The organism is Rossellomorea sp. KS-H15a (genome assembly GCF_024195245.1).
In the GTDB taxonomy this organism is placed as follows: Bacteria; Bacillota; Bacilli; order Bacillales; family Bacillaceae_B; genus Rossellomorea; species Rossellomorea vietnamensis.
On record NZ_CP096886.1, the window covers coordinates 2,030,686 to 2,088,356 of the forward strand.

At 43.0% G+C, this 57,671-nt stretch carries 63 protein-coding genes and 1 other annotated feature (2 of these 64 only partly in view); of the genes, 41 read left to right on the forward strand and 22 right to left on the reverse strand.

What is annotated here, in order from left to right:
- From M1J35_RS10420 to M1J35_RS10435, 4 genes are all read left to right on the forward strand, one after another.
- Positions 1-471 carry the final stretch of a carbohydrate ABC transporter permease gene (locus M1J35_RS10420; protein WP_224520473.1) on the forward strand. 816 nt of this gene lie to the left of the window's left edge, so the window shows 471 of its 1,287 coding nt (coding positions 817-1,287); its start codon lies beyond the left edge, outside the window; its stop codon occupies positions 469-471.
- Between the two features lies 1 nt (position 472).
- Positions 473-1,315: a sugar ABC transporter permease gene (locus tag M1J35_RS10425; protein WP_219166967.1), complete on the forward strand. Its 843-nt coding sequence runs from the start codon at positions 473-475 to the stop codon at positions 1,313-1,315.
- Positions 1,316-1,353: 38 nt separating this feature from the next.
- Positions 1,354-2,889: an alpha-amylase family glycosyl hydrolase gene (locus M1J35_RS10430; RefSeq protein WP_254653571.1), complete on the forward strand. Its 1,536-nt coding sequence runs from the start codon at positions 1,354-1,356 to the stop codon at positions 2,887-2,889.
- 130 nt (positions 2,890-3,019) lie between these two features.
- Positions 3,020-4,051 (forward strand): LacI family DNA-binding transcriptional regulator, encoded by a 1,032-nt coding sequence (locus M1J35_RS10435; RefSeq protein ID WP_034763407.1) that lies wholly within the window; start codon positions 3,020-3,022, stop codon positions 4,049-4,051.
- Between the two features lie 67 nt (positions 4,052-4,118).
- Here the strand turns inward: M1J35_RS10435 and M1J35_RS10440 are convergent, their stop codons facing one another.
- The 5 genes from M1J35_RS10440 to M1J35_RS10460 all read right to left on the reverse strand — a co-directional run bounded on the left by M1J35_RS10440 (position 4,119) and on the right by M1J35_RS10460 (position 8,291).
- Complete coding sequence (locus M1J35_RS10440; protein WP_254653572.1) at positions 4,119-4,991, reverse strand: SDR family oxidoreductase; 873 nt, start codon at positions 4,989-4,991, stop codon at positions 4,119-4,121.
- A 186-nt stretch (positions 4,992-5,177) separates the two neighbouring features.
- Positions 5,178-6,530: a CoA-disulfide reductase gene (locus M1J35_RS10445; protein ID WP_254653573.1), complete on the reverse strand. Its 1,353-nt coding sequence runs from the start codon at positions 6,528-6,530 to the stop codon at positions 5,178-5,180.
- A gap of 69 nt (positions 6,531-6,599) precedes the next feature.
- Positions 6,600-7,091: a YajQ family cyclic di-GMP-binding protein gene (locus M1J35_RS10450; RefSeq protein WP_034763412.1), complete on the reverse strand. Its 492-nt coding sequence runs from the start codon at positions 7,089-7,091 to the stop codon at positions 6,600-6,602.
- A gap of 153 nt (positions 7,092-7,244) precedes the next feature.
- Positions 7,245-7,376 carry a DUF3941 domain-containing protein gene (locus tag M1J35_RS10455; protein ID WP_094075248.1) on the reverse strand — a complete coding sequence of 44 codons (132 nt, stop codon included), beginning with the start codon at positions 7,374-7,376 and terminating at the stop codon, positions 7,245-7,247.
- 57 nt (positions 7,377-7,433) lie between these two features.
- On the reverse strand, positions 7,434-8,291 hold the full coding sequence (locus M1J35_RS10460) for a DegV family protein (RefSeq protein WP_254653574.1): 858 nt from the start codon (positions 8,289-8,291) through the stop codon (positions 7,434-7,436).
- Positions 8,292-8,457: 166 nt separating this feature from the next.
- Between M1J35_RS10460 and M1J35_RS10465 the strand changes: the two genes are divergently transcribed.
- Both M1J35_RS10465 and M1J35_RS10470 read left to right on the forward strand, forming a co-directional pair.
- Positions 8,458-9,312, forward strand: coding sequence for a YitT family protein (locus tag M1J35_RS10465; protein ID WP_254653575.1), 855 nt, complete (start codon positions 8,458-8,460; stop codon positions 9,310-9,312).
- 54 nt (positions 9,313-9,366) lie between these two features.
- On the forward strand, positions 9,367-9,750 hold the full coding sequence (locus M1J35_RS10470; RefSeq protein WP_254653576.1) for a Gmad2 immunoglobulin-like domain-containing protein: 384 nt from the start codon (positions 9,367-9,369) through the stop codon (positions 9,748-9,750).
- A 40-nt stretch (positions 9,751-9,790) separates the two neighbouring features.
- Here the strand turns inward: M1J35_RS10470 and M1J35_RS10475 are convergent, their stop codons facing one another.
- The 3 genes from M1J35_RS10475 to M1J35_RS10485 all read right to left on the reverse strand — a co-directional run bounded on the left by M1J35_RS10475 (position 9,791) and on the right by M1J35_RS10485 (position 11,053).
- A complete protein-coding gene (locus tag M1J35_RS10475; protein WP_034763417.1) occupies positions 9,791-9,982 on the reverse strand; it encodes a DUF3813 domain-containing protein in 192 nt (63 codons plus the stop codon).
- The gene (locus tag M1J35_RS10480) at positions 9,982-10,128 is read right to left on the reverse strand and encodes a hypothetical protein (protein WP_254653577.1); all 147 of its coding nucleotides are present in this window, start codon (positions 10,126-10,128) and stop codon (positions 9,982-9,984) included. The genes M1J35_RS10475 and M1J35_RS10480 overlap by 1 nt, the downstream gene beginning before the upstream one ends.
- Positions 10,129-10,237: 109 nt before the next feature.
- Positions 10,238-11,053, reverse strand: coding sequence for a Cof-type HAD-IIB family hydrolase (locus tag M1J35_RS10485; RefSeq protein WP_034763418.1), 816 nt, complete (start codon positions 11,051-11,053; stop codon positions 10,238-10,240).
- Positions 11,054-11,242: 189 nt separating this feature from the next.
- Between M1J35_RS10485 and M1J35_RS10490 the strand changes: the two genes are divergently transcribed.
- Entirely contained in the window at positions 11,243-12,016 is a 774-nt protein-coding gene (locus M1J35_RS10490) for a prolyl oligopeptidase family serine peptidase (RefSeq protein ID WP_254653578.1), read from the forward strand.
- An 84-nt stretch (positions 12,017-12,100) separates the two neighbouring features.
- On the forward strand, positions 12,101-12,409 hold the full coding sequence (locus M1J35_RS10495; RefSeq protein ID WP_060670294.1) for a metal-sulfur cluster assembly factor: 309 nt from the start codon (positions 12,101-12,103) through the stop codon (positions 12,407-12,409).
- Between the two features lie 68 nt (positions 12,410-12,477).
- On the opposite strand, the gene M1J35_RS10500 is transcribed toward M1J35_RS10495, so the two are convergent.
- The 3 genes from M1J35_RS10500 to M1J35_RS10510 all read right to left on the reverse strand — a co-directional run bounded on the left by M1J35_RS10500 (position 12,478) and on the right by M1J35_RS10510 (position 15,322).
- Positions 12,478-13,637, reverse strand: a protein-coding gene (locus M1J35_RS10500) for an IS3 family transposase (RefSeq protein WP_254653579.1) whose coding sequence is annotated in 2 segments (ribosomal slippage) — positions 12,478-13,358 and positions 13,358-13,637 — 1,161 coding nt in all. Because the reading frame shifts where the segments join, the coding sequence is not laid out codon by codon here.
- A 112-nt stretch (positions 13,638-13,749) separates the two neighbouring features.
- The gene (locus tag M1J35_RS10505; RefSeq protein ID WP_254653580.1) at positions 13,750-14,442 is read right to left on the reverse strand and encodes a Crp/Fnr family transcriptional regulator; all 693 of its coding nucleotides are present in this window, start codon (positions 14,440-14,442) and stop codon (positions 13,750-13,752) included.
- Positions 14,443-14,512: 70 nt separating this feature from the next.
- A complete protein-coding gene (locus tag M1J35_RS10510) occupies positions 14,513-15,322 on the reverse strand; it encodes an undecaprenyl-diphosphate phosphatase (protein WP_254653581.1) in 810 nt (269 codons plus the stop codon).
- Between the two features lie 194 nt (positions 15,323-15,516).
- Here M1J35_RS10510 and M1J35_RS10515 point away from each other — a divergent pair, with 194 nt between their 5' ends.
- Positions 15,517-15,696: a YjzC family protein gene (locus M1J35_RS10515; RefSeq protein ID WP_034763424.1), complete on the forward strand. Its 180-nt coding sequence runs from the start codon at positions 15,517-15,519 to the stop codon at positions 15,694-15,696.
- A gap of 121 nt (positions 15,697-15,817) precedes the next feature.
- The gene (gene clpB, locus M1J35_RS10520; protein WP_254653582.1) at positions 15,818-18,409 is read left to right on the forward strand and encodes an ATP-dependent chaperone ClpB; all 2,592 of its coding nucleotides are present in this window, start codon (positions 15,818-15,820) and stop codon (positions 18,407-18,409) included.
- A gap of 33 nt (positions 18,410-18,442) precedes the next feature.
- On the opposite strand, the gene M1J35_RS10525 is transcribed toward clpB, so the two are convergent.
- On the reverse strand, positions 18,443-18,610 hold the full coding sequence (locus tag M1J35_RS10525) for a YjzD family protein (protein WP_263497663.1): 168 nt from the start codon (positions 18,608-18,610) through the stop codon (positions 18,443-18,445).
- Positions 18,611-18,874: 264 nt separating this feature from the next.
- Between M1J35_RS10525 and M1J35_RS10530 the strand changes: the two genes are divergently transcribed.
- From M1J35_RS10530 to fabF, 6 genes are all read left to right on the forward strand, one after another.
- The gene (locus M1J35_RS10530; RefSeq protein WP_254653584.1) at positions 18,875-19,618 is read left to right on the forward strand and encodes an alpha/beta fold hydrolase; all 744 of its coding nucleotides are present in this window, start codon (positions 18,875-18,877) and stop codon (positions 19,616-19,618) included.
- A 22-nt stretch (positions 19,619-19,640) separates the two neighbouring features.
- Entirely contained in the window at positions 19,641-20,360 is a 720-nt protein-coding gene (locus M1J35_RS10535; protein WP_254653585.1) for a hypothetical protein, read from the forward strand.
- Positions 20,361-20,461: 101 nt separating this feature from the next.
- A complete protein-coding gene (locus tag M1J35_RS10540; protein ID WP_254653586.1) occupies positions 20,462-21,430 on the forward strand; it encodes a BMP family ABC transporter substrate-binding protein in 969 nt (322 codons plus the stop codon).
- A complete protein-coding gene (locus tag M1J35_RS10545) occupies positions 21,427-21,615 on the forward strand; it encodes a ComZ family protein (RefSeq protein ID WP_034763435.1) in 189 nt (62 codons plus the stop codon). Before M1J35_RS10540 ends, M1J35_RS10545 begins: the two co-directional genes overlap by 4 nt.
- 216 nt (positions 21,616-21,831) lie before the next feature.
- On the forward strand, positions 21,832-22,764 hold the full coding sequence (locus M1J35_RS10550) for a beta-ketoacyl-ACP synthase III (RefSeq protein ID WP_254653587.1): 933 nt from the start codon (positions 21,832-21,834) through the stop codon (positions 22,762-22,764).
- Between the two features lie 51 nt (positions 22,765-22,815).
- Positions 22,816-24,060, forward strand: a complete 1,245-nt coding sequence (gene fabF, locus M1J35_RS10555; RefSeq protein WP_224520457.1) for a beta-ketoacyl-ACP synthase II — start codon at positions 22,816-22,818, stop codon at positions 24,058-24,060.
- Here the strand turns inward: fabF and M1J35_RS10560 are convergent.
- Positions 24,057-24,269: a hypothetical protein gene (locus tag M1J35_RS10560; protein ID WP_254653588.1), complete on the reverse strand. Its 213-nt coding sequence runs from the start codon at positions 24,267-24,269 to the stop codon at positions 24,057-24,059. The genes fabF and M1J35_RS10560 overlap by 4 nt on opposite strands.
- A gap of 554 nt (positions 24,270-24,823) precedes the next feature.
- Here M1J35_RS10560 and M1J35_RS10565 point away from each other — a divergent pair.
- The 3 genes from M1J35_RS10565 to M1J35_RS10575 all read left to right on the forward strand — a co-directional run bounded on the left by M1J35_RS10565 (position 24,824) and on the right by M1J35_RS10575 (position 26,806).
- Positions 24,824-25,615 (forward strand): DUF2268 domain-containing putative Zn-dependent protease, encoded by a 792-nt coding sequence (locus M1J35_RS10565; protein WP_254653589.1) that lies wholly within the window; start codon positions 24,824-24,826, stop codon positions 25,613-25,615.
- Between the two features lie 136 nt (positions 25,616-25,751).
- On the forward strand, positions 25,752-25,961 hold the full coding sequence (locus M1J35_RS10570; protein WP_034763443.1) for a YuzI family membrane protein: 210 nt from the start codon (positions 25,752-25,754) through the stop codon (positions 25,959-25,961).
- A 95-nt stretch (positions 25,962-26,056) separates the two neighbouring features.
- The gene (locus M1J35_RS10575; protein WP_034763445.1) at positions 26,057-26,806 is read left to right on the forward strand and encodes a YjbA family protein; all 750 of its coding nucleotides are present in this window, start codon (positions 26,057-26,059) and stop codon (positions 26,804-26,806) included.
- A gap of 102 nt (positions 26,807-26,908) precedes the next feature.
- On the opposite strand, the gene trpS is transcribed toward M1J35_RS10575, so the two are convergent.
- Together trpS and M1J35_RS10585 are read right to left on the reverse strand one after the other, a co-directional pair.
- A complete protein-coding gene (gene trpS, locus M1J35_RS10580) occupies positions 26,909-27,907 on the reverse strand; it encodes a tryptophan--tRNA ligase (RefSeq protein ID WP_034763448.1) in 999 nt (332 codons plus the stop codon).
- A 51-nt stretch (positions 27,908-27,958) separates the two neighbouring features.
- Positions 27,959-28,191, reverse strand: a binding site (T-box leader).
- 43 nt (positions 28,192-28,234) lie between these two features.
- Entirely contained in the window at positions 28,235-28,618 is a 384-nt protein-coding gene (locus tag M1J35_RS10585) for a DUF3899 domain-containing protein (protein WP_254653590.1), read from the reverse strand.
- Positions 28,619-29,128: 510 nt separating this feature from the next.
- On the opposite strand from M1J35_RS10585, the gene M1J35_RS10590 reads away from it, so the two are divergent.
- From M1J35_RS10590 to pepF, 12 genes are all read left to right on the forward strand, one after another.
- The gene (locus M1J35_RS10590) at positions 29,129-30,781 is read left to right on the forward strand and encodes a peptide ABC transporter substrate-binding protein (protein ID WP_254653591.1); all 1,653 of its coding nucleotides are present in this window, start codon (positions 29,129-29,131) and stop codon (positions 30,779-30,781) included.
- Between the two features lie 172 nt (positions 30,782-30,953).
- The gene (opp3b, locus tag M1J35_RS10595; protein WP_254653592.1) at positions 30,954-31,883 is read left to right on the forward strand and encodes an oligopeptide ABC transporter permease; all 930 of its coding nucleotides are present in this window, start codon (positions 30,954-30,956) and stop codon (positions 31,881-31,883) included.
- Positions 31,883-32,908, forward strand: a complete 1,026-nt coding sequence (gene opp3C, locus M1J35_RS10600; protein ID WP_079534585.1) for an oligopeptide ABC transporter permease — start codon at positions 31,883-31,885, stop codon at positions 32,906-32,908. Before opp3b ends, opp3C begins: the two co-directional genes overlap by 1 nt.
- 18 nt (positions 32,909-32,926) lie before the next feature.
- A complete protein-coding gene (locus tag M1J35_RS10605) occupies positions 32,927-33,997 on the forward strand; it encodes an ABC transporter ATP-binding protein (protein WP_254653593.1) in 1,071 nt (356 codons plus the stop codon).
- Positions 33,997-34,932 (forward strand): ABC transporter ATP-binding protein, encoded by a 936-nt coding sequence (locus M1J35_RS10610; RefSeq protein WP_254653594.1) that lies wholly within the window; start codon positions 33,997-33,999, stop codon positions 34,930-34,932. Before M1J35_RS10605 ends, M1J35_RS10610 begins: the two co-directional genes overlap by 1 nt.
- A 262-nt stretch (positions 34,933-35,194) precedes the next feature.
- Positions 35,195-36,346, forward strand: coding sequence for a putative glycoside hydrolase (locus tag M1J35_RS10615; RefSeq protein WP_371928755.1), 1,152 nt, complete (start codon positions 35,195-35,197; stop codon positions 36,344-36,346).
- Between the two features lie 293 nt (positions 36,347-36,639).
- Entirely contained in the window at positions 36,640-37,212 is a 573-nt protein-coding gene (locus tag M1J35_RS10620; RefSeq protein WP_254653596.1) for a GNAT family N-acetyltransferase, read from the forward strand.
- Positions 37,213-37,509: 297 nt separating this feature from the next.
- Positions 37,510-37,905: a transcriptional regulator SpxA gene (gene spxA / locus M1J35_RS10625; RefSeq protein ID WP_032089161.1), complete on the forward strand. Its 396-nt coding sequence runs from the start codon at positions 37,510-37,512 to the stop codon at positions 37,903-37,905.
- Positions 37,906-38,239: 334 nt separating this feature from the next.
- Entirely contained in the window at positions 38,240-38,911 is a 672-nt protein-coding gene (mecA, locus tag M1J35_RS10630; RefSeq protein WP_034763461.1) for an adaptor protein MecA, read from the forward strand.
- A 105-nt stretch (positions 38,912-39,016) separates the two neighbouring features.
- A complete protein-coding gene (gene cls, locus M1J35_RS10635) occupies positions 39,017-40,522 on the forward strand; it encodes a cardiolipin synthase (protein WP_254653597.1) in 1,506 nt (501 codons plus the stop codon).
- Positions 40,523-40,612: 90 nt separating this feature from the next.
- Positions 40,613-41,791: a competence protein CoiA gene (locus M1J35_RS10640; RefSeq protein WP_254653598.1), complete on the forward strand. Its 1,179-nt coding sequence runs from the start codon at positions 40,613-40,615 to the stop codon at positions 41,789-41,791.
- Positions 41,792-41,879: 88 nt separating this feature from the next.
- On the forward strand, positions 41,880-43,703 hold the full coding sequence (pepF, locus tag M1J35_RS10645) for an oligoendopeptidase F (RefSeq protein ID WP_254653599.1): 1,824 nt from the start codon (positions 41,880-41,882) through the stop codon (positions 43,701-43,703).
- A 92-nt stretch (positions 43,704-43,795) separates the two neighbouring features.
- Here pepF and M1J35_RS10650 read toward each other — a convergent pair whose 3' ends face one another.
- From M1J35_RS10650 to M1J35_RS10670, 5 genes are all read right to left on the reverse strand, one after another.
- Positions 43,796-43,984, reverse strand: a complete 189-nt coding sequence (locus M1J35_RS10650) for a hypothetical protein (protein WP_061810837.1) — start codon at positions 43,982-43,984, stop codon at positions 43,796-43,798.
- Between the two features lie 280 nt (positions 43,985-44,264).
- Positions 44,265-45,131, reverse strand: coding sequence for a ClpXP adapter SpxH family protein (locus M1J35_RS10655; RefSeq protein ID WP_051758461.1), 867 nt, complete (start codon positions 45,129-45,131; stop codon positions 44,265-44,267).
- Positions 45,124-45,525 carry a globin domain-containing protein gene (locus tag M1J35_RS10660; RefSeq protein WP_254653736.1) on the reverse strand — a complete coding sequence of 134 codons (402 nt, stop codon included), beginning with the start codon at positions 45,523-45,525 and terminating at the stop codon, positions 45,124-45,126. Before M1J35_RS10660 ends, M1J35_RS10655 begins: the two co-directional genes overlap by 8 nt.
- A 684-nt stretch (positions 45,526-46,209) precedes the next feature.
- On the reverse strand, positions 46,210-46,851 hold the full coding sequence (locus M1J35_RS10665) for a lytic transglycosylase domain-containing protein (protein WP_254653600.1): 642 nt from the start codon (positions 46,849-46,851) through the stop codon (positions 46,210-46,212).
- Positions 46,852-46,898: 47 nt separating this feature from the next.
- Positions 46,899-47,486: a CYTH domain-containing protein gene (locus tag M1J35_RS10670; protein WP_254653601.1), complete on the reverse strand. Its 588-nt coding sequence runs from the start codon at positions 47,484-47,486 to the stop codon at positions 46,899-46,901.
- Positions 47,487-47,614: 128 nt separating this feature from the next.
- On the opposite strand from M1J35_RS10670, the gene M1J35_RS10675 reads away from it, so the two are divergent.
- The 4 genes from M1J35_RS10675 to M1J35_RS10690 are packed head-to-tail and all read left to right on the forward strand — an operon-like array spanning position 47,615 to position 50,370.
- A complete protein-coding gene (locus M1J35_RS10675; protein WP_224520444.1) occupies positions 47,615-47,989 on the forward strand; it encodes a UPF0738 family protein in 375 nt (124 codons plus the stop codon).
- Positions 47,990-48,008: 19 nt separating this feature from the next.
- Positions 48,009-48,671 (forward strand): GTP diphosphokinase, encoded by a 663-nt coding sequence (locus M1J35_RS10680; RefSeq protein ID WP_224520443.1) that lies wholly within the window; start codon positions 48,009-48,011, stop codon positions 48,669-48,671.
- The gene (locus tag M1J35_RS10685; protein WP_254653602.1) at positions 48,668-49,465 is read left to right on the forward strand and encodes an NAD kinase; all 798 of its coding nucleotides are present in this window, start codon (positions 48,668-48,670) and stop codon (positions 49,463-49,465) included. Before M1J35_RS10680 ends, M1J35_RS10685 begins: the two co-directional genes overlap by 4 nt.
- 14 nt (positions 49,466-49,479) lie before the next feature.
- A complete protein-coding gene (locus M1J35_RS10690; protein WP_254653603.1) occupies positions 49,480-50,370 on the forward strand; it encodes an RluA family pseudouridine synthase in 891 nt (296 codons plus the stop codon).
- A gap of 67 nt (positions 50,371-50,437) precedes the next feature.
- Here M1J35_RS10690 and prpE read toward each other — a convergent pair whose 3' ends face one another.
- Positions 50,438-51,175 (reverse strand): bis(5'-nucleosyl)-tetraphosphatase PrpE, encoded by a 738-nt coding sequence (gene prpE, locus M1J35_RS10695; protein ID WP_254653604.1) that lies wholly within the window; start codon positions 51,173-51,175, stop codon positions 50,438-50,440.
- A gap of 278 nt (positions 51,176-51,453) precedes the next feature.
- Between prpE and mgtE the strand changes: the two genes are divergently transcribed.
- The 5 genes from mgtE to M1J35_RS10720 all read left to right on the forward strand — a co-directional run bounded on the left by mgtE (position 51,454) and on the right by M1J35_RS10720 (position 56,788).
- A complete protein-coding gene (gene mgtE / locus M1J35_RS10700; RefSeq protein ID WP_254653737.1) occupies positions 51,454-52,797 on the forward strand; it encodes a magnesium transporter in 1,344 nt (447 codons plus the stop codon).
- A 21-nt stretch (positions 52,798-52,818) separates the two neighbouring features.
- Positions 52,819-54,681 carry a monovalent cation:proton antiporter family protein gene (locus tag M1J35_RS10705; protein WP_254653605.1) on the forward strand — a complete coding sequence of 621 codons (1,863 nt, stop codon included), beginning with the start codon at positions 52,819-52,821 and terminating at the stop codon, positions 54,679-54,681.
- A 110-nt stretch (positions 54,682-54,791) separates the two neighbouring features.
- Entirely contained in the window at positions 54,792-55,277 is a 486-nt protein-coding gene (locus M1J35_RS10710; protein WP_254653606.1) for a DinB family protein, read from the forward strand.
- Between the two features lie 80 nt (positions 55,278-55,357).
- Positions 55,358-56,134, forward strand: a complete 777-nt coding sequence (gene fabI, locus M1J35_RS10715; RefSeq protein ID WP_224520438.1) for an enoyl-ACP reductase FabI — start codon at positions 55,358-55,360, stop codon at positions 56,132-56,134.
- 123 nt (positions 56,135-56,257) lie between these two features.
- Positions 56,258-56,788, forward strand: a complete 531-nt coding sequence (locus tag M1J35_RS10720; RefSeq protein ID WP_254653607.1) for a CotO family spore coat protein — start codon at positions 56,258-56,260, stop codon at positions 56,786-56,788.
- Between the two features lie 50 nt (positions 56,789-56,838).
- On the opposite strand, the gene M1J35_RS10725 is transcribed toward M1J35_RS10720, so the two are convergent.
- Complete coding sequence (locus M1J35_RS10725) at positions 56,839-57,330, reverse strand: CotY/CotZ family spore coat protein (protein ID WP_254653608.1); 492 nt, start codon at positions 57,328-57,330, stop codon at positions 56,839-56,841.
- A gap of 134 nt (positions 57,331-57,464) precedes the next feature.
- On the opposite strand from M1J35_RS10725, the gene M1J35_RS10730 reads away from it, so the two are divergent.
- Positions 57,465-57,671, forward strand: partial view of a DUF1360 domain-containing protein gene (locus M1J35_RS10730; RefSeq protein WP_224520435.1) — the 5' portion only. Its footprint extends 150 nt past the window's final position; the window shows 207 of its 357 coding nt (coding positions 1-207); its start codon is at positions 57,465-57,467; its stop codon lies off the right edge, out of view.

The following is a 57,671-nucleotide window of genomic DNA, read 5'->3' on the forward strand; positions in this document are numbered from 1 at the left end:
GGATTACCTTGGATGACCGAACCGATGTATACACGAATCGCCTTGATCGGAATCCAGGCATGGCTCGGCTTCCCGTTCATCTTTGCCATGACAACAGGGGTGCTTCAATCGATTCCCGATGAACTTTATGAAGCAGCGACGGTCGATGGGGCTTCAGCTTTCCAGAAATTCAAGAATATCACGCTGCCACTTGTCCTTTTTGCAACGGCACCGATCATCATTACACAATACACGTTTAACTTTAATAACTTCAACGTCATTTACTTATTTAACGGCGGTGGACCGGCCTTAACCGGACAAAATGCAGGTGGGACGGATATCCTGATCTCCTGGATCTACAGTCTGACGATGACATCCGCACAGTATTCGAAAGCCGCTGCCATTACTTTATTATTGTCCATCATCGTCATCACTGTAGCGATCTGGCAGTTCAAGAGAACGAAATCATTCCAAGAAGAGGATATGATGTAATATGAATATGAAGAGACAGAAACTCATACGTTTGACACTTTCATACGCAGCCATTGGAATCATGTTTGCCTTGATCCTTTACCCGGTTGCCTGGATCATTGGATCTTCTTTCAATCCGGGTCAAAGTTTATCTGGTTCATCCATTATTCCGAAGAATGCAACATTGGCCCATTACAAAGAACTATTTGATCTCGAAAAAAGTAATTATATGCTTTGGTACTGGAATTCATTGAAGGTCAGTTTATCCACGATGGCCCTGACTGTCCTGCTTGTCAGTTTAACGGCCTATTCATTCTCACGTTACCGGTTTGCCGGTCGTAAGAATGGTTTGATGACATTCTTGATCTTACAAATGATACCGAACTTCGCCGCACTGATTGCGATTTTCGTACTGGCACTATTAACGAAACTTTTAGATACTCACATTGGTTTGATCCTCGTTTATGTTGGAGGTCAAATTCCGATGAACACATGGCTGATGAAAGGGTATCTGGATACGATCCCGAAAGAGCTTGATGAATCAGCCAAGATGGACGGAGCGGGACATTTACGGATTTTCTTCCAGATCGTCATGCCCCTTGCGAAGCCGATCATTGCGGTGGTTGCACTGTTTTCTTTCATCGCACCATTTGCAGATTTTATCATTGCAAGTATCCTGTTACGTTCAGAAAAGATGTACACATTACCGGTTGCCCTTTATGATATGGTGGCAAAACAGTTCGGAGCGGAATTCACGACTTTCGCTGCCGGTTCTGTATTGATTGCCGTACCGATTGCCCTATTATTCCTGTTCTTCCAGAAATACTTCGTTTCAGGATTGACGGCAGGGGGTACAAAAGGATAATCTTATAGGCGTTACTAACATTTTTAGGAGGAGCGGAGATGAAAAGAAGAGTATTATCTCTCATTTTAGTCCCGTTTCTTCTTTTTTACGCCCTTCCGGTAGGAGCAGTTGAAAAAGAAGAACGCAAATGGCAGGATGAGACCATCTATTTTCTAATGGTCGATCGCTTTAATGATGGGGATACAAGCAATGATAAAGATGTTAACACGAAGGATCCGAAAGCCTATCAGGGCGGGGATTTCCAAGGAATCATCGATAAACTGGATTACATCAAGGATATGGGATTCACTGCTATTTGGCTGACCCCCATATTTGATAATCAACCGATGGGTTATCACGGTTATTGGATTACAGACTTCTACAAAACCGAAGAACATTTCGGCTCTATGAAGACATTCAAGAAGCTTGTGGAAGAAGCCCATAAACGGGATATGAAAGTGATGCTGGACTTTGTTGTGAACCATGTCGGGCCGGAACATCCCTGGGTCAATGACCCTGAAAAAGAGGACTGGTTCCATGAAAAACAGCCGATGAACTTCAATAATGAAGAAAGTCTTCAGAATGCCTGGTTATATGATCTTCCCGATTTAAATACAGAAAATCCCGAAGTGAAAAACTATTTATTCGATGCGGCAAAATGGTGGATCAAAGAAACCGATATCGATGGATATCGTCTCGACACTGTACGTCATGTCCCGCAGGAGTTCTGGGATGAGTTCAGCCATGAAGTGAAGTCGGTGAAAGAAGACTTCTACCTGTTAGGTGAAGTGAACGATAGAGATCCGGAAAAAATCGCTGCCTACAATGGGACAGGGATCGATGGATTCGTCAATGTTCCCCAAGCGGAAGAAATGCGCTCCGTCTTCCAAAAGCCCGATACGTCCATGGATCGGTTATTCAACTTTTGGAAGTACAATGAAACGTTCTATGACAATCCATATGTGATGGGAACATTCATTGATAACCATGATATGGAACGATTTACGAGAATGATTGTTCAAGAGAAGCTCTTCCCTGGAACGAGATGGAAGCTTGCCCTCACGTATATGTATACAACCCCGGGAATTCCGATCGTTTATTACGGATCTGAAATAGCGTTGGACGGGGGAAATGATCCTGACAATCGCCGCTTTATGAATTTCAGGGCTGATAAGGAACTCATGGATTATATCTCCCGGTTAGGTGAAATTCGTCAAGAATATCCCGCACTGACGAGAGGGGATATCACACCGATCTACAATCAAGATGGGATGGGAATCTTTAAGCGTACATACAAAGATCAGACCATCGTCATCGCCATCAACAACACGAGTGAAACACAAAATGTTCAATTATCGAAAGACGACCTGGCGGATAACCATGAACTAAAAGGATTGATCAGTGATGACCTAGTCCGCAGTGACAAGGATGGAAATTATCACCTTGTCCTCGATCGAGAAGAGTCGGAAATCTACTTGCTCAAAAACAAGAGCGGACTGAATTATCCTTATCTGATCGCTTTGGGAATCATGTACTTCCTTTTCTTCCTCTTCCTTTATCTTGTAAAGAAACGTGGAAAAGCGAAGAACAAGTAATGAGTGAAGAGCAGGGCCCTTACGATGAGCCCTGCTGCCATTTTAACCATACAGAATTGGAAGCGTTTTAATTTTATGATTGAGCAGCCCGCCTACGGGTCCGCATTTTTAATAAAGGGGGGTGGAATATATGGCTGTTACCATCAAGGATGTTGCAAAACTTGCAAACGTAGCGCCATCCACGGTTTCGCGTGTGATCGCAAACAATCCAAGAATAAGTGAAAAAACAAAACAAAAAGTCCGGGAAGCGATGGAGCAACTTGGGTACCATCCCAACTTCATTGCAAGGAGTCTGGCAAATCAGTCCACACAGGTGATCGGACTTGTATTACCGGGTTCCGCCAGTGCTTTCTCGCAAAATCCATTCTTTCCGACGGTCTTAAGAGGATTGAGTGAAGGGGCTCAGGAAAAACAGTATGCCCTTCAAATGTCCACCGGTCAATCTGAAGAGGAAATTTATGAAGGTGTCGTCCAGATGGTACAGGGTGGACGGGTGGACGGAATCATCCTGTTATATTCAAAGGTAGAAGATAAAGTGATGAACTACTTGAAGAATCGTGATTTCCCCTTTGTTGTCGTCGGGAAGCCATATAAATATTGTGAAGAAATCACACATGTGGATAATGACAACTACCGGGCAACGAAAGAAGTGACGGACTACCTCCTCGGACTTAAACATGAATGCATCGGCTTCATCGGAGGAGACCTGAATCTTGTCGTGACGGTTGAGCGTTTGTTAGGCTACGAGAAGTCCCTCCGTGATGCCGGGATCGATATGAAGGACGAATATATCATACACGAAGAATTCCTTCGGGAAGGGGGGCGTGAAGCCATTAAAGAGCTCATGCAGCTGGAAGCACCCCCGACTGCCCTGGTTGTAGCCGATGATTTGATGGCGCTTGGGGTCTTGAATACATTGGATGAGATGGGCATCCGTGTCCCGGAAGACATCTCCATTGTCAGCTTCAATAATGTTCTCCTGGCGGAAATGTCCAGACCCCCGCTTACATCAGTGGATATCAATATTTATAACCTTGGGAATGAAGCTGCGAAAAGCCTGATCCAGAAAATTGAGAATCCGAAAGAACCGATCAAGAGAATCATTGTTCCTCACCATCTAGTGACCCGGTGTACCTGTGGTGAACGGAAAGTGAAGTCCTAATAAAAAGCGACTGAAGTGATGACTCCCTCAAAAAAGAAGGGGGTCATGAACTTCAGTCGCTTTTGTCTTATCCGTTGATGACGGTACCGCCATTAACATGAATCATCTGTCCTGACACGTAGCTTGAATCATCACTGGCAAGATACACGTAGGCAGGTGCTAATTCAAACGGTTGTCCAGCCCGTCCAAGGGGTGTATTCGCTCCGAATTCCGACACTTTTTGTGAACTGAAAGTCGATGGTATCAAAGGAGTCCAAATCGGTCCTGGAGCGACCCCGTTCACCCTGATGCCGTCTGTTGCGATGTTTTCAGCCAGTGAGCGGGTGAAGCTGACAATGGCCCCTTTGGTAGAAGAGTAATCGATCAGATCCTTGTTTCCTTTATATGCTGTGATTGAAGCCGTATTGATGATCGAGGCTCCCTTCTTGAGGTGGGGGAGGGCAGCCCGCGTCAAATAGAACATGGAGAAGATATTCGTTTTGAATGTACGCTCTAACTGTTCATCGCTAATATCCACAAGTCCTGACTGAGGGTGTTGTTCGGCAGCGTTGTTCACGAGGATATCAAGTTTCCCGAACTCGGATATCGTCTTACTAACGATGTCTTTGCAAAAAGTCGAACTGCCCACATCACCTGGTAATAGGATGCATCTGACTCCTTCAGCTTCTACAAGTTCCTTCGTTTTATTCGCATCTTCATGTTCATCCAAATACGAAATCGCTACATGAGCGCCTTCCCTTGCGAAGTACCAGGCAACCGACCGGCCGATCCCGCTGTCGCCTCCTGTGATGAGTGCGACCTTTCCATCAAGCTTCCCACTGCCTTTATAGTTTTGATCCGTATGGATGGGCTGAGGGTTCATTTCATCCACTGTACCAGGCTGATGATCCTGGTGCTGAGGGGGAAAAGTCTGCTTCTGGTTTTGTTGTTGTTGAGACAATGAAAACACTCCTTTAAAGGTTTAGGTTATCTTAAGATAGTGTTTACCCGGAAAAAATAATTATTAACGTGTTTTTTGAGGATGGAGAGGCGGGATGAGGTTTGAGTTTGTGTGTGGGGAGGAGGAATCAGTAGGATTTGCGGCCCACTAAAAAAGCAGGCTCCTCATATGGGGAGCCTGTGTGCATCATTTCTTTTTCATCTTTCCTGCAGCCTTATATCCAATCATATTCAACAATCCTTTCGGTGAAGAGAAGGGAGGGGCGTAGCAGGTCTCGATTTCCTGTAGATCGGTGACCGAGAGTCCACCGTAGATGGCAGTGGCCAGGATATCGATTTGTTTATCGACCCCTTCACCGCCTACCACATTTCCCCCGAAGATCTTACCGGTCTCAGGACAGAAGTGGACGCGGACATATACGTCATGGGCCCCGGGGTAGTAGCCGGCGTGGGACTTTCCTTCGTGCACGACTGTTTGATAAGTATAGCCTTTTTCCTTTAATTCTTTTTCTCCAAGTCCCGTTGAAGCGATGGAAAGGTCGAATACTTTGGCAATCGCCGTTCCAAGCATTCCCTTGAAAGGGACAGGGTCACCGGACAGGTGCTTAGCGATTATATAGGCTTGCCGATGAGCCGGCCATGCAAGGGGTACTTGTTTCGGCGTATCGTCAACGAAGTCGATGGACTCGACGACGTCCCCGACTGCATAAATGGAATCATCGTCCGTTTGCATGAACTCATTGCTGACGACCCCACCTGATTCCCCGATTGATAAACCGGCATCCTTCGCCAGGTGGTTCCGGGGTTTTACTCCGACTGAAAGAAGGATGAAGTCGGACTGTAACGTTTCACCGCTGTCGAGTTTTAACGTATTCTCCGGAAGTACTTCTTTCAGACCATCATTCGTGTACAGCTTTACCCCTTTTTCCGCGATATGATTCTGCAATCCTGCAGCTGTCTCCTCGTCAATGATACTGATGACGTGTTCAGACCTTTCGACGATATTCACCTTCATTCCTAGATGGGTGAAGTTTTCAGCCATTTCGACCCCGATGAATCCACCTCCGATGATGGTGCATGAGTCAGGTTTGGAGGTTTCTAAGAACTGCTTGATCCTGTCCATATCTTCGACGGTCCTGAGATGGAAAGACGGGATTTGGTCGATCCCCGGAATATCCGGTATAAAGGGGGAGGCTCCCGTTGCAAGGACGAGACAGTCATAGGTTTCATCGTAATCTTCATTGCGGTCATGATCCCTGATAAGTAAAGATTTCTTTTCGCGATCGATGTTTAACGCTTCATGATGCATTCTGACGTCAATATTCTTTTTTGTATGTAATTGTTCAGGAGTGGCGGCAAAAAGACTTTCCCTGTCTTTGATGACATCTCCCAGGTAATAGGGCATGCCGCAGGCTCCGTAGGATAAGTAAGAGGTTTTCTCGAGCAGGATGATCTCGATATCATTGTCGAGCTTCCTGATTTGAGAGGCTGTCGTCGCCCCTCCGCCGACGGCACCGATGATGATGACTTTTTTCTTCATGTTTTTCCTCCTAAATGAAAGAAGTCTAATGGGATTATTGTACCCATTAGACTTCTTTGGAAAACCGTATTAACGAAAGTTTACGTATTGTACATCAATGGAAAGATCAGCTTCACGGATGGCTGCGATGATTTTTTGGAGATCATCTTTGCTTTTACCGGTAACGCGGACCTGATCATCCTGAACCTGACTCTTTACCTTTACGCCGGAGTTCTTGATGATTGTGTTGATTTTCTTTGCATTGTCTTTGTCGATTCCCTGTACAAGCTTGGCACGCTGACGGACAGTCCCGCCTGATGCACCTTCAAGCTTACTGTAATCAAGGTTCTTCACAGGGACGTTACGCTTGATCAGCTTACTGAGAAGGACGTCCTTCAACTGATTCATCTTGAATTCATCATCGGACACGAGGACAATTTCCTCACCGTCCAATTTGATGTCACTCTTGCTCCCTTTGAAGTCATAACGGGTTTGAACCTCTTTCAACGCAATTTGAATCGCATTGCTCACTTCTGACATATCCACTTTGGATACAATGTCAAACGAACTTTCCTTTGCCATATGTAACCCCTCCAACCTTTTTTCTCTTTTCATTATAGACAGTCTGTGACGTGACATACAACTTCTTTGGTTGAAATGCTGCAGGTTTTTTAGAAATAAAAACAAAAGGCACCCGTTCAAGAAAGAACGGGTGCCTTCCGGCCGGTCCATCCTTTACAGATGATCCGTTTTTTTGGAGTATTGATTTTTACCGGCTTTCCGGTTTATTTCTTTGATTTTATTCTTTTCCTGGCGCAGGGCATTGTTGTCCCTCGCCTTTTTTTCGTTATCAGATGTATGTGGCATGATGATTCTCCCTTCCGTATTGGATCTCGTTATTAGTATGGGGAAGGGGAGAGAAGTTTATGAGTGCTGGTTTAAGAAAAATATGGCTAAGGTCCCTGTCCCTGTATGAGAACCTATGGCGCATCCAATAATACTGATGTACACGTCCTTAGGAGAAAATTTTTCCTCTATGAGCTGCTTCATTTCAAGAGCGAGCTCTTCGTCGTCCCCATGACTGATGGCGATGACTTGATTTGAAAGATCGTCACCACGTTCTTCCATTACATCTAAAATGCGTTTAAGGAGTTTCTTCTTACCGCGCATTTTTTCAATCGGAACAAGTTTCCCGTCTTCCACATGGAGAAGGGGCTTGATGTTAAGGAGTCCGCCGAGAAAGGCTGAAGCTTTTGAGACCCGTCCTCCTTTTGCCAGATATTCAAGATCTTCTACGGTGAAAAGATGTTCCATATGCTCTGAGTTAAATCTGGAGGCTTCGATGATTTCTTCTTTTGTCCCGCCGTTGTTCAGGAGTTCGGCCGCTTTCATGACGACCAATCCATATCCGAGTGATGCACATTTCGAATCTATGATGGTCAAATCAAGATCAGGGTGATCTTCCTTAACCTGATCCCGGATCATGACAGCCGTTTGATAGGTGCCTGATAATTGGGAGGAGAAGGCAATGTAAATGCCGGATTGATTCGATTCTGCAAGCTGTGTGAACTTTTTCAGGAATAGGTCCGGTGAGACTTGGGATGTTTTCGGCATATGTCCGTCCCTGATTTTATCGAATACGGTTTTCGGTTCAATGGTGATCAAGTCCTCGTAGTCCTGACCATCTATATGTACTTTAAGCGGAAGTAGCTCTATGTTGTGTTCGTTGAAATAGGCAGCAGGAAGGTCGCTTGCACTATCAGCAAATAATTTTACTGTCATCCTCATCATCCTTTGACTTATCTTTATAGCTTTAGTCTAGCGATTTTCAGTGAAAATAACAATCGATTGAACGTGAATTTGGATAAAAAGATGAATAGTAGAGGGAGTTTAGGTAAGATGAAATGTGGAACATAGAAAATAACAACAAGATGCAGGAGGTATGTGTATGTCGAGAGATCATGTTCAATTAGAGGCGAAGAAATTTGTCGTGGTCCTGGTGGGATCCCTTTTAGGGGCCATTGCCATGAACTTCTTTCTTATTCCGGCAAATGTGTATGCGAGCGGCTTTACGGGACTTGCCCAGCTGCTGTCAAGCTTACTGAAGGAGTTTGCCCCATTCAATATTTCAACAGGTATTTTATTATTCATTCTTAATATTCCTGTAACCATTCTGGGCTGGCTGAAGGTCGGCCGTTCCTTTACTGTGTATAGCTTTATTTCTGTATTTATGACTTCCTTTTTCCTTGAAGTGATTCCTATCATTAAATTATCACCGGATATCCTCCTTAATGCGGTATTCGGAGGGGTCATCGCCGCTGTAGGTGTCGGGATCACTTTGAAATGGGGAGCTTCCACCGGGGGAATGGACATCATCGCCATGATCCTTTCGAGGATGAAAGATAAGCCGGTTGGTTCTTATTTCTTCTTGATGAATACAGTGATCATTACTTCTGCCGGATTCCTTTACGGCTGGGAGAAAGCATTGTATACGTTAGTCACGTTATATGCTTCCACACGTGTCATCGATGCCATTCATACACGTCATGAAAAGCTTACAGCAATGATTGTGACCAAGAAATCGAATGAATTGCGTGAAGCCATCCATTCGAAGCTTGTGAGGGGAATTACGACTTTGCCTGCTAAAGGGGCATTTTCCGGAGAGGACAAAGAGATGTTAATCATCGTCATATCCCGGTATGAATTATACGAGCTTGAACATACGATCAAGGATGTAGACCCAAATGCGTTTACAAATATCGTTCAGACTACCGGGATATTCGGGTTCTTTCGAAAAGATTAGATTCTCATGTTTAACAAATACTATAGGTGAACCCAGATAGAAAGGGGCATCACCTTGAAAGCCATCGTGTATATATTGATCAGCTCAATCCTGTTATTGGGGATCCCCGCCAAATCGGGAGCAGAGAGCGTATTACCCAAGGAACATACTTCCTTTAAAAATGTAAAAGTAAGGGAGGTCAAAGGTCGCTTTACGGTCACTGGACAAGCCCGTGTATCGAGTGGAAGTTTTTACTATATGGTTGAGGATGGCCATCGGGTTCTCCTCCCGGAAACGCTCTTGAAAGTGAATAAAGAAGCTCCTGCCTGGACGGAGTTTTCCATCATACTGCCTGAGTTGAAAAGGAGAAATGGAAAGCTGTTCCTGAATTTATATGAGCGGGATGAGGGGGACGGGAAGATCATTCACAGTTATCTTGTCGTTCTTCCATATAAATAAACAGGGTTGCCCTTTTACGGGCAACCCTGTTTGATTTAGCTTATGAAAGGCGGTTCAACTCGTCCTGAAGAGCATGAAGCTGCTTCTGCTCTTCGACATTCGAGTTAGCGTAAGCAGATGACAAAGCATTCTTCGCTTTATCAATGGACATTTGAGCGTTTTCTCCCGTACTGCATGCCTGTTTAGCAGAAGATACAGCGGTACGTGCCTGCTGGAATAGTGGATTGCTCATTATTCCAGCCCCCCTGCACCTTCACCATGTGAAGCAAGCTTCTTAGCCTCTGCTTCTGCATACGTCAGATGATACGGGATCCGTTCGTCATGTTTTGATACAGCAATTTTACCTTGTTGTACAAATCGTTTCGATTTTCTACCCATCACTTACCACCCCTTGTGCAAGTTGGAACGCTGGATGCGTTCTCTTCTAGTATGGCTCTCGGAGGTGGAACGTACAGTAAGAAGATTTACCCACCGTTTCCATCAGAATTTATAAGTCGAAGCGTTTTTGCAGATAACGCCCGATGCCATCTTCTTCATTCGAAAGTGTCACTTCATTCGCGATATCCTTCAGTGGATCAATGGCGTTACCCATGGCGACACCTGTTCCTGCGTAGTCGAGCATTTCCAAGTCATTGTCCTCATCCCCGAATGCGATGATTCTTTCTTGGGGGATATTCAAGGAAGAAGCTACACGCTCTATCCCGACAGCTTTATTCAATCCGGATTTAACGATCTCAATGATGTGCCAAGGTGCTGCCCAGCGGCGATGGTCGATCAGTTCTGCATGAACATCATCGAGGTGGGCACGAATGTCGGCTACATCCTCTTCCTCAGCATGAATGAGCATGGAGGTTGGGTGATCCGATAATACGTTCCGGATATCACCTGTTGAAATGGAAGGATTACCCATCATGAATACATCGATGATCTTTTCATCATGATAATGAAGATAGACATCATCCATCACTTCAGCGACGATATTACGGAATGGAAAATCATCACAAGCATTGATGATTTGTTTGGCCACATCGAGATCCATCGGCTCATGATAGACTCCCCATGATGGGTCGGTGGGGTGATGCACGAATGCCCCATTGAAATTGACAATGGGAGTGGTCAACTGCAATTGTTGATAATACAATTCACTTGCACGAAACGGCCTGCCTGTTGCAATCATCACTTCATGCCCTTTATGGCGCGCTTTTTTTAATATATCATGTGTTTTGGACGAGATTTTCTTCTCATCAGTTAATAATGTTCCATCGAGATCCAGAACAATCAGATGTTTTTCTTGTGAGTTCATGAATACAAATCCCCAATCTTATTGGTATGAAGGCTATTCTAGTGTAGCGTTACACGAAGAAAGTTGTCCACCGCCTGCACATAGATTTTAAGAAATGTTTACAAACGCCTTCGATTTAAATATTATACATACTACCAAATCTAGGATATCATAGTAAAGTGAAAAGCAATCAGGAGGGAGAGAACCATCATGATTCTTATTGATAAATCAACTATACAAACGATCCCATTCCTTCATCTTGTGAGGGAAGAAGACATGAATAAACCGTTACCGACATGCTTCTTTATTCACGGCTTTACGAGTGCGAAAGAGCATAATCTTCACTACGCATACCTTCTTGCTGAAAAAGGGTTCAGGGTGATACTCCCGGATTGTTTAGAGCACGGAGAACGATCTTCTGGAAAGTCAGAGTATCAATTAGGAGAAATTTTTTGGAAGATCGTGTTGAATACCATACATGAATTATCCATATTGAAAGAGCACTTTGAAGAAAAAGGGCTGATCAAACCAAATGGAATCGGTGTCGCAGGAACCTCCATGGGGGGGATCGTTACACTTGGTGCCCTTACTCAATATGAATGGATTTCTTCAGCCGTTTCACTGATGGGGAACCCTACATATGTGAAATTTGCACAGGCCCAGCTCGCTCAAGTGGAATCGCTTGGATATGACCTGCCATTTAGTCAAGGGGAAATCGAAAGCATGATGAGTGAGCTTGCCCATTATGATCTTAGCCTTCAACCTGAGAAGCTCGGGGGCAGGCCCCTCATGTTCTGGCATGGAAAGCGCGACAAAGTCGTCCCCTTCCATTTGACAAGGGAATTCTATGACAGCATATTGCCTTATTATGAGGAACGGGAAGATCATCTGCTTTTCATAGAAGATGATAAAGCCGATCACAAGGTTACGAGAGAAGGCGTATTACGGCTTGTCGAGTGGTTCGAGATGCATTTATCAGCTTAACCTTTTGTTTTATACGTGGTTATTTGTTAAGATGAGTAATGAAAATGGGTAAGAGACAAGTATAAGCATGAAGGAGTGATTAGCATGGATCAAGATCTTAAAGATAATATGATGGGTGCTTTAGAGCAGGTTGTCGACCCTGAATTAGGAATAGACATAGTGAATTTAGGTTTAGTGTATGATGTGGATCTCGATGAGGAAGGAAAAGCAACAGTCACCATGACCCTTACGTCAATGGGGTGTCCGTTGGCCGGAACCATTGTGGATCAAGTGAAAACAGCACTGAGAGACATTCCCGAAGTGAAAGAAACAGAGGTAGACATCGTCTGGAATCCACCATGGAGCAAAGATAATATGTCCCGCTATGCGAAAATCGCATTGGGAATCAGGTAATACCCGATACAAGAAAAACCCCCTGAAAGGCTTGGAGTGACACAGTCAAATAAGACTAAATAAAACACCTAAGCTGCCATGACTCTAAACTCTATCGGAGTCTGGCAGTTTAATTTTGTAAAAGGTCGACAATAATTATAATAATACATGTACGATTCTATTTTCTTTCGTACTGTATGGTTAGTTAGTTTCCCTCGATCCAGAGGGCTGAATTCTTCTGACTTTAAAGAGGAGTGGAAGGATTCAATGACGGCATTATCAAAGCAGTTTCCTCGTCGGGACATGCTTGTGATAATGCCTCTTTTTTTAGCGTCTTCCTGAAAATCATACGATGTATATTGAGAGCCTTGATCACTGTGAAGGATGCATTGAGATACATCACGACCTTCACACGCTCTCTTTAACGTATCGAGCACTAGACCTTTATCTTGTTGATCACTAATGGTGTAAGCAAGAATTTCGTTATTATACAAGTCCATAATCGTTGATAAATATAACATTTTCTCACCATAAGGAAGATAGGTAATATCTGTAACCCATTTTTCATTTGGTTTAGAGGCATGGAACTCTCTGTTTAAGTAATTCGGCACGACGATTTTACTTTCCCCAGCTATATAGTTTTGTCTTTTTGGTTTAACGCGGCACTGAATGTTAAATTTCTGCATGATTCGCTGTACCGTGTTCCGGTTGACTTTGAGTTTGTACTCTTTACGCAAAAGATCACGCACCATACGGTGCCCAATGCGAAATTTCAAACCCTCGCACACATCAATGATTTTCTTCTCCAATTCTGATGGACCCCATGACTTTCCCCGCCAACGATAATAAGTAGCCTTAGCCACTCCAAAACATTCACAAAGGGCAATAACGGTATATTTATGTTTGAGCATCTCTACGGTCTGTACGAATATTTCTGGGACCACTTCCTTTCGATTTCCCGATACTTTCCCAACAATTCCTCACGCATTTCATAATAAGCGACTTTCTTTCGTAACTGGGCTAGTTCAGTTTCATCATCAGGACCTTTCCCATAAGAATATTGTTTCCCAATAGGTTGAGCAAAACGATGGGTCTCGTCATTCTTGAACCATTTCACCCAGGTCTTAATCTGAGATCGATTCTTAATCCCGAACATCTCCATTAGCTCTTGATTTGAATGGTTGCCTTCTAGTTTTAAACGTACAACTTCTCTCTTAACTTCTTCTGGATAGGACACTTTATTACCCATAGAAAAAACACCTCCAAATGTAAATGAATTATTTACTACTTGAAGGTGTTTTATTCAGTCTCATATTATTAGGTCTCTCTAGGCTTGCTTCAGGGGGTTTTTCATGTTTGGATCAATCAATCCGGCAGATGGAGACCGGGCAATTCTCACAGTCAATTTCATTCTTCAAGTATTCCAGATCCAAAATCGTGATGTAGCCTTTTTCCCACTTAAGGACGTTGTCTTTCTTCAGTTCGCTCAATAATCTGTTCACGACTTCCCTGGATGATCCGCAAAAATTGGCCAATTCCTGGTTGGTTAAGGGCAGGTCGATCAGAATACCGGTGTTAACGGCTTTTCCGTAGCTATTGGTCATGCGGATCAGGGTAGAATACAGGGCTCCTTTTTTTCCATGAAGGATAAGGTCGCGAAACTTTGTCTGATTCTGCTGATTTTGAAGCTGTATCCATTTCAGCCATTGTATGGTCAGATCACCGTTTTGAGAAAGTGTTTCTTCAAACGTTTCTTTCGGTAAAACATAAACCGTCGTGTCCTCAAGTATTTTTGCGCTGAGCATGTAGTAGGCTTCTTTACTGAATAAAGTCAATTCTCCGATGACATCATCCGTTGAACAGATGCGGAGGGATAATTCCCGTCCATCGGGAATGACTTTGCTTATTTGAATCCGACCGTTTTTGATTAAATATAACTCGTGAGCCGCTTTTCCTTCTTGAAACAAGTAACATCCTTTTTTTAAGGTTCTCACAGACTTTTTATCGATGAATAATTGTTTTATCTCGGAAGGGATTTCAATATTCTCACTCATGAGATCACACCGTTTCCATCAAAATGTCTTATTCTACAAGCTTACCAAAGATACCCGACGGATAGAAGGTTTATGTGAAGATCAGGACGGCTGCTCCGACCACAACACAATAAATAGCGAAGTATTTCAAGTTCCCTTTTGCCATAATATTCATGAACCACTTCAATGAGAAGTAAGAAGCAATCAGGGAAGCAATGAAGGCAACTGTATACGGAATCGCCATGGAAGCAAGGTTCGGATCACCCATTAAGTCGCTTATTCCGAATACCATGACGCCAACACTGACAGGTATATAAAGAAGGAATGAGAAACGCAGGGCTGTTTCTGCCTTCATACCGCTTGCCATGGCGGCAACGATCGTTGCACCTGAACGACTGATTCCGGGGATGAGGGCAACTGCCTGTGCAAGACCGATGATGATTGCGTCCTTTACATTTAAGTCTCCATCATTTTTTCTCCCTCTCAGGTTACGGATCATCCAAAGGGCGATACCTGTAACGATGAGCGTGATACCTACCGTGATGACAGAAGTAAGATGTTCCTCAATCACATCGCCGAATAATATACCGATCACCCCTGCTGGGATTGTGCCGATCAGTAAGTATATGATGAAATGAAAATCACGTTTTGTTTCGGGTGTTTTCTGCTTGAAATAACCGAGGCCATTTACGATGAGGCGTAAGATGTCTTCCCGGTAAATAATGAGAACAGCGAGTAATGATGCCGTATTGACCAGAATTTCAAAGGTCAGTGTTGTGTCTTTGATACCAAGGAAATGCTGTGCAAGCAGCAGGTGTCCACTGGATGAGATCGGAATCGGTTCCGTGAACCCTTGAAAAATCCCTAAAAATAAGTATTTCATAATCAAATAAAAATCCATTGTATATCCTCCAAGCTTTTTTTCTCCACATTTTTTAATTTAACACCATTAAGGGAAAGACTGTAAAGCCTTTTTCCGAATGTTAACCGAACCGTAACGGGATTATCATATTTATCCTTCATCTGGCATGCATGAATGGTCACGCTTGTAGAAAAATAGGAAAGAAGCATCGCTTCGAAAAAGGAGGGGTAAGAATGGGACAGTCACGACAATTCAGGGCCGGCGAAAAGGCACCGAACAATGGTGAGTATATAGAAATCGGTGAAACCGGGAGCATGGTAAAGAATCCGCAAAAACTGCGTTTGAAAGCAGGGGACAGGTTTCCTGAGAACTCCAACCATAACCGCCTATGGTCGTATATGAGAAAACCTTAACCATCTGGAACAAGGGTGCCCCGTTCAAGGCAATCCTTGTTCCTTTTCCTTTTCCTTTTCGAATGAAAGGGATATAATGTCATTAAAGGTCAATGAAGGTCAAAATGTGAGGTGGCAGATAATGAATATTGATAGCATGACCCACAGCATTCAGGAAGGGTTGGCTACCGCTGGTCAATTGGCTGCTGAAAAGCTACATACAGATATAAGTGCGCTGCATTTGTGGAAGTCGCTGCTCGGGTCGGAAGAGAGTTTCCTTCGCACCATATATGAACGGGCGGGGGTACCCATTCAGTCTATGATGGAATGGATTGATGGGAAGGTAGATGACATCCCTTCAGTAGAAGGGGAAGGGATCCAATATGGACAGTACCTTTCAAGGGATATCCATCAACTTTTCTCTGAAAGTGAGAGTTTAAAACAGAAATGGGAAGACGATTATATTTCCGTCGAGCATCTTGCCCTATCCCTGTGGAAGCAGAAACAGCATCCGATAACGCTGTACTTAATGCAGCAAGGGGTAACAGAAAAGAACGTCAGAGAAATCATTGAAGAGATAAGAGGAGGGAGCAGGGTGACGACACAAAACCCGGAAGTGAAATATGAAGCACTGAAGAAATACGGAAGGGATCTTGTGGCAGATGTGAGGTCAGGCAGAATCGATCCTGTCATCGGAAGAGATAGTGAAATTCGCCACGTCATTCGCATTCTTTCACGGAAAACGAAGAATAATCCCGTCTTGATCGGAGAGCCGGGAGTAGGGAAAACCGCCATTGTGGAAGGTCTGGCACAGAGGATTGTTCGTAAGGACGTACCCGAAGGCTTGAAGGATAAGACGATTTTCGAGCTGGACATGAGCTCTTTAGTCGCTGGAGCGAAATTCAGGGGTGAGTTTGAAGAGCGGCTGAAGGCCGTACTCCAAGAAGTGAAAAAGAGTGAAGGACGCATTCTTCTTTTCATAGATGAACTCCATACGATTGTAGGTGCAGGAAAAACAGAGGGGGCCATGGATGCAGGGAATATCCTGAAGCCGATGCTTGCCAGAGGGGAGCTTCACTGCATCGGGGCAACGACCCTCAATGAATACCGAAAGTATATCGAGAAGGATCCTGCCTTGGAAAGACGTTTCCAGCAGGTGCTCGTACAGGAACCGAATGTGGAGGATACGATTTCCATCCTGAGAGGGTTGAAGGAACGTTTTGAGATCCATCATGGGGTCAATATTCATGACCGGGCCATCGTAGCTGCGTCCAGCCTGTCCGATCGTTATATATCGGACCGGTTCCTCCCTGATAAAGCCATCGACCTGATCGATGAAGCATGTGCGATGATCCGGACGGAAATCGATTCGATGCCATCGGAGCTCGATGAAGTGACACGCAAAGTGATGCAGCTTGAAATCGAGGAAGCGGCGTTGAATAAGGAGATAGATGCTGCAAGTCTGGAGCGGCTCGGACGTATCCGTGAAGATCTAAGCAATCTGAAGGAAAAAGCGAACACCATGAAAGTAAAGTGGCTAAAGGAGAAAGAAAGCATCTCCGTCGTACAGGAGAAGCGGGAAGAGCTGGAGAAACTCAGGCGCCAGCTCGAAGAAGCCGAAAGTGATTATGATTTGAATAAAGCCGCTGAGCTCAGGCACGGACGGATTCCGGCCATGGAGAAAGAACTTGCGGCGGTAGAGCAGGAAATGATGAAAGAAGAGGAAGGGCGCCTCCTTCGTGAAGAAGTGACAGAAGAAGAAGTCGCGAACATTGTGGCGAGATGGACAGGGATTCCGGTCACAAAGCTTGTAGAAGGAGAAAGGGAGAAGTTGTTGAAGCTTGATCACATTCTTCATGAACGGGTGATTGGCCAGGATGAAGCTGTCGGGCTGGTCAGTGATGCCGTCATTCGTGCAAGGGCAGGGATCAAGGATCCGAACAGACCGATTGGTTCCTTTATTTTCTTAGGCCCGACAGGAGTCGGGAAGACAGAGCTTGCGAAGACACTTGCCCAAACGTTATTTGACAGCGAAGAGCAGATGATCCGAATCGATATGTCTGAATATATGGAGAAGCATGCGGTATCCCGTTTGATTGGTGCACCTCCTGGATATGTTGGCTATGAAGAAGGCGGTCAGCTGACGGAAGCGATCAGGCGTAAACCTTATTCAGTCATCTTACTGGATGAAATTGAAAAGGCCCATCCCGAAGTATTCAATATTCTTCTGCAAATGCTTGACGATGGCCGGATCACCGATTCTCAAGGGAGGACCATTGATTGTAAAAACACGGTGATCATCATGACATCCAATATCGGATCTTCTCATCTCCTTGAACGTAATAAAGGGGAGGGAGAGATTGACCCTGATACGAAAGATCTTGTGATGGGGCAGCTTCGTTCCGCGTTTCGACCTGAATTCCTTAACCGTGTGGATGACATTATTCTATTTAAACCATTGAGCATCCAAAATATTAAGGGGATCATAGATAAACTTATTGAGGACCTTCAGCATCGGGTAGAGGAACAGCAAATCATCCTTACCCTGACAGAGGAGGCGAAGGAATTCATCGCGGAATCCGCCTATGATCCCGTGTATGGAGCCCGTCCATTAAAAAGGTATCTTCAGAGGGAAATCGAGACCAAGCTTGCAAGAGAACTCATTGCAGGAAATATCCAACAGGGTCAAACCATCACGATTGATGCAGGTGAAAATGTTCTAACGATTCATTAAATGAAAAAAAGCAGCCGGATTTGGCTGCTTTTTTTAATGGTTTTCTACAGGCTCGTTTGGAATAACAAGCGTGATAAGGAATACCAGTACCGCGAAACAAACGGAAAGGATTAATCCTGTTTGAAAATGAAATTCGTTTCCATTCATTGAACTTACAACGTAAGTCAGCATTTCGGACAATGCAAAAGCCCAGAAGAACATCCAAATAAATCTCACGCCAAGTCACCTCATTCCTATGTATTGAACACATTCAAGCATATGTTGTCACTCATTTCAATCTTTATTAGTTTACCACAGCTTCGACAATTAATAAATGACTAATATGTGAAATGTAAACCCTGTCATCTGTAGGAGGATAGGGGCCGAAAATTTATAAATAAAAGTGTTCCTATGGGCTATCTCCCTTACAAATGCTGTCTCACTACATAAACTATAGAGACTCAGTATGTAAAAGGAGAAATTTAAATGTATCAACGATTGTTTCAATTAGAGCAAGAGTGGTGCATGATTCATTACCCTGAACGACCAAATGGATTCGCTGTAATGATTATAGGGGACTCCCATCACTATGTAGACGAAAAGAGCAGTTTCTGGGTGCAGCATGAGGCACGGTATAAGTGGATTCAAGAGCTGACAGCCAAGGGGTACATTGTATATTATAGTAATCTGTATGGAGCGAATTGGGGTAGCGATCAAGCCGTGCAATTGGCCAGGCGACTCTATCAGCACGTGAAGCGGAACGAAATCATCAATGGAAAGATCCATATTTTGGCCGAAGGAATGGGAGCGTTAGTATTGAAAAATCTCTATCCGAAATTGGCACTTGATATAAGAAGTGCTGTCCTGCTCTCCCCCTGCGTATCGATGTATGACCATTTAGAACAAGAAAAAGAGCAGAAATTCTTTTATAAAAAAGTGATAAAAGAACTTTCCTTCATGCTGAAGATGAAGGAAGAGGATTGTGAAGCCTTCATCTCAAAACAATCACAGGACTACAAAATATTCCAGGAGATCCCTATTCCCCTGTATATTGTTCAGTCAATGACTCTAAATCGTTATAAAAATCAATTCACTCTCATAAAAGATATATATACGGAGCGTTTAGCAAAAGGAGTTTCAACGGATCTATTCTTTGTTCTTCCTGAGAAGCGAGGGTCTCTTGGAGGGAAGATCGCATCTTACTTTTCCCTGCATGAGAAAGAGTTATAACTAATAAATTGGAGTGATTGACTTGAACCATCATGCATTCGTTTTTGCTGCACAACAGTTTTTGGGATTTGAACTCTGTCATGCCCTTCTGGAAAAAGGATGGACCGTGACCGCCATTGATGAGCACCAAGAGACGAAGGATAAATGGATGGAAATTGGAAGGAATGCAAACCTTGAGTACGTGCCTTATGGGGAATGGGATAAGAGCGTACGCTCAGGGTCCAGTGTATTCCTTCCTTACTATGATCAGATAAGAGGGAATAGAGCGGGGTATTTATCAGAAGTGGATGAACTGCTTTCAAAAGTGGACCAACCCTTCCATATGATTCGAATTTACAGCAACGGGAAAGGGAATGGAAGTCTTGAAGAAGATGGTGCTGCCTTCTACCTTCCAACGTTATATGGCATCCATCAACCGGAAGAATTCCTGTTTGCACAGATTTTGACCGGCAGAGGGGAAGGAAAGAATTATGTGGATGATCCCTCGGGGGCGATTTATGTGAAGGACGCAGCCAAAATGATTGTCAATCTTTCTTCAAAAAATGACATCTTTACCTTGAAGCCTCTCTCAGACAGGAGCTGGAATGAAGCTCTATCCTATATAACAAATGAAACGTTTTCAACTGGTCACCGTAAAATCGATGCCGTTGGAAAAGAAGTGATCGTCAGACCATCAAAGTCTCACAAGGGCATCATTGATCAACAAGAAAAAGGGATACGCTTGCATGAAATTGAGGAGTGAGAAAACTTTTCCTTTTCATGTGGATACAGGTGAGGGTAAAATAGGAATGATGTAATGAACCTTTTATAGATGCTGCATGGGCTTTAAAGGAGTTGCTGCACATGAATAAGAAATGGTACATGTTTTTCCTGATTGTATTCCTGGTCGGACTAAGTGGTTGTTCAGCAGGGAACAGCGAAGAGATAGAAAAGGTTGGTTTACTTGTTCCGGAAGCAGTGAATGATGGAGTTTGGGGAACAAAAGGTTACAAAGGATTACTAAAAATACAATCCGATTATCATGCAGACGTGTTCTATAAAGAGGGAATGAAGAATGATACATCAATCAAGCAGGCAGTAGAGGAATTTGATGATAAGGATGTCACCTTAGTATTTGGACATGGAAGTGAGTATGCGGATGTCTTTAACGACTTGTCAGGAGAGCATCCCAATATGCATTTCGTCAGCTTTAACGGGCATGCCACGGAGAAAAATACGACAAGCCTACAGTTCAAGGGATACGCAATGGGCTTTTTCGGAGGAATGACAGCAGCATTTCACTCTAAAACGAAGAAGATCGGTGTGATTGCGGCCTTCGAGTGGCAGCCGGAAGTTCAAGGGTTTATAGATGGAGCGAAGTATCAAAACAGTGAGACAGAGGTTAACGTAGAGTACACCAATCATTGGGACGATCAAGAGAGGGCCCTTAACGAGTTGGACACTTTACTAAACGAGGATATCGATGTTGTGTATCCTGCAGGTGACGGCTATAATGTAGCTGTAATCGAAAAGCTTAAGGGAAAAGGACTGTATGCCATAGGGTACGTATCCGATCAATCCGATCTCGGGGAATCAACGGTCCTGACAAGCACAGTTCAACAGGCAGATAAGTTGTATGCAGTAGTAGCCGAGAGGTTCGCCCATGATGAGCTGGAGTCAGGTAACCTGGAATTCGATTTTGAAGACGGTGTGATCTCCATGGGGAAATTCAGTCCAGTCATTCCAAAAGATTTTCAATCTGAAATGAAGCAACATATCAAGGACTATATTGATACCGGCAAATTGCCGAATGGAAAGGAATCGAAGCAATGAATCAAGACAAAACAATGGAATTTATGCAAATTGCCATGAAGTATTTCCCTCAAGCGAAGGAACAACTCGATCAAGCGGGAGTCGAGTTCTCTCCTGAAATGCTGCAGCCATTCATGACGCTGTTCACCCAGGTCATGAGTGAAGCCTATGAATTAGGCAAACAGGATGCCTTACATAAAGAATAAGCGAATGGAAAGACGGGTCACCTGAATGTTAGGTGGCCCGTCTTTTGTTGTGTTTTGAGGTTGGACGGGTGTGGTAGGGAGTGTAGAAGCGGGAAAGGAAGAAAAAATAATTGCAGAAAGTAGAAATCTTCGATAAAATTAGTACCAAGTCATAATAATTGATAATAACCATTGAGCATATGAAAAAAATTATAAACGAAAGTAGGGAACGCCAGTATGAATACAGGTATTATTGGAATTGGACGTTATCTTCCTGAAAAGATCTTAACAAACGCGGACCTCGAAAAAATGGTGGATACTTCGGATGAATGGATTCGTACGAGAACAGGCATTGAAGAGAGAAGAATAGCAAATAATGAAACAAATACCTCTGATATGGCTTTCGAAGCCGCAAAGAAGGCAATCGCTGACGCGAAAATCGATCCCGAGGACATCGACCTGATCATGGTTGCAACCGTTACCCCGGATCATCCATTCCCATCCGTTGCCTGCCTCCTTCAGGAAAGATTGGGGGCCAAGAAGGCTGCGGCAATGGATATCAGTGCCGCATGTGCAGGCTTTATGTATGGTATGATTACGGCAAAGCAATTCATTGATAATGGTGCGTACAAGAATGTCCTAGTGGTCGGTGTGGAGAAATTATCCAAAATCACTGACTGGGAGGACCGTAACACCGCCGTCCTGTTTGGAGATGCTGCAGGTGCGGCGGTCCTTGGACCCGTTCCGGACGGCAAGGGGATTCTTGCCTTTGAATTAGGATCGGACGGTTCAGGAGCGAAGCATTTGTATCAGGATGAAAAATTGATCATGAACGGTCGGGAAGTGTTTAAGTTCGCCGTTCGTCAAATGGGTGAATCCAGTATAAATGTGATTGAAAAGGCAGGTTTAAGTAAAGAGGACGTAGATTTCCTGATTCCTCATCAGGCCAATATCCGTATCATGGAAGCAGCCAGGCAACGACTGGAACTGCCCGTGGAGAAAATGTCTAAGACCGTAAATAAATATGGAAATACATCAGCGGCTTCTATCCCGGTTTCTTTAGTGGAAGATCTAGAGGCGGGAAGAGTGAAAGAGAATGATGTTGTCGTCATGGTAGGATTCGGTGGCGGTTTAACTTGGGGCGCAATCATTATGCGCTGGGGTAAATAATAGAGTATCAGAAACTTATCGACAACTTGCAGATAAAGGAGATGGAATAGAATGAATAAGAAGCGTGTAGTGGTGACAGGATTAGGAAGCGTCACGCCTTTAGGTAATGATGTTGAATCGACCTGGTCGAATATTTTGGCCGGAAAGACAGGGGTAGGGCCTCTGACGCGTTTAAACGCCGATGAATATCCTGCCAAAGTAGCGGCAGAACTAAAAGACTTCAATATTGAAGAGTTCGGAGTGGAAAGAAAAGAAGCAAGGAAGATGGACCGCTTCACTCACTATGCGATTGCCGCGTCGTTAATGGCAGTAAAAGATTCAAAGCTTGATATCACAGACGAAAATGCACATCGCGTCGGTGTTTGGATCGGTTCAGGAATCGGGGGAATGGAAACATTTGAACAGCAATACGAAACCTTCCAAAAACGTGGATACCGCCGGGTGAGCCCGTTCTTCGTGCCAATGATCATACCTGATATGGCAGCGGGACAAGTATCCATTATGCTCGGAGCCAAAGGCTTCAACTCTTGTACCGTAACGGCATGTGCGACAGGGACAAACTCAATCGGTGATGCCTTCAAGGTCATTCAGCGTGGGGATGCGGATGTGATGGTTTCCGGTGGAGCAGAGGCACCCATCACGAAAATGTCCGTTGCCGGATTCTGTGCAAACACAGCCCTTTCCACGAATCCAGATCCTGAAAAAGCATCAAGACCGTTTGATTCCAATCGTGATGGCTTCGTAATGGGAGAAGGAGCAGGAATCGTCGTTCTGGAAGAACTTGAGCATGCCTTAAAACGTGGAGCGACGATTTATGCAGAAATCGTTGGGTACGGATGTACCGGAGATGCCTATCATATCACTGCCCCGGCCCCGGCTGGAGAGGGTGGCGCACGAGCGATGAAAATGGCACTTGAAGATGGCGGGATCCTTCCGGAAGAGATGGACTACATCAATGCCCACGGAACAAGCACCCCATATAATGATAAATACGAAACGATGGCTGTGAAAGAAGTATTCGGGGACCATGCTTATAAACTGGCCATGAGCTCGACGAAATCCATGACTGGCCACCTTCTCGGTGCGGCAGGCGGAGTTGAAGCGATTTTCACTGTACTGGCGATGAAAGACAGTGTCCTTCCTCCTACCATCAATATTGAAACGCCGGATCCTGATTGTGATCTCGACTATGTAGCAAACGAAGCAAGGAAACAAGAAGTGAATGTAGCGATGAGTAATTCATTAGGATTCGGTGGTCATAATGCCACCATCGTATTTAAAAAATATCAAAATTAACAAAAAGAGGCTTTGACATTATTTAAATCCATTGCCTCTAAAGCTGAACCATTTAATAAATAGTTAGGATCACTTGTTACACCGCTATTGATTTCCGTGCAAGACTTCGCTTTCCTCGGGCGGAAGGCAAGCCTCCTCGTCGCTAACGCTCCTGCGGGGTTACCTATTCCGCTTTTCCCGTAGGAGTCTTCTTCTTGCACTCCAATCAATAGCTAGATCCTGCTATAAACATTGACTATGCTTTAGCAAGAATAATAAAGGCCAATTCATTGTAGTTATTAATAGAGAAACGATAGTTTTCGAATGTTCGGTCATTTGTTGTTTGTGAAAGCAGAGTGAGTCATTCACTTAAGGTAAGGATATTTGTATAAGTGACGGTAATCGGTCACTGTAACTAATAGAATAAGAGTTGGTGTAAGCAATCGTCGATACTACGATGTAATAGTGAAACGCTTACGCTTGGAAAGTTGATTGGAGCGGAAGTTGCTCGACTCCTGCGGGAAACGCGGGAAAGTTGAGACCCCGCAGGGCTTAAGCCCGAGGAGGCTCAACTCACGCCCCGCGGAAAGCGAGCAACTGGAGCGGAAATCAACCACTACTCACTACATCCAAAAGCAATGGTATTTACGTATACAGCCAAATGATGAATCCGAACGATTTCGATTTTCAAAAAGAATCTCGAATGATTGTTCGGATTTTCTTTTATCTAAACACTTTTGTCCCTGGCTCTTTTTGTTGTGAATCTTTCCTCTTTCACATATACATGTTAAAAAACATGGAAAGAGGGATGAAGGTGGCAGTCATACCTACAGATGAGTGGTTGGCAGAGTGGATTGATAATCCCTTGGATCTTCTCAAGAAAACGAAAAATGGCAAAGACGATCAGCAATCCTTTTATCAATACCTCACAAAGCACGGAATGTACCGTTCTGCGCGTCTCGCCGGAGATATTTACGAAAAAATGAAAGAAAAGAAACTTTGGGAACGATTTGCTCTCTTTGAAAAAAAATATAAGCGGAAGTGGAATGGACCGAGCGTTCCGATCTATCTATTCCCCGTACAGGAAAAAAGGGGGATGTTCCAGTCATCCATGAAAAAATCAGGGGTATGCTTCAAAGATGAAATCTTCTTTTTTGTTACGGACCAGGAAGACCCAAAAGAGTATGAAGCGTTATTTGTCCATGAATATCATCACTGTGTCAGAATGAAGCGGTTAAGCAAAAAGGAGGATCACTACACGCTCCTTGACTCCATCATCTTTGAAGGGCTGGCAGAAACGGCTGTCAAAGAATACTGTGGAGAGAAATATGTGGCTCCCTGGACAAAAGCGTATGATGAACAAGAGTTGTCCCGCTACTATGAAAAATGGATAGAGCCCAATTTGGAAGTGAGGCGGGATAGTCCCCTGCATGATCAGCTGCTTCTTGGACAGAAATCCTTTCCGAAAATGCTCGGCTATTCATCGGGCTACCGATTGGTGCAACAGTTTTTAAAGAAACAGGATTCGTCAACCCTTTCCCTCATAGGAGAACCGTCAGCAGTATTTTTACCATAGAAATCAAGGGAATTACTGAATCTGATCTTCCTGAAATTAGAATGTCCTGTGCCGTCATATCTTCCTGTTCTTTTCATAAAATATACTAAGCATGGACGGGCTCCAATATCTAAATGTAAGGATAGAGGCGGAAGGTATGGTGGTACAATTGTTCGGGCTCTTTATAGGATTTGGACTGGCTGTTTCAGGAGGAGTAAGTTTAATCATGTATTTAAACTTGCTTACGACCGGAATGACATTTGCAGACTATATAGTCTTCGTCTCCACACGTGTCGAATGTTATTTATTCCTTTTGGGAATCCTCGTCATCACCCTCTCGATCTATATACCCCGCAGAAAAATATAATCACTATCATAAAACCCCTTATGATAGGAATAAATTTACACGGATTAGCCTATACTGATTGACAAATAAGATTGAAGCAAAGCGAGGGGTCAATCATGTTATATCTTCATGATGTATGGGTAAATTGGTTCGAAGGCGAAGAAAATGGTTACAATGTCTGCCATTTTCATGAATGGAGAAAAGAGGACGTTATTGAATTACTGGATCAGGTTCCTCTGATTAAAGTAGACACGACACTGTTTCATTACATCGAGAATGATCTATCAGAGTTACCTCAACAACTGCTCCATCATGTCTATCAAAAAGCGTATCTGCGAAAAAACCACGAACGGATCCAGTTGGATTATTGTTTCATTGTGACGGATGGTACCGGGATACTGGCAGTGGACACAATCGGATACACCGTTCCAATCAGAAAAAGCAGGCTGATACCAAGACAGGAACAACTGGTGTATGAAATGGTCGAAAGTCATGAAACGGTACAGTATTCCATTGAGCCGGACGGTAAAAGGGAGGATGCGTATCATATTCTTTCCCCGAATCCTTATATGATGAGTGGGCTAACGCGGAAGGAAAGACAATTGAAGCAGCTGTTATTCATGGCCCTTGATCAACTTCACAGTTCAAACAACACGGCGGAAATCCGCTATTGGTACACCGAATGGGCACCAGAGCGCTACCGCACCATACAGGAAATGGATTTCGAAGACATATGGCAGATGCTATATGAAGAAACCCAGTACGGTTGGTCGGACAAGCACCTCACTCTCTGTGAAAATTTGATAAAGGGACAACCATTTTTCGAAAAACTATGGGAAGTGGAAAACCGTCCTAAGGTAAATTGATACTTCGCATGAAAACCTTGAGTCAGGAGTGGGCTTGAGGTTTTTTTGTATGCCGGCAGGAAAAAGGCCAGACACCGCGGAAGCAGTCTCTGGCCTTTCTGTTTATTTCCTCTTTCTCTCTTTTCTTCCCAGTCCCATGGCCTTTTCCATCTTCTTCAGCATTTTGTTTGCTGCGAAGTTTGCCTTTTCTGCACCGCGATCAAGGATATCATCCAATTCCTCTGAATCGATCAATTCATAGTAGCGGTCCTGTACCGGCTTGATGGCGTTTATGACCACTTGTGCCAAGTCGCTTTTGAAGTCCCCGTATCCTTTCCCTTCATATTTCTGTTCGAGTTCTTCTATAGAAGTACCTTCAAGAATCGAATAGATCGAAAGGAGGTTAGACACGCCGGGCTTGCTTTCTTTATCATATTTCACAATGCCATCTGAATCGGTTACGGCACTCTTGATTTTCTTCTCGATCTGTTTAGGATCGTCAAGGAGTGTAATGAACGCTTTCTGGTTCGAATCGGATTTACTCATCTTCTTCAACGGGTCCTGAAGGGACATAACCCGGGCACCGACTTTGGGGATTCTTACTTCGGGTACAGTAAAGATATCATTGTATTTATTGTTGAAGCGTTCCGCCAGGTTCCTGGTCAGTTCCAGATGCTGTTTCTGATCCTCCCCGACGGGAACAAGATCTGTTCCATATAACAGGATGTCAGCCGCCATAAGCGGTGGGTACGTTAATAATCCTGCTGAAACGGCCTCTTTGCCATGAGATTTATCTTTGAATTGAGTCATTCTTTCAAGCTCCCCGATATAGGTCACACACTGCAGGATCCATCCTGCCTGTGCGTGTGCAGGAACTTCCGATTGAATGAATAATGTGGATTTCTCCGGATCGATGCCACAAGCGATATACAGGGCGGCAAGACTGCGGATGTTTTTACGCAGCTCCATTTTATCCTGAGCCACTGTGATCGCGTGCTGGTCAACCACACAGAAGTAACAATTATATTCTTCCTGAAGCTCGGTGAATTGCTTCATCGCTCCGATGTAATTACCGAGGGTGATCGTCCCACTCGGCTGAATGCCACTAAATATTGTCTTCATTTCATTTCCTCCTAGTTTTACACAAAATAAAAACCCACCCGTCCTATGAAAAATAGGGACGAATGGGATGATTTCCGCGGTGCCACCCTAAGTGCCCGTTAGAGCCACCTTAGTCCATGACGTGCATGGAACCTCTTTAACGTAAGGTAATCCCGTTATGTGCTACTCCGTTTCACACATAAAGCTCCGAAGTCCATTCCTTTTCGAATGAATACTTGTTCGCACCACCCACAAGCTCTCTTTGACTCACCCTGAAAAGTACTACTCTTCATCCATGCTTATACTTTCATTCATATGTAGATATTATATGAGAAAAAAAGGGTGAATTCAAGTGTACAGAAGGTAGGTCATGATAATCGAAAGGACGAATGCGAGTCCTCCGGTCAATAAAAAGGATTTCGTAATGGAGTAGGAACGTTGTACACCATATTCCTCGTGAGCTTCTTTCATCTCATCCAGGTCATCGAACTGGGATATATACTTTCCTTGTTTCGTGCTATGGCGAAATCTTTTAAGAGCGTACACGATCCCGTTGAAAAATCCCTTTCCAAAAATATAAAGGAGGGCACCGATACTGATATAGGCAATCCCGATGACAAACAAACTGTCTATAATAGAAAGAAATAGATCTTTTTCCTGCAATGAAGCCACAACCATGGCAATGATAAAAATAAGAAAGGTAAGTATGTTGAACAATTTCATTCGTTTCATAATGCTCCTTAAGATGTTTTTAACCAAAGTATACATGAAGGGAGAAGAATAATTCAATTATCATTCATATATATTCAATTCTTTCGTTATTGTTTGAGGTAAGAAAACAGACATCCATGCAGGGCGTACATACGAACGGTATCTGATTTCCAATAATGATAGAGGGAGAAATAAGTATTAATTCTATTATTTATATTTAGTCTGATGTTTTAATATTTATAATAGAAGGGGGGTGTCGGAAGAAGAAATAATATCCACTATGCAGAATGATTTTACATGGATGAAATTTATGATTGTAACAATTGTAATGGGACAAACTCTCTAAAATATTTAGAAAAAACGTTGATGTAACAGGGTTTAGACAACAATATACCTACTAATCTGATAATTTAGCAAAAAAACTGTTAAATTCATATTGCAATAATTTCTCTATCATGTATAATAAGTAACAAATCTTCTGAAAATTAGAAGATAAATAAATATGAGATTTACGAGGAGGTCAATTTCAAGATGAAGAAAAAGTTTTCATTCTTGCTGGTTCTTCTTCTGGCTCTAAGTACTTTCTTGGCTGCTTGTGGCGGCGACAAGAAGACTGAGGGCAATGAGGAAGGATCAGGTGCAGGCGGTTCTGACGAAAAGAAAGAACAAGTACTTAATCTTATCGAGGGTTCAGAGATCCCATCAATGGACTCTACACTGGCAACTGACGCTGTTTCATTCAACGTAATGAACAACGTATTAGAAGGCCTTTACCGTTTAGGTGAAAATGATGAAGCAGTTCTTGGTATGGCTGCTGAAGAACCACAAGTAAGTGAAGATGGAAAAACTTACACGTTCAAGATCCGTGATGCGAAATGGTCAAATGGAGACCCCGTTACGGCTAATGACTTCGTTTACGCTTGGAAAAAAGCTTTAAACCCTGACACTGGTGCAGAGTATGCGTACATCATGTACGATATCAAAAACGCTGCTAAAGTAAATGCTGGTGACCTACCAGTTGATGAATTAGGTGTTAAAGCAACTGATGACAAAACATTAGAAGTTCAGCTTGAAACTCCGGTACCATATTTCAAAGCTTTACTTTCTTTCGCAACATTCTATCCTCAAAATCAAAAATTCGTGGAAGAGCAAGGCGACAAGTTCGGTCTTGAAGCTGACACGGTTGTGTATAACGGACCATTCACTCTTTCTGAGTGGAAGCATGAGCAAAGCTTCAAACTTTCTAAAAACGAAGACTACTGGGATGCAGAAACTGTGAAGTTGAAAGAAGTTAACTTCAACATCGTTAAGGATACTGCTACTGGTGTAAACCTTTATGAAACAAACAAAGCGGATATCGCTGGTCTTTCAGCTGAATTCGTTGACAAGTACAAATCTGATGAGAACTTCAAAACAAGAGCTGCTACATCCGTATACTTCTTACGTTTAAACCAAGGTAATGAAGTATTGAAAAATGTTAACGCTCGTAAAGCAATCGATGCTGCTTATGACAAGCAAGGTATGGTTGATGTATTACTTAACAACGGATCGATCCCTGCTTACTACCTAGTACCAAAAGACTTCGTAACAGGTCCTGATGGAACTGAATACCGTGAAGCTGTAGGCGATTTCGGTGGATTCGACGCTAAAAAAGCTGCAGACTACTGGGCTAAGGCAAAAGAAGAGTTAGGTAAAGATTCTATTGAATTAGAACTATTAAACTATGACTCTGACAGCTCTAAGAAAATCGGTGAATTCTTAAAAGAACAACTTGAGCAAAACCTAGAAGGATTAACGGTTAAGATCAAAGCTCAACCATTCAAGCAAAAGCTTGAACTAGAAACTAAAGGTCAATATGACTTCTCGTTTGCTGGTTGGGGTCCTGACTATCCAGATCCGATGACGTTCGTTGACATGTTCGTGACAGACGGTGCTCATAACCAAATGGGTTACTCAAATGCTGAATATGACAAGAAAATCGAGCAAGCTAAAGGTGAACTTCTTGATGATTTAGATGCACGCTGGCAGGCAATGATTGACGCTGAAAAGATTCTTTTCGATGATCAAGCGATCAGTCCAATGTATCAAAAAGGCGTTTCTTATCTAGAGCGTCCGTATGTTAAGAATGTTCTACGTCATTCATTTGGCGCAGATAATTCATACAAATGGGCTTCAATTGAGTAAGTATTAACTCAGTAGACACACCTTTAAAGGGAGAGCGTATGCATGAGCATATGCTCTCCTTTTCCAGTGAATGTCGATAATTATCAAAAAAGTAAAAATACATTGAAAATTTGTCGAAAATAGCTATAATAAAAAATGTAGAAAAAATAAGATAAAAAAGGGGGGCTAAAGAATGGTCAGATATACAATTCAACGTATCGTCTATATGATCATCACTTTGCTTATCATTGCAACCGCCACTTTCTTTCTGATGAAGCTCCTGCCTGGATCTCCACTGCAAAACACAGAAAGGCTGTCTCCGGAACAACAACAAATCATCCTGGATAAATATGGTCTCAACGACCCGCTGCCGGAACAATATATCAACTATATGGTTGGGCTGGCTAAAGGGGATTTGGGGTTATCCTTCCAATATGATAATCGCCCGGTTACTCAAATTCTTGGCACTCGTATTGGACCTTCCTCACTTTTAGGATTTCAAGCCATGGTATTAGGAACATTTATAGGACTGTTAGTAGGTATCATTGCTGCAATTAAACACAATACTTGGTTAGACTATGGATCTACTTTCATGGCTGTATTGGGAATCTCGATTCCGTCCTTTGTATTTGCAGCACTATTACAATATTATGTAGGGGTCAAACTCGAATGGCTTCCTGTAGCACTTTGGGGCGAATATAAGCATACCATTCTTCCTACACTAGCACTTACAGTCGGTGTGGTAGCTACCATTGCCCGTTTTATGAGAACAGAAATGTTAGAGATTCTAAACTCTGATTATATTTTACTAGCAACTGCCAAAGGTATTTCGAAGACGGGTACCATCGTGAAGCATGGAGTTAGAAATGCCATGATTCCAATTGTTACTATTCTTGGACCTATGACAGTAGCAGTTATGACTGGATCCCTGGTTGTAGAACGGATTTTTGCGGTTCCTGGCTTAGGGGAACAATTCGTATTATCAATCAATACAAACGATTACACAGTCATTATGGGTATTACACTATTCTTTAGTGCATTATTTATTGGTGTTATTTTCTTGGTAGATATTCTATATGGAATCATTGATCCGCGTATCCGCTTAGCTGGAGGGAAGAAATAATGGAAGCAAACAAAAAGAAATTAGAGCAACTTAGTCCAGACCTCTTCCAACTCCAAAAGGCTAGTGGGGACGAGGCAGAAAAAATATCACGTCCAAGCTTGAATTTCTGGCAGGACTCATGGATTCGCTTGCGCAAGAATAAAGGCGCACTTGTAGGAATCATTATCACTGTAATTATCGTATTCTTTGCCATATTCGGTCCTGGAATGAATGAATATAAATTCAGTGATCAAAATATCCGTCATGCAAAGCTGCCTCCGAAAATTGAAGCGCTTTCAGGGATCAGTTGGCTTCCGTTTGACGGAAAAGATGCTGACGGCTTTGATGTTTATGAATCGAGACAAATCAAAGAGAATTACTGGTTTGGTACAGATGACCTCGGACGTGACTTATGGACACGTACATGGAACGGAACACGCGTCTCTTTATACATCGGGATACTTGCCGCAGTCATTGATTTCCTAATCGGGATTTCATACGGTGGGATTTCCGCTTACTATGGTGGAAGAGTCGATGACGTAATGCAGCGTATCGTTGAAATTTTGGTAGGGATACCTAATCTAATCGTAGTCATCCTTTTCATCCTGATATTTGAACCGGGTATTTTCTCCATTACGATGGCGATGGTCATAACCGGCTGGGTCGGTATGTCAAGGATTGTCCGTGGACAAGTCCTACAATTAAAGAATCAGGAATTTGTCCTTGCATCCCGTACTTTAGGAGCAAGCAGTAATCGTTTGATCTTCAAACACCTGCTACCGAATGTAATGGGACCTGTCATCATTACGACAATGTTCACGGTTCCTGGTGCTATTTATACAGAAGCATTCTTAAGCTTTATCGGATTAGGGATCGCTCCACCTAAAGCGTCTCTGGGATCATTGGTTAATGAAGGATACAGATCTATCCAATCATACCCACATATGATGCTTGTACCGTCAGCCGTCATTTCATTAGTCATTCTAAGCTTCAACTTAATGGCAGATGGACTGCGTGACGCACTAGATCCGAAAATGCGTAAGTAATGGAAGGGAGATAATACTATGTCAAAAATTTTAGAAGTGAAAGATCTACACGTCTCCTTCAATACGCATGGAGGAGAAGTCCAGGCTGTACGGGGTGTGGATTTCCATTTAGATAAAGGTGAAACATTAGCGATTGTTGGGGAATCAGGTTCAGGTAAGTCCGTAACGACGAAAGCCCTTATGAGACTGATTCCAAACCCGCCGGGATTCATCAAGGGCGGAGAGATTCACTTTGAAGGCAAAGATTTAGCCAAGCTTCCGGAAAAGGATATGCAAAAAATCCGTGGGAAAGATATCTCGATGATCTTCCAGGATCCAATGACGTCTCTGAACCCAACGATGATAATCGGGAAACAAATCATGGAACCACTCGTGAAGCACCAGAATATGAGTAAAAATGACGCGAAAAAACGCGCCGTTGAATTACTGAAGCTGGTTGGTCTTCCGAGCCCGGAAACCCGCTTTAAGCAATACCCGCATCAGTTCTCGGGTGGACAGCGTCAGCGTGTCGTAATCGCCATCGCTCTTGCATGTAATCCTAAAATCCTTATTGCCGATGAACCTACAACGGCATTGGATGTTACGATTCAGGCACAGATCCTTGAGCTGATGAAGGATCTTCAAAATAAAATTGAAACATCCATCATTTTCATCACCCATGATCTTGGCGTAGTTGCGAATGTGGCAGATCGCGTAGCGGTCATGTACGGTGGTCAAATCGTAGAAACGGGAACCGTCGATGAAATATTCTACGATCCTCGTCACCCGTATACGTGGGGATTGATCGGTTCGATGCCGACAACGGAAACAGAAGGGGAGCAGGAGCTTGTAGCGATTCCAGGTACTCCACCGGATCTATTGAATCCACCAAAAGGAGATGCATTCGCCCTCCGAAGTGAATATGCATTGAAAGTGGATTTCGAGCAGGAACCGCCATATTACCAAGTATCTGACACTCACTACGTGAAATCATGGTTGTTACATCCGAGCGCTCCACAGGTTGAGCCGCCGGAAGCAGTGAAAGTTAGGCAAAGACTGATGCCTTCAAATTATAGAGAGCCGGTACTTGTTGAGGGGGTTCGTTCATAATGACAAAAAAATTACTAGAAATTAAGAACTTAAAGCAATACTTCAACCCGGGAAAACCGAATATGGTTAAGGCAGTCGATGATATCAGCTTTGATATTTATAAAGGGGAAACCCTTGGACTTGTTGGAGAATCGGGTTGTGGTAAATCTACGACAGGCCGTACGATCATCCGTCTTTATGATGCGACGGACGGTCAGGTTCTCTTTAACGGTGAGGATGTTCATGGGAAGAAGTCACGCTCTCAATTAAAGAAATTCAACCGTAAAATGCAAATGATCTTCCAGGATCCTTATGCGAGTCTGAATCCCCGCATGAAGGTAGCCGATATCATTGCTGAAGGTATTGATATTCATGGATTGGCTTCATCCAAGGAAGAACGTTTGAAGAAGGTTCATGAGCTACTGGAAACTGTGGGTCTGAACAAAGAGCATGCAGGCCGTTATCCACATGAATTCTCAGGTGGACAACGTCAGCGTATCGGGATTGCCCGTGCACTGGCTGTGGATCCTGATTTCATCATTGCCGATGAGCCGATTTCAGCCCTTGACGTTTCGATTCAGGCTCAGGTCGTCAATCTTATGCAGGAACTTCAAAAGGAAAAAGGATTAACTTACTTATTCATTGCCCATGATTTATCCATGGTAAAGTATATCAGTGACCGGATTGGTGTTATGTATTATGGAAAGCTTGTTGAATTGACTACAAGTGACGCCCTGTACAAAAATCCGCTTCATCCATATACTCAATCGCTTCTATCTGCGATACCGTTACCGGATCCCGAGTATGAGCGCACCCGCAGAAGAAAAGAGTACAATCCTTCTGTTCATAACTATACAGAGGATGATAATCTTGAAATGCGTGAAGTGGTACCTGGACATTTCGTTTACTGCTCAGAGAAAGAATTTGCGCAATATCAAGCATCGTATAAAAGCTAAGAGGATGATAAAAGCTCCCTTCGATGAAGGGAGCTTTTTCCGTTGATAACGTCTAAATCCTGATGTGATTCATACTATATATTGAAGAATATTCATTTCCTTGGAAATTTCGACAGACTAGGTGGATTAACCCTTTTCTTTCAAGTTATTTCCTTGTTAGAATAGTATAAGGAGTTACATAATTTACTAGATAGCATACTTAATAGAGGAGAGGTTCATTTTGAAATGGAGTAAGGTAGCGACATCTTTATGTGTAGCCACAATGTGCGTCTTGCCCTTCCAGTCAGCAAGTGCCGCTGAGGATGGTCCGGTGAAACATGAGAAGAGAACATTTGCGATGAGCAAAAAGGAGATTACAAGCCCGGTACCACGATTTGTCTATGATTCAGGACTGAGCTTCGAGTATCCGGATGCGGTAAGAGGGGTATACGTTACAGCACATTCAGCTGGGGGAGCCCGTTTTGATACACTTACAAAATTAATGGATACTACAGATCTTAATGCCATGGTCATTGATATTAAAGATGACGTAGGGAATGTAACATATGAACCGGAAGCGTCTTCCCCTTATGCCAAGGTGGGTCAGCCGTATATCAAAGATCCCAAAGCGATGTTAAAGACCCTGGAAGAAAAGAACATCTATCCGATTGCACGTGTCGTTGTATTCAAGGATACGGTTCTTGCAAATCAACGCCCTGACTTGTCATTTAAGGACGGGGATAAAGTTTGGTCAAATGGTGGAGGGGACTCCTTTGTCAACCCATTCCTCAAAGAAGTATGGGATTATAATGTAGGCATCGCCATTGAAGCAGCAAAAATGGGCTTTCAGGAAATCCAGTTCGATTACGTCCGATTCCCTGAAGGATTTGAGAAGCGTGATGATGAACTCATCTATAATGGAGGGGAATATGCCAAGGAAGACAGTGATAATGTACAGAAACGTGTTCATGCCGTCACTGATTTTGTGGAATATGCCCATAAGAAGCTGGAACCATATGGTGTGAAAGTATCCGTTGATATCTTCGGTTATACGGCAACCCTTCCAGAGGCACCTGGTATCGGTCAGAATTTCTCGAAGATATCTGAACATGTGGATGTCATTTCATCCATGATCTATCCTAGTCATTGGACACCTTACTTCGGAATTGCCAAACCGGATCTACAGCCGTACGAACTGGTAACAGAATACTCGAAGGTGGAGAAAGCGAAAATAGCCGAACTGAAAAATAAGCCGGTCTCAAGACCATGGCTTCAGGATTTCACCGCTTCCTGGCTTGGCAGCGGAAACTATAAATCTTATGGAAAAGCAGAAGTAGAGGCGCAGATCAAGGCGTTGAATGATCAAGGAATCAATGAATTCCTTCTGTGGGATGCAGGTAATTCCTATACGGAAGGCGTCGACTACACTCCTTAATAGAAGAGACTGACCTCTGGAACGTGCAGGTCAGTCTTTTTTTAAAAGGAGAAACCGGCACCGAAACATTGCTTCTCATTTGAAAAAGCGTTGAAATATTGTTATCATTAAAGTATTGGTAAGATTAACCGCTTTCAACCACATCTTCCTCTTCATGGGCAGTACAGCCTGTGATTCCGTACGATTATCCCACGGATAAGACTAACATCTAACATAAACCTATTTTTTCTGAGAATGATAATGGTATCCCGTTAGTCAATGTCACTCAAAAATTCAAATGAAGGAGTAGATCCATGCACTGGTATGAAAAATTAAATCAATATTTCCCTGTAGAGGAAATGAAATCAAAAGAACATCTTGAATCACTGTTAAAAGAAAGAAGCGACATCTATCACAAAGATGAAGGGCCGCACCATGTACTTATGTACGCCGAACTTGAAGACTTTATCTTCATCGATTATCTCTTCGTCTCAAAGGATGCCCGTGGACAGGGCCTGGGCCATAAATTACTCGATAAGTTGAAAGAAAAGAAGAAAGCCATCATTTTGGAAGTCGAACCAGTGGACTATGATGACACTGACACTGAGAAGCGCTTGAAATTCTACAAACGTGAAGGATTCGAACACGCCGTCAGTATTGGGTATGCCCGCCGTTCACTTGCTACAAACGAAATAAATGAAATGGAAATCCTATACTGGGCCCCTCAACATGAATCCGAAGACCTTATCTTCAATTCCATGAAAAAAACATATGAGCTCATTCATACGTATAATGACCACAAATTTTACGGTGCATCTTATCAACCCGTTGACGAAGTGTTAAAGAAGGACGAAGATCGCGATGGGGACGTATTAAAAGATCTTTAAACGAAAGAAAACCTTATTGCCTATTCGCAATAAGGTTTTCTAAATGAAAAAATGGAAATATACAATATCATGTTTAAGCTAAGAGTGTACCGGGTAAACCCATAATAGAAACAGAATTTATAGCTTTGTTAAACCTCTGTACAGGAAATTTGACAAATTAGTTAAAACTATGTTCATAGGGCAGTAATTCATGTATAATACATAATAGAGATTTCTTATTTAAACTAATTTTAATTAACGGCGTTTAAATAAAATACTCTATATTATAAAAATTCCTAAAGGGAGTGTGAATGATTCGTGGTTACATTATTCACTTCACCTAGTTGTACATCTTGTCGCAAGGCAAAAGCTTGGTTAGAAGAGCATGAGATTCCATATACCGAACGCAACGTTTTTTCTGAACCATTAAGCATTGATGAAATCAAAGAAATCCTTCGCATGACTGAGGATGGAACAGATGAGATCATTTCAACCCGTTCTAAAACATTCCAGAAGCTTAATGTTGACCTGGAAACTTTACCACTTCAAGAACTGTTCGAATTGATTCAAAAAAATCCCGGACTGCTGCGACGCCCGATCATCCTTGATGAAAAGCGCCTTCAGGTTGGATACAACGAAGATGAGATCAGACGTTTCCTACCAAGAAAGGTTCGGACATTCCAGCTTCTTGAAGCTCAAAGAATGGTAAACTAAAGTACTCTTTTCCAAGTAGGGGAATATATAAGTAAAAGGGGCTGACCCTTTAAGGAACGTTGCGTCTCCTTTCGGGTCAGTCTCTTTATTTTAGAATAAGTTTTATCACTTGAATTTTCTGCAAATATCCGCTAAAATGTCAAAAACGCCTAGAGGGATTTGTGAGAAAAAAATGGGTGTTAGTTTAATTCCATTTTCTGAGGTTTTATCATAAAATAGAAGTACAAGGTACAAACTAATCTAAATGTATCTTCAATCTTCACCAGCAATAGAGCGTTTTGCTCAGAGGGTGTAGTCCCTTCACTAACATCATGCAAGAAGGGAGAGGTGTTAATTGGAAATCGAACGCATAAACGAAAATACAGTCAAGTTCTATATTTCTTATGGGGATATAGAAGATCGCGGATTTGACCGTGAAGAAATCTGGTATAACCGAGAACGGAGTGAAGAACTCTTCTGGGAAATGATGGATGAAGTTCATCAGGAAGAAGATTTCGGAATTGAAGGACCGCTTTGGATTCAGGTTCAGGCGTTAGATAAAGGGCTTGAAGTCCTTGTTACAAGAGCTCAGGTTTCTAAGGATGGTCAGCGATTCGAGCTTCCTATTCCAGAGGATAAGCTCAAGGAACTTCCTGTCGATGAGCGTATAGAGGAACTATTGGATCAGCATTTCCAAATCAAGCAGGATCAGGATGGGGAAGCTGAAGTAGTTTTGGACTTCACGTTGAAATTCAATGATTTCGAAGATGCGATTTCTCTATCCCATCGGTTGAAAGACATGCCTATGGAACATTTAGAAACAAAGCTGCTTGCATTCGAAGATAAATATTTTATTTATGTTAAATTTTCTGAAGAACACTTTTCAGAAGAAGATATCGATAATACGTTAAGTATTCTGCTTGAATATGCCGATGAATCAAGAATGACCGTTCATCGCCTTGAAGAGTATGGCAAAGTGGTCATCCATGACCATGTCTTTGAGACGTTAAGTGAACACTTTTCGTAAGGATCAATACCGGTTTCATATAGAAATCGGTATTTTTTATATCCACACTTTGTATAAGGGTTTTCTATTTTTGAAACATTAAGCCGGTGGAAGGTGTTACTACATATGAAGAATACGGTAAGGGTCCTCTTATTTTGTGCTGTCCTTGTATTAAGTTATATTTTTTATTTTGATCAGTATCTTTCAGGAATGGTGAAGTATTTTAGTATTGTCTTCACATTTTCCGTCGTTGTCATTGGGTTTCTTATTTTCTTTGAAAATCGTCATCCGGCCCAAACCTTGACATGGCTCGTGGTTTTGGGGGCATTCCCGTTTTTAGGCTTCATTTTTTACTTATTATTTGGGCGGAATTACAGAAAAGAGAAAATGTATAAAAAGAAGTACATTTTGGATCAGGAAACCTATAATAAATTCGAGCCAGGTCCAAAAGAAATAAACGCAGATATGTTTGGCTTATTTCAAGAAAAGCATTTTCAGTTAGCGCAAAGAATCGGGAATAGTGCCATATCCTTTTCCACCGAAACAAAACTGTTGACCAATGGTAACGAAACGTTCGGTGAAATTCTGACGTGGTTAAAGACCGCAAAGCATCATATCCATATGGAATATTATATTGTGCGTCATGACGAAATCGGTAACCAGATTAAGGATATCCTTATTGAACGGGCCAATGATGGAGTCAAAATACGCTTCCTTTACGATGCTGTCGGTGCCTGGCAACTATCAAAGGATTATATAAATGATTTAAAAAATGCAGGTGTAGAAGTCGTTGCGTTCGGACCTGTTAAGATTCCGGTGCTGAATAATAAATTTAACTTTCGGAATCACCGTAAAATCATTGTCATCGATGGGAGTATCGGATTTGTGGGAGGACTCAATATTGGGGATGAATATTTAGGTAAGAATCCACACTTCGGTTTCTGGAGGGACACTCACCTGTTTGTAAGGGGAGAAGGGGTTCGGACCCTGCAGTTGATTTTTCTGCAGGATTGGTATTATATGACGAACGATGATTTCCTGACACCCGGATATTTAAGTCCTGATCCACTTGAAAATGCGAACGACGGCGGAGTTCAGATGATTGCGGGGGGACCCGATAATGAATTGAGCGTTTTGAAGAATATATTCTTCTCGATGATCACCTCGGCGAAAAAGAGTGTGTGGGTGGCATCCCCTTATTTCGTTCCTGATGAAGATATTTTCTCAGCTTTGAAGATTGCCGCTTTAAGTGGTGTGGATGTGAGACTTCTGGTTCCTCATAAACCGGATAAACGGATTGTATTCCATGCTTCCCGCTCTTATTTCCCAGATCTTCTGGAAGCCGGGGCCAGAATATTTGAGTATCAAAAAGGGTTCATGCATAGTAAAATCGTGATTGTAGATGAAGAAATGGCTTCAATCGGAACATCGAATATGGATATGAGAAGTTTTCACTTGAATTTTGAAGTGAATGCGTTTTTGTATAAAACAGAAAGCACTTCCTCTATTGTAAAAGAATATTTACATGACTTGGAGGAATCGGAAGAATTGCAGCTGGAAGAATTTCAGAAGCGGCATCTGGGATACAGGATCTTGGAATCCACTTCCCGCCTGATGTCTCCTTTGTTATAGAGTGAAGCCCTCAAGCACTTTTTGCTTGAGGGCTTTGTTTATGCAGGATTTTTACTATTTATGTCGAATGGTAACAAAAGGAGGTGTTCTATGTTAACAGCATTACTCAACCGGCAAGCATTTACCACCATCCATTATTCCAGGGAGGAATTAAGAGGGTTAAGAAAGAAAGGTGCCTCATTTATCTGTCCCCATTGTTCTTCACCGTTGACAATGAAAATCGGTAGCCGCAACATACCCCATTTTGCCCATATCTCCCATGCAGATTGCGAGTTAGTAAGGGGGGAGACCCCGCAACATCTATTAAGTAAGCAGTTATTATACGACAGGATCAGCTCCCTCTATACAAGGGTGAGTCTCGAACATTCCATTAAAGGGCTTAAGCAAGTCGCGGATATTTATGTGAAAACAGATACGGCAGAGATCGCCATCGAGATTCAGTGTTCAAGCATACCGATTTCTGAAATAGTGCGACGCACATATGGTTATCATCGACAGGGGATCACCCCCTTATGGATCCTGACACAGCCCCTTAAGTCGAAGAAGCTCCTGAGTCTAACGACCTTCCAACAAGCATTCATCCGATACTCTCCACATCTGGATTATTTTATCCTTCATTTTCTTCCTGATAGAAGCATCTTTCAACTCTACCCTCATCTCCTTCCGGTTTCCGCCACGGCATTTATGAGTGCAGCACCCATCATCATCCCCGTTTCGGAGTTCACACTTCCTCCTTCCATTCCGAATGTTTCCGTTCTTCATCCCGCCTTTTTATCCCATTGGTACGATTTTAGAACGAAATGGATATACAACAAAATTCACTATAATAAAGCAAGAACAGATGTGTTTTTAAGGGAAGTGTACGGCGAAGGGGATACGTTTTTATATTTGCCCCTGTATATTGGCATCCCTGTCATTCCCCATGGCATTCATATCAGAAATCACGAAGTGGAATGGCAATATTACGTATGGAAAGATTGTTTGAAAGGGGATGCGATTTCAGAGGAAAATGTGTGCAGGGTGCTGGATAGAAGAATTGCAAAAGGCCATATCGAGCTGCGTTCCCTTCCTCTCCTAAAAATCGATGAAGAGATAAAGAGAATCGCAAGCGGGTATTTACGTTTACTTGAAGAGTTGCAGGTTCTCAGGAAAATAAATGATATGTATCAACTCACTGAGCCCTGGAGCTGCCCGGATCATTTTTCAGCCTACGAACAGCATAAACATGATTTTTTTCCTAGATGGAAGCATATATTAAAAAAGCTGTAAGAAAGATTGTATTGTTGCAGGAAAATGGTAGATGAGAGAGAATGTAACTATAAGGAATTTTCTGTAGATTTCAGAATGGAGGATGTATATGTCAAAAGATACAGCTACTAAAAGTCTGCCTGGAAGAAAAGAGGTAGATGAAACGTTAACGTGGAGATTGGAAGATATTTTCGAAAGTGATGATGCGTGGGAGAAAGAATATAAAGAAATCCAAGGAATGACAAAGAGGGCAGACGAATTTAAGGGAACACTGGGTGATAGTGCAGATCAGCTTTATAAAGCATTTGCCTTCCAGGATGAAATAATGGAACGTATGGGTAAGGTGTATACATATTCTCATATGCGCTATGACCAGGATACGACCAATTCCTATTATCAGGGTCTTGATGACCGTGCCAAAAGTCTTTATACACAGTTAGGGAGTAAGTTTGCTTATTTGGTACCGGAAGTTCTATCGATTGACGAAGAGAAGCTGAATGGTTTCCTTGAAGAGAAGGATGAACTGAAAAAGTATAAGCATGCTTTAGAGGAAATCAATCTTCAGCGTCCGCATGTTCTCTCCGCTGAAGAAGAAGCACTTTTGGCCCAGGCGTCTGAAGTGTTCAGTGCTGCAAGCAATACATTCGGCATGTTGAATAACGCAGACCTTGAGTTTCCGAGCATCAAAGATGAAAATGGGGAAGAAGTGGATATCACACACGGTCGTTTTATCCGATTCCTGGAGAGCAGCGATCGCCGTGTCCGGGAAGAAGCCTTTAAAAAGGTCTATGAAACGTACGGGAAATTTGAAAACACATTCGCCTCAACGTTAAGCGGAGCGGTGAAGAAAGATAATTTCGTCGCAAACGTCAGGCATTACGATTCGGCGAGACATGCGGCATTATCCAATAACAATATTCCTGAAGAAGTGTATGATAACCTTGTCGCTACGGTGAATAAAAACCTTCATCTCCTTCAGCGTTATGTCAAGCTTCGTAAGAAAGTGCTGGGTCTGGATGAGGTTCATATGTATGATTTGTATACCCCACTCGTGAAGGAAGTCAAAATGGACATAAGCTATGACGAAGCACAGAGCATGATCCTCGACGGACTAAAGCCACTGGGTGAGGAGTATGCCAATGTACTGAAAGAAGGATTTGAGAATCGCTGGGTGGACGTGGTCGAAAATAAAGGAAAGAGAAGTGGTGCCTACTCATCCGGGGCATACGGTACCAATCCTTATATCCTCATGAATTGGCAGGATAATGTAAACAATCTGTTCACACTGGCCCATGAATTCGGTCACAGTGTCCATAGTTACTATACGCGCAGTTCCCAACCTTACACGTACGGTCATTATTCCATCTTTGTGGCAGAAGTCGCTTCCACTTGCAATGAAGCATTATTAAATGATTATCTGTTAAATACGATCGATGATGAGAAGAAAAGATTGTACCTGTTGAATCATTATCTTGAAGGATTCAGAGGGACTGTTTTCCGTCAGACGATGTTTGCTGAATTCGAGCATCTTATCCATAAGAAAGCCCAGGAAGGAGAAGCGCTGACTTCGGAGTTCCTCACCAAACAGTATTATGAGTTGAATAAGAAGTATTTCGGGGAAGACATTTCGATTGATGAAGAGATTGGATTGGAATGGGCTCGTATCCCCCATTTCTATTACAATTATTATGTATATCAATATGCTACAGGCTTCTCTGCAGCAACGGCCCTTAGTCAACAGATCCTGGAAGAAGGCGAGCCTGCAGTGGAACGCTACATCGATTTCCTTAAAGCTGGAAGTTCCGATTACCCGATTGAAGTATTGAAGAAAGCAGGGGTGGATGTGACAACATCCAAACCGGTGGAAGATGCTTGTAAGGTCTTTGAAGAAAAGCTGAATGAAATGGAAGAACTGCTTGAAAAATTGCAATAAATAGTGACGATTACAAAATGAAACACCCTTCCTGAAGGTAACCTTTCAGGAGGGGTGTTTTTTATTGACACCTGATTATATAGGTCCGTCCCTCATTTCATGGATTTGAATCCCCTGAAGCGGTTACGGTTTCCCAGTGAGTGGAAGAAGAGGAGAAGGGAGAGAAAGAGGATGGGGGATGTGATATACACTGGTACCAGGTGCATAAGTCCAAGGATATTTATGAAGAAACTGATCACGATCAGTAGAAGGAGGATCCCATATTTCATTTTTGAGAGCATAGTCATTCCCTCCGAGCATTGTCTTATTACCATGTATATGAAGGGGAAATGGAGAACATGAATCGATTTTGACAATATTGTGAAATACCATACAAACAACTTGCCAATACAAGTGGATACGTGATATATTATCAGTGTGAAGTTGATCACAAGCAAACATATACCCCTTTGTTTGACCGTGAAAAATTTCTCCCATCCCCTTTGTTCGTATTGAAAAACCGATGTTGGAAACAACATCGGCTTTTCTTGTTTATAAGGCTGTTTAATTATATTGAAATAATTATTGACTGATATATTTCCAAAAGGTTCCGTGCTTTGCAGGGAGCTTTTTCACTTTTTGCTGAAGTGTCCATTTCTTCATTTGTTTCTCTACTTCTTCTACCGATAAATCGTACACAACGGCTATTTCCTTCGATGCGACAACCCGATAATACTTCATGAATACATCCAGTGGAGGCAATGGCTGTTTTTCCGGCTTTGTCGCAAGCATTTCTTCAATGATGTGTACGTATACCTCATAGGAATACAATCCTGTAATCTTTAGTCCCTCATCTTCAATATTCTCATTGAAGAAGACAAGTGTCGGAATTTCCTCAACTTCCATTTCAGACGTGATTTTGACATCACATTGAAAAGCTTTGGATGCGGAAGAAGAGTTGATATCGTTCATGAATTCCGTGAGATCAAGCTTGGCTGCCTGTGCGCATTCCTTCAGTACCTCGATATTGGAGATGTCTTGTTTCTGAAGAAATAATCGTTCTTGTAAAAAACGTAAAAAGCGAATCCCTGAGTGCTTTCCTTGAAGTTCTGCCGCTTTAATGGCGAATGAAGCGAGATAGGGTGAATCAATCGGATTCTCAATCCACAGGCTCCCGTCACAGGACATACCGGAGCGACTCGCTGTTTTATCCCATTGCTGTGCCAGATCTTCCTTCTTCCGTTTTGTCGCCAGGTTCAATGAGGCGAGCTGTCCGCTTAGAATATAGCGGATCCGGAAGTATTGTCCATACTCAATGTGCAATTTCTTTAAGATTGGTTCAAGAGCCCAGCATTCCGGGCAAAGAGGGTCAACAAACATATATATTTCCAGAGGTTTCTTGTCACGCCCACACCCTTTCAGGTGATGCCAGCTAGTTGTTCTAGTCAATGGAAGAACCCTTGGGTGTTTCAGTATTTACCATATGATGGGCGGTTAATACAAGTTTGTGAAAAAAGTCATCCCTTACAGGACCCTCTAGGTTGACCTCATCCATTGCATCATGCATACAACTTAACCAAGCCTTAGCCCGTGACTCTGTGATGGGAAAGGGGAGGTGCCTTGCACGCAGCATGGGGTGTCCGTGTTCTTCTGTATAAAGAGCCGGTCCACCTAAATATTGAGTTAGGAATTGTTTCTGTTTACGAGCTGTCTCGGTTAAATCATCCGGAAAGATCGGTGATAACTCAGGATGATTTGATACTCTATTATAAAAGGCTTCAACGAGCATGGAGAGTTTCTTTTCGCCGATAAGATTATAAGGCATTTGTGGTTTCTCGACCATAAGAATGACTCCTTTTTCCTTAGATTGTATGTTCATTCTAGCAAGCATTCTTTCATATCTCAAACAAATCGCCTTACATCAACTGATTATTCCTAAATTAGTGTAGCCCGCTTTTGTCACTCTATTCCCAAATCCCATGAAATAGTGGGAAATAGGGCTGAAGAGTCAATCAGGGTCGATTGGACCATCTGTGTGATTTGAAAAAGCTCTATTCACACAAAATTTTTTTCTTACATAGCAACTGCGAAAGCTCTGTCTATGAGTAAGTGTGGTAGATGGTGAGGGGAACGGCTTCGCTTTCCGGCGGACGAACGGCCGAGCCTCCTCAGCTTCGCTTCCGGGGTCTCGGCACGCCCGTTTTTCCGCAGGAGTCTACGCCGTTCCCCTCACCATCTTGAAGTGATACCGTGACAGAGCTTACTAGTAAAAACATTAATAAATATGGATCTTATTATCACTCGGTTCAAAAAGATATTTTATCGATGGATATGCTGGTTGATTAGCCCCTCATTCCCATAAAGTTGATTGAAGACGAGGAGGCTCACCGCCAGCCCCGCGGAAAGCGAGCACATGCAGCGGAAATCAACCACCACTTGCTACTTTAGCAATAAAGAATACTATTATAGAGACTATAAAAAAAGCGGGCCTGCAATGAGGCCTGCTTTTTGAATGAGGACGGGATCGTTAGGCAAAATAGCGATCCGTCACTTTTTTTACATAGGAAGTGGTTTCTTTGAACGGTGGAATACCGTTGTATTTATCAACGTTTCCGGGACCTGCATTGTAGGCAGCCAGTGCAAGGTGGATGTCTCCATTGTACTTATCGAGCATTTGCTTTAAATATTTTGTACCGGCAAAAACATTCTCTTCCGGATCGAATACATTGTTGACCCCAAGTCCTCGTGCGGTGCTCGGCATGAGCTGCATCAATCCGGTGGCGCCTGCAGGGCTGACGGCATCCGGATTGAAATTGGACTCCTGTTTAATGACGGCTTGAATCAATTTTTTTGGAATGGCATAGTGATCCGCTGCCCGGCTGATGATTTCATCGATCTCCTCCGGGGCATTCCAGTTCGACTTGTTTAGAGCCGAAAGGGGATTGATGCCTATAGGGACCGAACTGCCGGATTGGGTCAGGAGGGCTCCATTGACGGCTCCAAGTGTTTGATTCCAATCTATATTTTGTTGGCTTGGTTGTAGGGCACTTGTTAATAATTGTTGAAATAAATCATTCGATTGACCGGTTGTATCCTGGAAAGAAGATACGGACCCGAGACTGTTCAAGGCTTGAAGCTCCATCATCGTTCTCAACTGTTGGACATTCATATATTTGACTCCTCTTTAATAAAACGCTTATTCCTATTCTATATCGGTCATGATCGATCCTGTTTTAATTTCTCCAAGTAAAAACGTTTGATTTTATTATCTGTCTGACGAAGTGGGATCTGATGCTGGTCGAGTAATTCCAGGAATATAACTTCGCCTGATGTACGTTCTTTCACTTCATATTCGAGCTCATAGTCTTCCTTTTGCAGGTAAGAACTATGGTCGAAAACAAGGAGACCATCCCTGTAAGGGATTTCAACCCTGCTGGTTGAGAGTGTCCCGAAGTGTTGCAGGGACTCATAAGAGATGGAAAGGGAGTTCAGCACATCTCTGACTTCACCTTCCGGGAATAGCCCATCATGTAAAAGGGAATACGATTGGTCTTTGGATAAGGGTTGATTCGTCTCCAGGAGATCTTCTTTCAAAGGGGTCTTTAACGTCAACGTATACGTCCCGTTTTTCTCGCGGATCCGGAGGGCAGACTGCATCTCCTTTAACTGATAATCTTGTGTATCGAAATAATGATTATCCTGAGAAATGAAATCTTCCTCCTTTATATGAAAATGTGAAGTCAATCGGTTGAATTCTTCTTCTGTTACAAGATTCTTAAACTCAATTTCAATTTCCTGTGCCATTACAAGCATCCTTTCCTTGCATACTTCCTCTATTATCTCTTTAATAAAAGGGAACTTCAATATTTAGATGAAATGGTTTTCTTATGTTAAAATGATACTGATTGTTTAATGGAAGGATGAAGAAAAGCATGAGGAAAATTGTTCAATTTAACCACACAACTTATGAAAAAGGGACATTATATTTACATACGGACCAGTCGGAGCTCTTAAAAGGTACAACGGCGGCAGGTCAAATCATTGCAGATTCCGATCGCTATGCTTTCGTATACTTAGCTGAAAATGAAGAGGAATATGTATACTTATATTTGGAAGAGTCAATCTGGCCGGAAATAAAAAAAGCCCTTCATGAAAAAGCGGCAGTAGTGGCAAAAAGTGAAAAAGATTCACTGGAATTAACTCAATTCATAGAAGAGCTTGAGTATCTCATAGATAATATAGAAGGAAACGGGAACTACGGTGACGAAATGGTTAATAAGGTAGAGAACGTATTTCTTGAAAAGTAGGCGTTTAGAGGTGAGGGGAATGAATCACTGGGAACAATTTTTGGCTCCCTACAAGCAGGCGGTTGATGAATTAAAGATTAAGCTTAAGGGGATGAGGGGAGAATATGAACTTCATAACACTCATTCTCCCATTGAATTCGTAACTGGCAGAGTTAAACCGATTGCGAGTATCCTTGATAAAGCAAATCAAAAAGGAATCAAGCTATCCAACATTGGAACAGAATTGCAGGACATCGCAGGACTAAGGATGATGTGTCAATTTGTAGAGGATATCCATGTGGTGGTGGAAAAGCTCCGGGGACGCAAGGACTTTACGATTATTGAAGAACGGGACTATGTGACCCACAAGAAACAAAGCGGCTACCGTTCTTATCATGTCGTCATCGACTATCCGGTACAAACGATCCACGGTGAAAAGAACATCCTGGTGGAAATTCAAATCCGTACGCTTTCGATGAATTTCTGGGCTACGATTGAACATTCGTTGAATTATAAGTACAGTGGCCAAATTCCTGATCAGATCCGTCACCGTTTGCAAAGTGCTGCCGAAGCGGCATTCAGGCTGGATGAAGAAATGAGTTTGATTCGTGAAGAAATCCAGGAAGCCCAGGTCATTTTCACAAACAAAAAGGAAAAAGACCAGCGTGGCTCGGAACCTAAACAGCAGGGGGTAAATGAATGAAGTTCGCTATTACATCAAAAGGTGATTCCAAGTCCAATACACTGATGCATAAAATGAGAACATATCTCCAGGATTTCAACTTGACCTATGATGATGATCAACCCGATATCGTCATTTCAGTCGGTGGGGACGGTACACTGCTATATGCGTTTCACCGCTATAGATCAAGGCTTGATAAGACGGCCTTTGTGGGTGTACATACGGGTCACCTCGGCTTTTATGCAGACTGGGTGCCGGAAGAAATCGAGAAACTTGTCATTGCCATCGCCAAGACACCCTATCAGATCATTGAATATCCACTGTTGGAAACGATTATCCGTTATCAGCATGGTGGAAAGGAAACACGCTATCTTGCATTGAATGAATCAACGGTCAAGAGCGTCGAAGGTACCCTGGTCATTGATGTGGAAATCCGGGGACAGCATTTTGAACGGTTCAGGGGCGACGGATTATGTCTGTCCACTCCTTCAGGCAGTACGGCATATAATAAGGCGCTGGGAGGGGCAATCATTCACCCGTCCTTACCCGCCATCCAATTCGCTGAAATGGCTTCCATCAATAATCGGGTGTTCCGTACAATAGGATCGCCCCTTATTTTACCTGCACATCATACATGCATGCTGAAGCCTGTGAATGGACCGGACTTCCTGGTCACGATTGATCATCTCTCCCTCCTTCATAAAGACGTTAAAAGCATTCAGTATCGTGTCGCAGATGAGAAAATCCGCTTTGCACGCTTTCGTCCTTTCCCGTTCTGGAAACGGGTGCATGATTCATTTGTAGCGGATGAATAAAGGAGAATGGTAAGGTGAAGGGATATACGCTAAAATGGTGCATCCCTTCAACCTATGAAGGGATGCCGATGAGAGATTTTCTGATCGATCAGCAATTGTCAAAGCGTACATTGACGGCAGTCAAGTTTGACGGAGGAAGGATCACCATCAATGGAAAAGAAGAAAATGTCCGGCATCCACTTACTACAGGGGATCTTCTTGAGGTGAGATTTCCTGTAGAAAGAACAAGTGAAACGTTGGTGGCAGAAAAGATCCCCCTCTCAATCGTTTACGAAGATGATGATGTGCTCGTTGTGGACAAACCGTGGGGGATGAAAACGATCCCCACGAAAGAAGAGCCGACAGGAAGTCTTGCAAATGCACTATTAGGATATTTCAATCGAATGGACCTCGCCTCAACGGTACACATCGTTACCCGATTGGATAAAGACACGTCTGGACTGGTACTCGTGGCAAAACACCGCCACGTTCATCATCTCTTCAGCCTTCAGCAGAAGGAAAGGGAGATCAATCGGACATATGAGGCCTTTGCAGAAGGGGTTATGAAGGGATCGGGGTCGGTAGAAGAACCGATCGGAAGGAAATCCGACAGCATTATTGAAAGAGAAGTGCGGTCGGATGGACAATATGCCCTGACTAATTACAGGGTGGAGAAGCAGTTCCCTGAATTTGCGCAACTGGAATTGAAACTTGAAACAGGAAGGACCCATCAGATCCGAGTTCACCTTTCTTTCTTAGGACATCCTCTTGCGGGAGATGACTTATATGGCGGAAGTATTAAACTGATAGGCAGACAGGCCCTTCATTGTAAAAGACTGCACTTTTTCCATCCGATTATGAAAAAATGGATGAGCTTGGAGTGCCCCATGCCCGATGATATGAGGAGGCTGCTTGATAGACAGTAAGAGATCCCTTTCAGGTAAACTGAAAGGGATCTCTTTTTGATAATGATGATATTGACCGCAGGAAGACTCATTCAATTTCCCGAAATTTCTCCGCCACGAAAGGCATCCTTGATGCTGCACTCACTACTTCCAGTTCAGGGTATCTAAATGCCGTGAGCATACCGCCAAACACGGCTCCCGTATCGATGTTGGCCGTTTTATTTATGAGGCGTGCTTCTTTCACAGGGGTGTGGCCGTATACGATCCATGCTTCGCCTTGATAATCACGTGCCCAGTCTTTTCTTACCGGGGTACCGTCATCGTTTTTTTCTCCCGTTATGTCTCCGTAAAGGACGAAGGTTTTGACACGGTTCGATTGTTTTCCGATTAGTTCTTCTTTGATGCCTGCATGGGCAATGATCAGCTTCCCTTTATCCAATACATGGTATAGAGGGGATTGTTCATATAATTCGATGAACATATCCCGATAGCGATTTCTTTCCTTTTGAGTGAGGGCACTCAGTTCCGCCACGGTTGTTTCAAGGCCGTGAAGTATTTTCACGTTGTTCCCTAAAAAATAACGGTACAGCTTATTGCAATGGTTCCCAGGGACATAGTAAACAGTATCTTTTTTTAAAAGGCTGTATACTGTTGAGATCGTCTCCAGGGAGTGATGTCCCCGATCAGTCAGGTCTCCCACAAAACCAAGTTTCCTTCCAAGGGGATGAACAGGAAGGCCGCTGCCCCATTCATACCCAAGCTTTTTCGTCAACTCTCTAAATTCCGTAAAACAGCCATGCACATCACCGATAATATCCATTTTCATTGAAATCCCACTCCCTTACCTGCCTTTTTCCTTTTCTTTTCCCGTATTTTATGACATATTAATGATTCAGCAATTCCTGCATGTATGATTCGTCTGGCATTAGTATTGCATATTAAAGCAAAGGAATACATAGATGGTTATGATTTCATAAGAGACAATTATGTTGAGATTTGCTAGTATTATTACGACTATATTCAATCAATTTATGAAGGAGGGTGGATTGGATGTCTGAGGTAACTCAAGAACAGGAGAATGAAAGGGATAAGCAGGAAAAGGAAATGTATGATGAAGACCTTCTCACCAGAGCCCTTCAGGAAGAAGATCTGGATTTATTTCGTTCCGAATTTGTTCAATTACACTCTTATGATCAGGCAAAGTTTTTCTCTAAAATAGATGAAGACTTACGAAGCAGGCTGTATCATTATCTTTCACCGGAAGAAATGGCGGAGCTTTTTGAAAGCCTGGATATAGATGAAGAAGATTATCAGGATATCCTGGCTGAAATGAATCCTACATACGCAGCCGAAATGCTCTCTAATATGTATGCCGATGACGCAGTGGATGTCTTGAATGAGCTGGATAAAGATCAGGTTGTCAGTTATTTGACCATCATGAATGATGAATCGGCTAAAGAGATTAAAGAGTTACTGCATTATGAAGAATACACAGCTGGTAGTATCATGACCACTGAGTTCGTGGCCATTTCAAAGAATCAGACGGTCAGGTCTGCCATGTATATATTGAAAAATGAAGCACCGAATGCTGAAACGATTTACTATATCTATGTGGTGGATGATGATAAAAAGCTTGTAGGGGTCATATCTCTTAGAGATTTGATCATCAGCCATGATGATGTGATGATCGGTGAAATTATGAGTGGCCGGGTCATGTCTGTCGGTGTCAGCGAAGATCAGGAAGCCGTCGCACGACAGATGAAGGATTACGACTTCCTTGCCCTGCCGGTTGTTGACTTTCAACATCACCTGCTAGGGATCATTACGGTAGATGACATCATGGACGTCATGGAAGAAGAGGCGTCCGATGACTACTCTAAGCTTGCCGGTATCGCCGATTTAGATTCCATTGACAGAAGCCCTATAAATGCAGCCAAGAAGCGTCTCCCGTGGCTCATCGCCTTACTATTTCTCGGAATGTTCACTGCCAGCCTCATCGGCAGATTTGAAGATACATTGGATAAAGTGGCCATCCTTGCCGTGTTTATTCCACTGATTGCCGGAATGGCTGGAAATACTGGAACGCAGGCCCTTGCGGTTGCCGTAAGGGGGATTGCGACAGGGGACCTTGAAAAGGAAAACAAGATGTCCCTTGTCTTTCGTGAAGCGGGAACAGGGCTGATTACCGGGACGACTTGCGGGATTGTGGTCAGCATCATCGTATACGTATGGAAAGGCGAATTCTTTTTAGGGATCCTTGTCGGCGTCTCCGTATTGATTTCACTATTCGTTGCTACCCTCGCAGGTACATTAGTGCCCCTCTTGATGCACAAGTTAAAAGTAGATCCGGCTGTCGCTTCCGGTCCTTTTATCACGACGATAAATGATATCATCAGTACTTTAATCTATCTTGGATTAGCGACGATGTTTATGAATTACCTAATATAGAGAGAAAAGGGGGAAATATGAATGGAACAACATGCATCTGTTGCATCCCTTGTAATCGTAATAATGGTAGCTTTTTTAACTCCCATTTTGCTTCATCGATTCAAGTTGAATTTCATCCCGGTCGTCATCGCAGAGATTATCATGGGATTGGTTATAGGAAAGAGCGGGTTCAACCTCGTCCACCAGGACATGTGGCTTGAGACATTATCTACCCTGGGGTTTATATTCCTCATGTTCTTAAGCGGTCTTGAAATTGACTTCACCGCTTTTTCCGGCGGGAAAAAGAAAAAAGAGCTATTACCAAGTGGGAAAGAAGAACCAAACCGCTTGAAATTGGCCATTCTCATTTTCATCGGTATTTTCTTTGTATCATTGGGATTGTCATATCTGTTTGTCCTGTTTGGACTCATCGATAATGCGTTCTTGATGACGTTGATCATTTCCACGATATCCCTTGGTGTCGTGGTACCTACGCTGAAAGAGGCACATATCACGAAAAGTGCCATCGGGCAGATCATTCTTTTGGTAGCTGTCATCGCAGACTTGGTGACCATGATTTTACTGGCTGTTTTCGTTTCGCTTTATGGAGAAGGACACGGGAATATGTGGCTACTTCTGATCCTTTTTGGTGTAGGTCTGCTATTGTACTTCCTCGCCAAGAGGCTGAAGAATAACCCTTTCATCAAAAGTCTATCGACAGGGACAGTTCAAATCGGTACACGTGCGGTCTTTACCTTGATTATGTTACTGGTGGCCGTGTCAGAGACGGTGGGTGCCGAGAACATTCTGGGAGCTTTCCTTGCCGGTGTACTCGTATCTTTACTTGCACCGAATCAGGAGATGGTTCATAAGCTTGATTCATTTGGATATGGATTTTTGATACCGATCTTCTTTGTGATGATCGGTGTGGAGCTGGACCTTGGGTCACTACTGAGTGACAAGAAAATGCTTTTACTCATCCCATTACTGGTTCTTGCCTTCCTTGTTTCGAAGATCATCCCGGTTTATTTATTAAGGTACTGGTATGATACGAAAACGACGATCGCTTCAGCATTTCTTCTTACGTCAACTTTGTCGTTGGTAATTGCTGCTGCGAAGATCGCAGAAAGAATTGAAATCATCACCCCTCAAATGAGTGGAACGCTTATTCTGGTGGCCGTCATTACGTGTATCATCACACCTATCATCTTTAAAAAGCTTTTCCCACGGGAAAGTGCAAAAGAGAAGAAGCTGAAAATTACGTTCCTGGGTGCCAATCAATTAACCATGCCCGTTTCAAGGGAGCTTCAATCCTCCCTATATGAACCCGTCCTGTATCATACGAAACAGGATAAATCAGATCGAAGTATCGCTGATTCACTGTTCGATATCCACGAAATCGATGATTATGATCTCGGGACACTACAAGAGAAGGAAATCTTTGAATCCGATATCCTCGTGATTTCAACGGGGGATGAAGAGGTTAATGCGACACTTGCAGTGACGGCGAAAGAGTATGGAGTAGGGCGTGTGATTGTAAGGGTGGAGAGCCCTGATTTGCATGAAAGCCTACGTGAACAGGATATTGAAGTATATTCTGTATTCTTATCAACGAAAGCATTATTAAGGGCGCTCATTGAATCACCATCCGTCATGAGCATCCTGACCAATCAAGAAACATCCTTATACGAAATCCGCATGTTGAACAGTCAGTTTGAAGGAATGACACTCCGGAAATTCCCATTCACGGGAGATGTCATCTTCGTACGGATCTTCAGAGGGAAGGATTCCATCGTTCCCCATGGGGATACAGAACTTCATATGAATGACCGCCTGATTGTCACAGGTTCTAAAGAATACGTCGATGAACTCAAACGGGAACTCGAATTCTGTGAATACTGCTAACATGAATCCTGCTTCCCAAGAAACATTTTTCTTGGGAAGTTTTTACTTTATAAAGGAGTATCATGACTTAATCCCTAATAGATAATAAAGGTGAAAAGGAGGAAACCAATATGTGGGAAACCAAAATTGTAGAGATTCGGAAATTGGTGAAGGAAAGTATAAAAGGATTGTCTTATGAGGAATTGAATCAAAAACCTTCCCCCGGGGAGTGGAGCATTGCGCAGATCATCCTTCATCTGGCCGGAGCGGAAACCCGCTTTTTGACTTTGGCCCTTGATTCTGCCGAAAATGAAGGGGTGAGAAGCGATTCCGATGTGGATTTATCGGTATTCGATGATCCATCCCAAAAAATGATAGCGCCGATCGAGCCGTCCACTGATCCACAGACCTTGGACGAGTTGATGAAAGCATTGGATGAATCACGATCCCTCACCACACACTTTCTGGAGAAATACACGAAAGAAGGCTTGGATCGCCTGTCCATGAACCATCACCGATTTGGTAACATGCCGATATGGCAGGTACTCGAGCTTCTCGGGAAACACGAACAGAGGCATCTCTTGCAAATGGAAGATGTGAAAAAGAGAATAAGATAGAAATTTTCTTTTCTTTTAGGGGAGAGTGCGGTAGAATTAGTAGCAGGTACTAATAACATGTATTAATTAGGAGGATAATAATGACTCTTTCATTAAAAGGTAAAACATATGTTGTAATGGGAGTGGCGAATAAGCGAAGTATCGCGTGGGGTATCGCCCGTTCGCTGCATCAATCAGGTGCACGTTTGATCTTTACATATGCAGGTGAGCGTTTTGAAAAAGGTGTCAGGGATTTAGCCGGAACACTGGAAGGCGGAGAAGATTCACTCGTACTTCCATGTGACGTGACGAATGATGAAGACATCGAAAAATGTTTTGCCACAATCAAAAAAGAAGTGGGAACGATTCATGGACTGGCTCACTGTATTGCCTTTGCCAATAAAGAAGAGCTTGCCGGAGATTATATGAATACGACAAGAGACGGTTTCCTGCTTGCTCACAATATCAGCTCCTATTCACTGACTGCAGTGGCAAAAGTGGCTAAGGACCTTATGACTGAAGGCGGAAGCATTGTGAGCATGACGTACTTGGGCGGAGAACGAGTCATGCAGAACTATAATGTCATGGGAGTGGCAAAAGCTTCTCTTGAAGCGAGCGTGAAATATCTTGCGAGCGACCTTGGGAAACACGGTATCCGTGTGAATGCCATTTCTGCAGGTCCGATTCGTACCCTGTCAGCCAAAGGCGTTGGGGACTTCAACAGCATCCTGAAAGAAATCGAAGAGCGTGCTCCACTTCGCCGCAATACGACTCAGGAAGAAGTCGGAGATACGGCAGTATTCCTTTTCAGTGATTATTCAAGAGGGATTACAGGAGAGAACCTTCACGTAGATTCAGGCTATCACGTACTGGGATAATAATATAAAAAACGGCTGTGGGATAAGATTCCCTCAGCCGTTTTTTTTATATTCCATAAACATGAAACCCCTGGGCGCTTTTTGCATACATATAAAAGTGGAGATCAATTAGGAGGTGTCTCAGTGAGAAAAGAGAAAAAAGCGGGGAGAGAACCCCTGCTGTATATAAACCAGCCGAGATTAGAAGAAGTGAAAGGCAATATGCAAGTTACTTACCGATCAGTCAAGAAACCCAAGGCAAAGGAAGAGATTGATAAAAGTAAAAGGATATCAGACTCTGAAACACCATTAAGCCAAGGAACACAAAAAGGTAAATATGTGGATGAGCAGTTATTTTTGGATCAGGGGGAGCACAAGGAAGAACCAAATGTCCAGCCGGCCCCTCCACTTCCGGAACGGAAAACGGCCGCTTCTGTGTTTAGGAAATTAAAGCCTTTTCGTGAATTGAGCATAGAAGAGAAATTAGACTACATTTCTGCAAGCATTTCCGGTAAAGTACCCTTTCCGTGTGAGTTTTCGAATGGTCAGGTGGCGGTGAAAGGAGTCATACTGGAGGACTCGGGGGACGAGGTCACCATCAAAAGTTTTCATGGAGAAGAAGTGAAAATGAGGAAGAATGAAATTCAATCCATCAAGATGATCGGGCTGCAATAAAAAGGAGCCAGGCGGGATACCCGACTGGCTTCTTTGAGTGGAATAACGGATTATTCACATTCTAATTCAACGAATACGTCTTTGATACATTGAATCGCACAGAAGCAATCCAGATCGACCGTGATACATTCTCCAGTTAAAACCCATTGAGTGTTATGGCCCATAGTTTCCATGTCAGACCCGGATCCTGATCCTGATCTTGAACCAGAACCAGTACTATCAGCATAGTCAGGCTTTAATACTTGAAGAGTCGCACAGCAGTTATCGAATACTTCTTTTACCCTGAAAAATGGTGATTTCCAAGGGCATCCTTTGATGTGTGCTTTGAATGTATCACCGTTTTTTAGATATAACTTGAAGATACGAGTGTTTAAACGATCAGCAGGACTCACCATTGCACCCAGTGGCTCTAGGAAACAATCGTGTTTACAATCGTTACACTCCTGGTTTGCTTCGTCTTGAATATCTTTAATAGCACGGACGGCTTGACATACGCAACCACGATTTTTTGAACTATTGTCTTTATCTCTTCCGCAACCCATATAGAAGTTCCTCCTTAAAATGAATTTCATTTACATTACTAACATATTGTCATGTAGGCAATTAGGTAACGGACATCTGCCCTCTTTTGTAAATTTGGGCTTGTATAATTTGTAGAATGAAGGGAGTCTTTCCATTGCAACTTACGTTTATTGAACTGTTCGCTCTCGGCTTAGCCATATTTCGTTTGACCCATCTCATTGTCTTCGATAAGATCACTGAGTTCTTACGAGCTCCATTTTTCGATGAGTATGTTGAAGTGGAAGAGAATGGGGAAGAGGCAATTTATCTTTCTCCCAAAAAAGGTGGTTTGAAGGGGTTTATCGGAGAGTTATTGTCTTGT

Coding starts and splice junctions, on each gene's coding strand:
- M1J35_RS10530 (WP_254653584.1), top strand. CDS start 18,875: ATGTATCAACGATTGTTTCAATTAGAGCAAGAGTGGTGCATGATTCAT.
- mgtE (WP_254653737.1), top strand. CDS start 51,454: ATGTATGATGAAGACCTTCTCACCAGAGCCCTTCAGGAAGAAGATCTG.
- M1J35_RS10445 (WP_254653573.1), bottom strand. CDS start 6,530: ATGAAGAAAAAAGTCATCATCATCGGTGCCGTCGGCGGAGGGGCGACG.
- M1J35_RS10570 (WP_034763443.1), top strand. CDS start 25,752: ATGGTGGTACAATTGTTCGGGCTCTTTATAGGATTTGGACTGGCTGTT.
- M1J35_RS10510 (WP_254653581.1), bottom strand. CDS start 15,322: ATGGATTTTTATTTGATTATGAAATACTTATTTTTAGGGATTTTTCAA.
- M1J35_RS10505 (WP_254653580.1), bottom strand. CDS start 14,442: ATGAGTGAGAATATTGAAATCCCTTCCGAGATAAAACAATTATTCATC.
- M1J35_RS10650 (WP_061810837.1), bottom strand. CDS start 43,984: ATGCTCTCAAAAATGAAATATGGGATCCTCCTTCTACTGATCGTGATC.
- M1J35_RS10640 (WP_254653598.1), top strand. CDS start 40,613: ATGTTAACAGCATTACTCAACCGGCAAGCATTTACCACCATCCATTAT.
- M1J35_RS10620 (WP_254653596.1), top strand. CDS start 36,640: ATGCACTGGTATGAAAAATTAAATCAATATTTCCCTGTAGAGGAAATG.
- M1J35_RS10455 (WP_094075248.1), bottom strand. CDS start 7,376: ATGCCACATACATCTGATAACGAAAAAAAGGCGAGGGACAACAATGCC.
- M1J35_RS10610 (WP_254653594.1), top strand. CDS start 33,997: ATGACAAAAAAATTACTAGAAATTAAGAACTTAAAGCAATACTTCAAC.
- opp3b (WP_254653592.1), top strand. CDS start 30,954: ATGGTCAGATATACAATTCAACGTATCGTCTATATGATCATCACTTTG.
- M1J35_RS10495 (WP_060670294.1), top strand. CDS start 12,101: ATGGATCAAGATCTTAAAGATAATATGATGGGTGCTTTAGAGCAGGTT.
- M1J35_RS10425 (WP_219166967.1), top strand. CDS start 473: ATGAATATGAAGAGACAGAAACTCATACGTTTGACACTTTCATACGCA.
- M1J35_RS10430 (WP_254653571.1), top strand. CDS start 1,354: ATGAAAAGAAGAGTATTATCTCTCATTTTAGTCCCGTTTCTTCTTTTT.
- M1J35_RS10550 (WP_254653587.1), top strand. CDS start 21,832: ATGAATACAGGTATTATTGGAATTGGACGTTATCTTCCTGAAAAGATC.
- M1J35_RS10670 (WP_254653601.1), bottom strand. CDS start 47,486: ATGGCACAGGAAATTGAAATTGAGTTTAAGAATCTTGTAACAGAAGAA.
- M1J35_RS10540 (WP_254653586.1), top strand. CDS start 20,462: ATGAATAAGAAATGGTACATGTTTTTCCTGATTGTATTCCTGGTCGGA.
- fabF (WP_224520457.1), top strand. CDS start 22,816: ATGAATAAGAAGCGTGTAGTGGTGACAGGATTAGGAAGCGTCACGCCT.
- M1J35_RS10675 (WP_224520444.1), top strand. CDS start 47,615: ATGAGGAAAATTGTTCAATTTAACCACACAACTTATGAAAAAGGGACA.
- M1J35_RS10680 (WP_224520443.1), top strand. CDS start 48,009: ATGAATCACTGGGAACAATTTTTGGCTCCCTACAAGCAGGCGGTTGAT.
- M1J35_RS10665 (WP_254653600.1), bottom strand. CDS start 46,851: ATGAATGTCCAACAGTTGAGAACGATGATGGAGCTTCAAGCCTTGAAC.
- opp3C (WP_079534585.1), top strand. CDS start 31,883: ATGGAAGCAAACAAAAAGAAATTAGAGCAACTTAGTCCAGACCTCTTC.
- M1J35_RS10615 (WP_371928755.1), top strand. CDS start 35,195: ATGTGCGTCTTGCCCTTCCAGTCAGCAAGTGCCGCTGAGGATGGTCCG.
- cls (WP_254653597.1), top strand. CDS start 39,017: ATGAAGAATACGGTAAGGGTCCTCTTATTTTGTGCTGTCCTTGTATTA.
- M1J35_RS10515 (WP_034763424.1), top strand. CDS start 15,517: ATGGGACAGTCACGACAATTCAGGGCCGGCGAAAAGGCACCGAACAAT.
- M1J35_RS10585 (WP_254653590.1), bottom strand. CDS start 28,618: ATGAAACGAATGAAATTGTTCAACATACTTACCTTTCTTATTTTTATC.
- M1J35_RS10605 (WP_254653593.1), top strand. CDS start 32,927: ATGTCAAAAATTTTAGAAGTGAAAGATCTACACGTCTCCTTCAATACG.
- M1J35_RS10590 (WP_254653591.1), top strand. CDS start 29,129: ATGAAGAAAAAGTTTTCATTCTTGCTGGTTCTTCTTCTGGCTCTAAGT.
- M1J35_RS10705 (WP_254653605.1), top strand. CDS start 52,819: ATGGAACAACATGCATCTGTTGCATCCCTTGTAATCGTAATAATGGTA.
- trpS (WP_034763448.1), bottom strand. CDS start 27,907: ATGAAGACAATATTTAGTGGCATTCAGCCGAGTGGGACGATCACCCTC.
- M1J35_RS10685 (WP_254653602.1), top strand. CDS start 48,668: ATGAAGTTCGCTATTACATCAAAAGGTGATTCCAAGTCCAATACACTG.
- M1J35_RS10475 (WP_034763417.1), bottom strand. CDS start 9,982: ATGAGCAATCCACTATTCCAGCAGGCACGTACCGCTGTATCTTCTGCT.
- M1J35_RS10710 (WP_254653606.1), top strand. CDS start 54,792: ATGTGGGAAACCAAAATTGTAGAGATTCGGAAATTGGTGAAGGAAAGT.
- pepF (WP_254653599.1), top strand. CDS start 41,880: ATGTCAAAAGATACAGCTACTAAAAGTCTGCCTGGAAGAAAAGAGGTA.
- M1J35_RS10660 (WP_254653736.1), bottom strand. CDS start 45,525: ATGGTCGAGAAACCACAAATGCCTTATAATCTTATCGGCGAAAAGAAA.
- M1J35_RS10525 (WP_263497663.1), bottom strand. CDS start 18,610: ATGTTCTTCTGGGCTTTTGCATTGTCCGAAATGCTGACTTACGTTGTA.
- M1J35_RS10435 (WP_034763407.1), top strand. CDS start 3,020: ATGGCTGTTACCATCAAGGATGTTGCAAAACTTGCAAACGTAGCGCCA.
- M1J35_RS10485 (WP_034763418.1), bottom strand. CDS start 11,053: ATGAACTCACAAGAAAAACATCTGATTGTTCTGGATCTCGATGGAACA.
- M1J35_RS10565 (WP_254653589.1), top strand. CDS start 24,824: ATGTTAAAAAACATGGAAAGAGGGATGAAGGTGGCAGTCATACCTACA.
- M1J35_RS10490 (WP_254653578.1), top strand. CDS start 11,243: ATGATTCTTATTGATAAATCAACTATACAAACGATCCCATTCCTTCAT.
- M1J35_RS10480 (WP_254653577.1), bottom strand. CDS start 10,128: ATGGGTAGAAAATCGAAACGATTTGTACAACAAGGTAAAATTGCTGTA.
- M1J35_RS10450 (WP_034763412.1), bottom strand. CDS start 7,091: ATGGCAAAGGAAAGTTCGTTTGACATTGTATCCAAAGTGGATATGTCA.
- clpB (WP_254653582.1), top strand. CDS start 15,818: ATGAATATTGATAGCATGACCCACAGCATTCAGGAAGGGTTGGCTACC.
- M1J35_RS10725 (WP_254653608.1), bottom strand. CDS start 57,330: ATGGGTTGCGGAAGAGATAAAGACAATAGTTCAAAAAATCGTGGTTGC.
- prpE (WP_254653604.1), bottom strand. CDS start 51,175: ATGAAAATGGATATTATCGGTGATGTGCATGGCTGTTTTACGGAATTT.
- M1J35_RS10460 (WP_254653574.1), bottom strand. CDS start 8,291: ATGACAGTAAAATTATTTGCTGATAGTGCAAGCGACCTTCCTGCTGCC.
- M1J35_RS10545 (WP_034763435.1), top strand. CDS start 21,427: ATGAATCAAGACAAAACAATGGAATTTATGCAAATTGCCATGAAGTAT.
- M1J35_RS10575 (WP_034763445.1), top strand. CDS start 26,057: ATGTTATATCTTCATGATGTATGGGTAAATTGGTTCGAAGGCGAAGAA.
- fabI (WP_224520438.1), top strand. CDS start 55,358: ATGACTCTTTCATTAAAAGGTAAAACATATGTTGTAATGGGAGTGGCG.
- M1J35_RS10465 (WP_254653575.1), top strand. CDS start 8,458: ATGTCGAGAGATCATGTTCAATTAGAGGCGAAGAAATTTGTCGTGGTC.